The organism is Rheinheimera sp. WS51, assembly GCF_050936095.1.
In the GTDB taxonomy this organism is placed as follows: domain Bacteria; phylum Pseudomonadota; class Gammaproteobacteria; order Enterobacterales; family Alteromonadaceae; genus Alishewanella.
Window position 1 is genome coordinate 690,319 of sequence record NZ_JBOTRC010000001.1, and the last position, 57,671, is coordinate 747,989.

At 41.4% G+C, this 57,671-nt stretch carries 51 protein-coding genes and 1 pseudogene (2 of these 52 only partly in view); 34 read left to right on the top strand and 18 right to left on the bottom strand.

Going from position 1 to position 57,671, the window contains the following annotated elements; genetic code table 11:
• The 3 genes in view from ACRCA4_RS03215 to ACRCA4_RS03225 are tightly spaced (at most 2 nt apart) and all read left to right on the top strand, a layout consistent with a single transcriptional unit that may run on beyond the window.
• On the top strand, positions 1-2,625 hold the 3' portion of the coding sequence (locus tag ACRCA4_RS03215) for an ATP-binding protein (RefSeq protein WP_433184056.1). The gene continues 30 nt to the left of window position 1, outside the view; the window shows 2,625 of its 2,655 coding nt (coding positions 31-2,655); its start codon lies beyond the left edge, outside the window; the stop codon is at positions 2,623-2,625.
• A gap of 2 nt (positions 2,626-2,627) precedes the next feature.
• A complete protein-coding gene (locus ACRCA4_RS03220) occupies positions 2,628-3,053 on the top strand; it encodes an HIT domain-containing protein (protein ID WP_433184059.1) in 426 nt (141 codons plus the stop codon).
• Position 3,054: 1 nt separating this feature from the next.
• Positions 3,055-3,897: an HDOD domain-containing protein gene (locus tag ACRCA4_RS03225; RefSeq protein ID WP_433184062.1), complete on the top strand. Its 843-nt coding sequence runs from the start codon at positions 3,055-3,057 to the stop codon at positions 3,895-3,897.
• A 10-nt stretch (positions 3,898-3,907) separates the two neighbouring features.
• On the opposite strand, the gene ACRCA4_RS03230 is transcribed toward ACRCA4_RS03225, so the two are convergent.
• Positions 3,908-4,810: a recombination-associated protein RdgC gene (locus tag ACRCA4_RS03230; RefSeq protein ID WP_433184065.1), complete on the bottom strand. Its 903-nt coding sequence runs from the start codon at positions 4,808-4,810 to the stop codon at positions 3,908-3,910.
• 42 nt (positions 4,811-4,852) lie between these two features.
• On the bottom strand, positions 4,853-6,601 hold the full coding sequence (locus ACRCA4_RS03235) for an ATP-binding protein (RefSeq protein WP_433184068.1): 1,749 nt from the start codon (positions 6,599-6,601) through the stop codon (positions 4,853-4,855).
• 272 nt (positions 6,602-6,873) lie between these two features.
• Here ACRCA4_RS03235 and ACRCA4_RS03240 point away from each other — a divergent pair, with 272 nt between their 5' ends.
• From ACRCA4_RS03240 to ung, 5 genes are all read left to right on the top strand, one after another.
• Positions 6,874-7,239 (top strand): response regulator, encoded by a 366-nt coding sequence (locus tag ACRCA4_RS03240; RefSeq protein ID WP_433184070.1) that lies wholly within the window; start codon positions 6,874-6,876, stop codon positions 7,237-7,239.
• A gap of 205 nt (positions 7,240-7,444) precedes the next feature.
• Positions 7,445-9,901 carry a bifunctional aspartate kinase/homoserine dehydrogenase I gene (gene thrA, locus ACRCA4_RS03245; protein WP_433184072.1) on the top strand — a complete coding sequence of 819 codons (2,457 nt, stop codon included), beginning with the start codon at positions 7,445-7,447 and terminating at the stop codon, positions 9,899-9,901.
• Positions 9,902-9,963: 62 nt separating this feature from the next.
• Positions 9,964-10,902: a homoserine kinase gene (gene thrB / locus ACRCA4_RS03250; protein ID WP_433184074.1), complete on the top strand. Its 939-nt coding sequence runs from the start codon at positions 9,964-9,966 to the stop codon at positions 10,900-10,902.
• A gap of 8 nt (positions 10,903-10,910) precedes the next feature.
• Entirely contained in the window at positions 10,911-12,194 is a 1,284-nt protein-coding gene (gene thrC, locus ACRCA4_RS03255) for a threonine synthase (protein ID WP_433184077.1), read from the top strand.
• Positions 12,194-12,865: a uracil-DNA glycosylase gene (gene ung / locus ACRCA4_RS03260; RefSeq protein ID WP_433184080.1), complete on the top strand. Its 672-nt coding sequence runs from the start codon at positions 12,194-12,196 to the stop codon at positions 12,863-12,865. Before thrC ends, ung begins: the two co-directional genes overlap by 1 nt.
• Positions 12,866-12,928: 63 nt before the next feature.
• Here ung and ACRCA4_RS03265 read toward each other — a convergent pair whose 3' ends face one another.
• The 3 genes from ACRCA4_RS03265 to tal form a co-directional block, all read right to left on the bottom strand.
• Positions 12,929-13,102 carry a DUF3545 family protein gene (locus tag ACRCA4_RS03265; RefSeq protein WP_433184083.1) on the bottom strand — a complete coding sequence of 58 codons (174 nt, stop codon included), beginning with the start codon at positions 13,100-13,102 and terminating at the stop codon, positions 12,929-12,931.
• Positions 13,103-13,217: 115 nt separating this feature from the next.
• Positions 13,218-14,834, bottom strand: a complete 1,617-nt coding sequence (gene pgi, locus ACRCA4_RS03270) for a glucose-6-phosphate isomerase (protein WP_433184086.1) — start codon at positions 14,832-14,834, stop codon at positions 13,218-13,220.
• Between the two features lie 59 nt (positions 14,835-14,893).
• A complete protein-coding gene (gene tal, locus ACRCA4_RS03275) occupies positions 14,894-15,847 on the bottom strand; it encodes a transaldolase (RefSeq protein ID WP_433184089.1) in 954 nt (317 codons plus the stop codon).
• Positions 15,848-16,121: 274 nt separating this feature from the next.
• On the opposite strand from tal, the gene yaaA reads away from it, so the two are divergent.
• Both yaaA and ACRCA4_RS03285 read left to right on the top strand, forming a co-directional pair.
• Positions 16,122-16,895: a peroxide stress protein YaaA gene (gene yaaA / locus ACRCA4_RS03280; RefSeq protein ID WP_433184092.1), complete on the top strand. Its 774-nt coding sequence runs from the start codon at positions 16,122-16,124 to the stop codon at positions 16,893-16,895.
• A gap of 76 nt (positions 16,896-16,971) precedes the next feature.
• Positions 16,972-18,270 carry an inosine/guanosine kinase gene (locus ACRCA4_RS03285; protein WP_433184094.1) on the top strand — a complete coding sequence of 433 codons (1,299 nt, stop codon included), beginning with the start codon at positions 16,972-16,974 and terminating at the stop codon, positions 18,268-18,270.
• Between the two features lie 58 nt (positions 18,271-18,328).
• Here ACRCA4_RS03285 and ACRCA4_RS03290 read toward each other — a convergent pair whose 3' ends face one another.
• The 3 genes from ACRCA4_RS03290 to srmB form a co-directional block, all read right to left on the bottom strand.
• A complete protein-coding gene (locus ACRCA4_RS03290) occupies positions 18,329-19,960 on the bottom strand; it encodes an FMN-binding glutamate synthase family protein (protein ID WP_433184097.1) in 1,632 nt (543 codons plus the stop codon).
• A 51-nt stretch (positions 19,961-20,011) separates the two neighbouring features.
• Positions 20,012-21,085, bottom strand: a complete 1,074-nt coding sequence (locus tag ACRCA4_RS03295; RefSeq protein WP_433184100.1) for a S66 peptidase family protein — start codon at positions 21,083-21,085, stop codon at positions 20,012-20,014.
• 146 nt (positions 21,086-21,231) lie between these two features.
• Entirely contained in the window at positions 21,232-22,443 is a 1,212-nt protein-coding gene (gene srmB, locus ACRCA4_RS03300) for an ATP-dependent RNA helicase SrmB (RefSeq protein ID WP_433184103.1), read from the bottom strand.
• Positions 22,444-22,521: 78 nt separating this feature from the next.
• On the opposite strand from srmB, the gene ACRCA4_RS03305 reads away from it, so the two are divergent.
• On the top strand, positions 22,522-23,256 hold the full coding sequence (locus tag ACRCA4_RS03305; RefSeq protein ID WP_433184106.1) for a tRNA1(Val) (adenine(37)-N6)-methyltransferase: 735 nt from the start codon (positions 22,522-22,524) through the stop codon (positions 23,254-23,256).
• Between the two features lie 27 nt (positions 23,257-23,283).
• Here the strand turns inward: ACRCA4_RS03305 and fldB are convergent, their stop codons facing one another.
• Positions 23,284-23,802, bottom strand: coding sequence for a flavodoxin FldB (gene fldB / locus ACRCA4_RS03310; RefSeq protein ID WP_433184109.1), 519 nt, complete (start codon positions 23,800-23,802; stop codon positions 23,284-23,286).
• 169 nt (positions 23,803-23,971) lie between these two features.
• On the opposite strand from fldB, the gene xerD reads away from it, so the two are divergent.
• The 12 genes and pseudogenes from xerD (at position 23,972) to ACRCA4_RS03370 (ending at position 37,750) form a co-directional block, all read left to right on the top strand.
• The gene (xerD, locus tag ACRCA4_RS03315; RefSeq protein ID WP_433184112.1) at positions 23,972-24,904 is read left to right on the top strand and encodes a site-specific tyrosine recombinase XerD; all 933 of its coding nucleotides are present in this window, start codon (positions 23,972-23,974) and stop codon (positions 24,902-24,904) included.
• A gap of 61 nt (positions 24,905-24,965) precedes the next feature.
• Positions 24,966-25,688 (top strand): bifunctional protein-disulfide isomerase/oxidoreductase DsbC, encoded by a 723-nt coding sequence (dsbC, locus tag ACRCA4_RS03320; protein ID WP_433184115.1) that lies wholly within the window; start codon positions 24,966-24,968, stop codon positions 25,686-25,688.
• Positions 25,689-25,693: 5 nt separating this feature from the next.
• Positions 25,694-27,466 carry a single-stranded-DNA-specific exonuclease RecJ gene (gene recJ, locus ACRCA4_RS03325; protein ID WP_433184118.1) on the top strand — a complete coding sequence of 591 codons (1,773 nt, stop codon included), beginning with the start codon at positions 25,694-25,696 and terminating at the stop codon, positions 27,464-27,466.
• 150 nt (positions 27,467-27,616) lie between these two features.
• A protein-coding gene (prfB, locus tag ACRCA4_RS03330; RefSeq protein ID WP_433184121.1) for a peptide chain release factor 2 occupies positions 27,617-28,715 on the top strand; the annotation gives its coding sequence in 2 pieces (ribosomal slippage) (positions 27,617-27,691 and positions 27,693-28,715; 1,098 coding nt in all).
• A 49-nt stretch (positions 28,716-28,764) separates the two neighbouring features.
• Positions 28,765-30,285 (top strand): lysine--tRNA ligase, encoded by a 1,521-nt coding sequence (lysS, locus tag ACRCA4_RS03335; protein WP_433184124.1) that lies wholly within the window; start codon positions 28,765-28,767, stop codon positions 30,283-30,285.
• Positions 30,286-30,634: 349 nt separating this feature from the next.
• On the top strand, positions 30,635-30,925 hold the full coding sequence (locus ACRCA4_RS03340; RefSeq protein ID WP_433184126.1) for a hypothetical protein: 291 nt from the start codon (positions 30,635-30,637) through the stop codon (positions 30,923-30,925).
• A gap of 206 nt (positions 30,926-31,131) precedes the next feature.
• Positions 31,132-32,115: pseudogene (locus ACRCA4_RS03345) on the top strand (transposase); the annotation flags it as partial.
• A gap of 175 nt (positions 32,116-32,290) precedes the next feature.
• Positions 32,291-33,709, top strand: a complete 1,419-nt coding sequence (locus tag ACRCA4_RS03350; protein WP_433184129.1) for a glycosyltransferase — start codon at positions 32,291-32,293, stop codon at positions 33,707-33,709.
• Positions 33,710-34,127: 418 nt separating this feature from the next.
• The gene (locus ACRCA4_RS03355; RefSeq protein ID WP_433184132.1) at positions 34,128-34,517 is read left to right on the top strand and encodes a hypothetical protein; all 390 of its coding nucleotides are present in this window, start codon (positions 34,128-34,130) and stop codon (positions 34,515-34,517) included.
• A gap of 235 nt (positions 34,518-34,752) precedes the next feature.
• On the top strand, positions 34,753-35,757 hold the full coding sequence (locus ACRCA4_RS03360) for a serine hydrolase domain-containing protein (RefSeq protein ID WP_433184135.1): 1,005 nt from the start codon (positions 34,753-34,755) through the stop codon (positions 35,755-35,757).
• A gap of 22 nt (positions 35,758-35,779) precedes the next feature.
• The gene (locus ACRCA4_RS03365; RefSeq protein ID WP_433184138.1) at positions 35,780-36,454 is read left to right on the top strand and encodes a hypothetical protein; all 675 of its coding nucleotides are present in this window, start codon (positions 35,780-35,782) and stop codon (positions 36,452-36,454) included.
• An 882-nt stretch (positions 36,455-37,336) separates the two neighbouring features.
• Positions 37,337-37,750 carry a helix-turn-helix domain-containing protein gene (locus tag ACRCA4_RS03370; RefSeq protein WP_433184141.1) on the top strand — a complete coding sequence of 138 codons (414 nt, stop codon included), beginning with the start codon at positions 37,337-37,339 and terminating at the stop codon, positions 37,748-37,750.
• A 79-nt stretch (positions 37,751-37,829) separates the two neighbouring features.
• Here the strand turns inward: ACRCA4_RS03370 and ACRCA4_RS03375 are convergent, their stop codons facing one another.
• A complete protein-coding gene (locus tag ACRCA4_RS03375; RefSeq protein WP_433184144.1) occupies positions 37,830-38,033 on the bottom strand; it encodes a hypothetical protein in 204 nt (67 codons plus the stop codon).
• 86 nt (positions 38,034-38,119) lie between these two features.
• Between ACRCA4_RS03375 and ACRCA4_RS03380 the strand changes: the two genes are divergently transcribed.
• The 4 genes from ACRCA4_RS03380 (at position 38,120) to ACRCA4_RS03395 (ending at position 40,876) form a co-directional block, all read left to right on the top strand.
• Entirely contained in the window at positions 38,120-38,926 is an 807-nt protein-coding gene (locus ACRCA4_RS03380) for an alpha/beta fold hydrolase (RefSeq protein ID WP_433184147.1), read from the top strand.
• A gap of 34 nt (positions 38,927-38,960) precedes the next feature.
• Complete coding sequence (locus ACRCA4_RS03385) at positions 38,961-39,398, top strand: hypothetical protein (protein WP_433184150.1); 438 nt, start codon at positions 38,961-38,963, stop codon at positions 39,396-39,398.
• A 340-nt stretch (positions 39,399-39,738) separates the two neighbouring features.
• Positions 39,739-40,128, top strand: coding sequence for a cytochrome c oxidase assembly factor Coa1 family protein (locus ACRCA4_RS03390; RefSeq protein ID WP_433184153.1), 390 nt, complete (start codon positions 39,739-39,741; stop codon positions 40,126-40,128).
• Between the two features lie 190 nt (positions 40,129-40,318).
• Positions 40,319-40,876 carry a GNAT family N-acetyltransferase gene (locus ACRCA4_RS03395; RefSeq protein WP_433184156.1) on the top strand — a complete coding sequence of 186 codons (558 nt, stop codon included), beginning with the start codon at positions 40,319-40,321 and terminating at the stop codon, positions 40,874-40,876.
• 223 nt (positions 40,877-41,099) lie between these two features.
• Here the strand turns inward: ACRCA4_RS03395 and ACRCA4_RS03400 are convergent, their stop codons facing one another.
• Both ACRCA4_RS03400 and ACRCA4_RS03405 read right to left on the bottom strand, forming a co-directional pair.
• Complete coding sequence (locus tag ACRCA4_RS03400) at positions 41,100-42,236, bottom strand: MbnH family di-heme enzyme (RefSeq protein WP_433184159.1); 1,137 nt, start codon at positions 42,234-42,236, stop codon at positions 41,100-41,102.
• Entirely contained in the window at positions 42,233-42,985 is a 753-nt protein-coding gene (locus ACRCA4_RS03405) for an MbnP family copper-binding protein (RefSeq protein WP_433184162.1), read from the bottom strand. The genes ACRCA4_RS03400 and ACRCA4_RS03405 overlap by 4 nt, the downstream gene beginning before the upstream one ends.
• Before the next feature lie 91 nt (positions 42,986-43,076).
• Between ACRCA4_RS03405 and ACRCA4_RS03410 the strand changes: the two genes are divergently transcribed.
• A complete protein-coding gene (locus tag ACRCA4_RS03410) occupies positions 43,077-45,797 on the top strand; it encodes a choice-of-anchor B family protein (RefSeq protein ID WP_433184165.1) in 2,721 nt (906 codons plus the stop codon).
• A gap of 32 nt (positions 45,798-45,829) precedes the next feature.
• On the opposite strand, the gene ACRCA4_RS03415 is transcribed toward ACRCA4_RS03410, so the two are convergent.
• Both ACRCA4_RS03415 and ACRCA4_RS03420 read right to left on the bottom strand, forming a co-directional pair.
• The gene (locus tag ACRCA4_RS03415) at positions 45,830-48,571 is read right to left on the bottom strand and encodes a DUF2339 domain-containing protein (RefSeq protein WP_433184167.1); all 2,742 of its coding nucleotides are present in this window, start codon (positions 48,569-48,571) and stop codon (positions 45,830-45,832) included.
• A 131-nt stretch (positions 48,572-48,702) separates the two neighbouring features.
• Positions 48,703-50,508 (bottom strand): DEAD/DEAH box helicase family protein, encoded by a 1,806-nt coding sequence (locus ACRCA4_RS03420; RefSeq protein WP_433184170.1) that lies wholly within the window; start codon positions 50,506-50,508, stop codon positions 48,703-48,705.
• A gap of 353 nt (positions 50,509-50,861) precedes the next feature.
• Here ACRCA4_RS03420 and ACRCA4_RS03425 point away from each other — a divergent pair, with 353 nt between their 5' ends.
• The 5 genes from ACRCA4_RS03425 to ACRCA4_RS03445 are packed head-to-tail and all read left to right on the top strand — an operon-like array spanning position 50,862 to position 53,309.
• Positions 50,862-51,170 carry a DUF883 domain-containing protein gene (locus ACRCA4_RS03425; protein WP_433184173.1) on the top strand — a complete coding sequence of 103 codons (309 nt, stop codon included), beginning with the start codon at positions 50,862-50,864 and terminating at the stop codon, positions 51,168-51,170.
• Positions 51,171-51,173: 3 nt separating this feature from the next.
• The gene (locus ACRCA4_RS03430; protein ID WP_433184175.1) at positions 51,174-51,671 is read left to right on the top strand and encodes a hypothetical protein; all 498 of its coding nucleotides are present in this window, start codon (positions 51,174-51,176) and stop codon (positions 51,669-51,671) included.
• Positions 51,672-51,711: 40 nt separating this feature from the next.
• Positions 51,712-51,972: a hypothetical protein gene (locus ACRCA4_RS03435; RefSeq protein WP_433184178.1), complete on the top strand. Its 261-nt coding sequence runs from the start codon at positions 51,712-51,714 to the stop codon at positions 51,970-51,972.
• A complete protein-coding gene (locus ACRCA4_RS03440) occupies positions 51,969-53,042 on the top strand; it encodes an AI-2E family transporter (protein WP_433184181.1) in 1,074 nt (357 codons plus the stop codon). Before ACRCA4_RS03435 ends, ACRCA4_RS03440 begins: the two co-directional genes overlap by 4 nt.
• Before the next feature lie 36 nt (positions 53,043-53,078).
• On the top strand, positions 53,079-53,309 hold the full coding sequence (locus ACRCA4_RS03445) for a hypothetical protein (protein ID WP_433184184.1): 231 nt from the start codon (positions 53,079-53,081) through the stop codon (positions 53,307-53,309).
• A 48-nt stretch (positions 53,310-53,357) separates the two neighbouring features.
• On the opposite strand, the gene ACRCA4_RS03450 is transcribed toward ACRCA4_RS03445, so the two are convergent.
• Positions 53,358-54,371, bottom strand: a complete 1,014-nt coding sequence (locus ACRCA4_RS03450; RefSeq protein WP_433184186.1) for a DUF5924 family protein — start codon at positions 54,369-54,371, stop codon at positions 53,358-53,360.
• 200 nt (positions 54,372-54,571) lie between these two features.
• Here ACRCA4_RS03450 and arfB point away from each other — a divergent pair, with 200 nt between their 5' ends.
• Complete coding sequence (gene arfB, locus ACRCA4_RS03455; protein WP_433184189.1) at positions 54,572-54,991, top strand: alternative ribosome rescue aminoacyl-tRNA hydrolase ArfB; 420 nt, start codon at positions 54,572-54,574, stop codon at positions 54,989-54,991.
• Between the two features lie 37 nt (positions 54,992-55,028).
• Here arfB and dbpA read toward each other — a convergent pair whose 3' ends face one another.
• The 3 genes from dbpA to ACRCA4_RS03470 form a co-directional block, all read right to left on the bottom strand.
• Complete coding sequence (gene dbpA / locus ACRCA4_RS03460; RefSeq protein WP_433184191.1) at positions 55,029-56,408, bottom strand: ATP-dependent RNA helicase DbpA; 1,380 nt, start codon at positions 56,406-56,408, stop codon at positions 55,029-55,031.
• 203 nt (positions 56,409-56,611) lie between these two features.
• Entirely contained in the window at positions 56,612-56,965 is a 354-nt protein-coding gene (locus tag ACRCA4_RS03465) for a bactofilin family protein (RefSeq protein ID WP_433184194.1), read from the bottom strand.
• A gap of 8 nt (positions 56,966-56,973) precedes the next feature.
• Positions 56,974-57,671: the 3' portion of a peptidoglycan DD-metalloendopeptidase family protein gene (locus ACRCA4_RS03470; RefSeq protein WP_433184197.1), read on the bottom strand. Its footprint extends 253 nt past the window's final position; only the last 698 of its 951 coding nucleotides appear in the window; the start codon falls outside the window, past its right edge; its stop codon occupies positions 56,974-56,976.

Here is a 57,671-nt window from a genome sequence, read left to right on the forward strand (position 1 = left end):
ATGCTGCCGCTTTTATTGCTGCCAGTTTTGGGGTTTGGCTACTTAGCTTATTATTACCAGCAGCAACAAATTCAGCAGCAAACCTTGTTCGAAGCCCAACTTGCGCTAAGCAAACAAAAAGATACTTTAGAGCAACTATTTCAGTATCACCTTACTCAGCTAGAAATGCTGTCTAAAAGTACAAAGCTGGACGCATATTTAAATCAACCAAGCCCTGAAAATAAACAGCTAGTTGTCGAGTTGTTTCAATACTTCTCAGACATTATGCGTAATGTTTATTCAATTAAGTTACTGTATTTAAATGGTGACTTAGCTTTGCAAACGCCGGCACAACAAGAAAAAGTCTCAATTCCAAACCGGTTAAGAAATCGCTACTTTTCTAATTTACAATCATTAAATGAAGAGTCAGGCTTTTTCATGGCTAAAGATAATAATAGTGACAGTTTGAAATTGTTTTTCGCTAAAAAGCTATATGCTTCCTCTCTTACCGAGTCGCAGCAGTTATGGGGATATTTAGTGCTTGTGCTTGAGCCTAATATATTATCTGAAGTGATCCAATATCGGCATACACCTAATAGCCATTCAGTACTAATCAACAAGTCAGCTACAGTTGCTTATGCTGCTGATCCTAACGAAATAGGAGCAAATATTGCTCCTGTTGATTTTCGTTATATTCAAAATAGCATTGAACAACAACAATTTACTCACGCTAGTTTACTTAATCAAACAAGACTGGTAATTGGTGATAATTTAGCAAGTAATTACCAATTAGTATTTAGCTTAGACGAAGCAGAGCTATTTCCAGTACATAGTAATGGCTGGTTAATTTGGCTTGCTATTTTTCTTTGTTGCTTATTAATTCCGTTGTGTATTTATTTCCTATTAATACGCAACGTATTTAGTCCGATTAAAAAATTAACTTCAGCAAAAACCGCTGTTGGTCGTGGCGACTTTACTATTTTATTAGAAGTAGAAAAGCAAGATGAGCTGGGGGATATGTTTGCAGCATTCAATGTTATGGTTCGACAACTGAGAATTTATCGTGAACGAGAGCGCGCTTATAAAGAGCAACTAGAAGATAAAGTGCTAAAGAGAACTCAAGATTTAGCCTGTGCCAATGATGATTTAGCTGCAGTTAACCAAGAGCTTATTTTAGCGCGTGAAACCGCTGAACAAGCTAATAAATTAAAAAGTGTATTCTTAGCTAATATGAGTCATGAAATTCGGACTCCCTTAACGGCTATTATTGGTTTTTCAGAGCAGGCCACCCAAGAGACAGAGATAGAGAAGCAACAAAGTTACTTAAATCGAGTACTCAATAGTAGTAAACATCTTTTAAACTTAATAAATGATATTTTAGACCTATCTAAGATTGAAGCTGACAAACTCGAGCTTCAACCTGAGCCTTTTGATTGCCTAGCGTTAATTGATGACATTTTTCAATCGACAAATGACCAGGCAAAAATTAAGGGGCTACAATGTAAGTTAAATTTACAATTCCCTTTACCGCAAATTTTAAATAATGATCCGGTTCGTTTTCGTCAGGTTTTGCTTAACTTAACCAGTAATGCATTAAAGTTTACGGCTAAAGGTAAAATCGTTATTAGTGTTAGCTTTTTAGTTGAACATAACCAACTGCAGATCAAAGTTAAAGATAGTGGTATAGGAATGACAAAGCTAGAGTTAAGTCGTATCTTTAAGCCCTTCGTTCAGGCTGATGCGACTGTGACACGTCATTATGGTGGCTCAGGTTTAGGTTTATGTATCTCTAAAAAGCTCATGCAACAAATGAATGGCGATATTATTGTGCAAAGTGTTAAGGGGATTGGCAGTAGTTTTGAGTTACGTTTTAGCTGTGATTCACCATTACCTGAGTTAGTTGAACACTATCAACCAGCCGAGAGCCTAAGCAAAACTGCCAATATAGAGCCTGATAACGGTGTTAATAACTTATATATCTTAGTTGCTGAGGATAACCCAGATAACCAACTATTGCTGTCCATTTTGTTACAGAAATCAGGGGCTCGTTTTGTGTTAGTTGAAAATGGGCATCAGGCTGTAGAGCGGGCATTAGCTGAATCTTTTGATGTTATTTTTATGGATATGCAAATGCCTGTAATGGGCGGAGAAGAAGCGACTAAGCTAATTAGGTATGCTGGCATAGATACGCCAATTATAGCGGTTACCGCTAATGTGATGACAGAAGATATAGAACTGTATAAACAAGCAGGTTGTCAAACTGTTTTAGCTAAACCTATTATACATAATGATTTATTAGCAATATTAGCTGAATATGGCCAAACAACGGTGCCTAATATAGCGTCTGAAGTATTCGTTACAGATGAACCGGAGCTTCTGGCTTTAAAACAAAGTTTTACTGCCCAGTTACCGCAACTTTATACCGAGTTATGCAATTTATTTACAGAACAAAAATGGGCTAATTTAAGTTTTGCTGCTCATAGCTTAAAAGGCAGTGCAGGTAGTATGGGCTATCCAAGTTTAACCGACTTAGCAGGACAATTAGAGCAAGCGGCTAAATTATGTCAAGTTGATCACGTTAGTGCTTTATTAATCCAGATAAAGTTAATTGTAGATGACGCTAAGGTCAAAAATGAGAGTGAGTAAGAATGTCTAACAGTTTTATATTAGACCAACGGTTAGCCGCTGACAGTATCTATATTAGCGATTTAAAACTATGCCAGGTAAGACTAATTAATGATGCGCGTTACCCTTGGTTTATTTTAGTGCCGCGGCTTAGTAATGTAGCTGAAATTATTGATTTGTCGCAGCAGCAACAGCAACAATTATGGCTTGAAAGTGCAGCATTAAGCTTATGGTTAAAGGCTGAGTTTAAACCGGCTAAGCTAAATGTTGCAGCCTTAGGTAATATAGTTTCTCAACTGCATATGCACCATATCGCTCGATTTGTAGAAGATGATGCTTGGCCTGCCCCTGTATGGGGTAAATTCCCAACAACCGCCTATACTGATGAAGCTAAGGTTAAATTAAAGCGACATTTTTTGGAAACATTTTCATTCCCAGCAGAGGTATAGTATGTCAGCAGAGCAAGAATTGCTTCAGGTTATTCAGCAAAAATTAGTTGATGATACATTGACGTTACCTACTTTGCCTGATGTAGCATTAAAAGTAAGACAGCAAACTGAAATGGCAAATGTAAGTCTAAAAAGTATAGCTGATATTATTAGTCAAGATCCGGCATTAGCCGCCCGAGTTGTTAAAGTGGCCAATAGCGCTTTTATGGGACGCTCTATCAAAGTCTCTACTTTAAGTCAGGCAGTAACAAGAATAGGCCTAACGCAAATACGTAATATTGTTATTGCGATGGCGTTAGAGCAAATTTTTATGACTCAAGATAAAGCTTTACAAGACCAGTTAGCATGGCAATGGCAGCGTAATATACAAATCACCAGCATTGCTGTTGCCTGTTTAGCCTTTTATAACAGACAGAATCAAGAAAACGTTTTATTATTAGATGTTATTACCTTAGCTGGCTTAGTACACAATATAGGTGCACTATCGCTGATACAAGAGATTAGTCTATGTAAAGATACATTAGGTGACTCGCGCTTTTTACAGCATGTTAGCGCTAAGTTAGCACCAACAATTAGTGAAAAAATATTAAGAAGTTGGCATTTTCATGATGATATCATTGACGTGGCAGTAAACTGGCGTCAGCTTAAGCCTAATGCTGATCATGTTAGCTATACAGATTTTATTCGATTGGCAATGATTGCTAAAGATCAATATGAAGATAAAAACTTACAACAACGCTTGCTTAATTACTATGTTAAGCAAAACTTAGTACCAAGTGATAAATTTATGCAAGAGCCCGAAATTAATATGGTCTATCAAAATATTCGGGCCGTATTCACCTAAAAGTTAAAGGTTAATTTTCGCTATTTGTTAGCTGTTGCCTAATATTTAATAAAGCTTCATTTAAGGCTGATGACATTAGCAATAAGTCGGCATCCATTCTAGCGACTAAGTCATCCCAGCCTAGTTCATCATTTTGGCCTGTGAGTAAGTCATGGAACTTCAGTTTCTTAATTCCGCCATCATCAGTAATTTGAAAAGACAAACCATCAGGTTGTTGCAAGCTGATGCTAGTGACCAATTTATCTTCTAAATGCGTTTGGACATCTTCTGTTGTGAGCAGGTGATTAGAGAACTTCACTTTCGCACCACCTTCATCAGGTGCTTTTAATTCAACTTCATCGCCTTGTTCAAAACCTCTGGGTAATGCTTTATTTTGTAGCCATAATTGCAGTTGCTGGGTCAACTTATGGCTTTCTAGCCAAGGTAGCGCAGGTAATGAACCAAGAGCTTTACGCAATAATGCGAGTACATCTTCGGCCTTGCTTGCACTGCTGCTATTGATAACTAACCATTGATGTTTAGGATCATAATAACCATGAATAACAGAAGAGCGACTAAAGGCTCTGGGTAATAAGGTTAATTGCAGCTCTTCTTTTAAACTTTGTTTTTCTTTACGGCTTAATGGCCGTCCTTTTTCTTGTTCCATAGCCTCGAGCTTTGGCTGCATTTCTTCATTAATAACGGCAGCAGGCAGTATTTTCTCTTGGCGTTTTAAGGCGAAAAAGATAATGTCTTGGCAAACATGAGTATAGTGTTGAATACTTGAATGCAAAGGGTAACTAAAGCCTACCTTAACAGCCTCCTGAGCTGAGAGCGGGGTAAATTTAAACTCTTCTAACGCTTGTTCCCAAGCATTTAAATCGGACGTTAGCGGGGCGCTAAGTGTATAAACACGAACATTTTTAAACCACATAATTCACTCTAATCGACATGTCTAAGCCACGAGTATAACTGTTTAAGTTAAACGCATTGGCTCTATTGGAAAACGGATATGATAGTGCAAACCTTTACCAGGTTCACTTCGAGCTTGAATACTACCATGTAATGTTTGGCGCACTAAATTATAAACAATATGAGCACCTAATCCACTGCCGCCTTGGTTAAGTTTGGTCGTGAAAAAAGGGTCAAATAGCTTAGCGAGTTGCTCACTGGTTAAGCCTTTACCATTATCGCTAAAAGTAAGATTAATATTATTATCTTGCTCTAAAGCACTAATGCGAATAAGACCTTGGTTTGTGTCTTCAAAGGCGTGCACTAATGCATTAATCATTAGATTAGTAATAATTTGCGAAATTGCACCTGCGGGGCAGTCAAAAATGATGTTGTCAGGGCAATTTACCTCAACATGATGTTTTGTTTGTTTTAGGTTCGGCTGTAGTGAACGGATAACTTCAGTTAAATAATGCGCTAAATTGATTGTGCGAATAGCATCGCTAGTTTGATCTACCGCTATTTGCTTAAAGCTAGCAATAAGCTCAGCGGCACGGGTTAAATTAGATTGTAATAGTTCTGAGCATTGGTTTGCTTCATCAATAAAAGTGGCTAATTGCGATGAGGTGAGGGTCTTTGCTGTATAGGCTTCATTTAATTCATTTATTTTATCGCTTAGTAAGCTCGTTGTTGTAACCGCAATTCCAACCGGTGTATTAACCTCATGAGTAATACCAGCAACTAGGCCGCCTAGCGCCGCCATTTTCTCTGACTGAATTAATCGCTCTTGTGTTTGTTTTAAATCATCAACTGTGGTTTCTAGTTCCGATTTTTTAGTCAGTAATGCTTGTTCGGTCTCTCGTCGATAACTAATTTCTTCAATTAAGCTTTGTTGTTTTATTTCTAATTGTTGTTTTTGATGTTGTAAGTCAATCATGGCTTGGCTTAAGCCTGATGTTTTGCGGGCCACATCTTGTTCTAACTTTAAGTTATGCTGATCAAGTTTATTATTCGCACTTAACAACTGCTGTTGGGTTGAACTTAGTTGTTTCTGGTAATCTTGTATTCGGTTAATTAAGCGAGTAAAGGTTGTTGTCATAACATTTAGCTCGCTAGACTCTTGTGCTGCTAGTGTTATTTTGTCTTGGCTTAACTGTTTAAGATCTATGTCTTTAATTTGCTGAGTCAGCTGAGATAAGGGCTCGGTAAGGTGTTTTCTAAAAGCGATTAAAAACAAAATAACTAAAAAGGTGGTTTTAATTATCGCATTAGCGATAAGCACATAAGTGCTGGCTGTAATTCTGTCGATAACAGTAGCGCGATCTGAAAGAAGCGTAACATCACCTACTTGTTTCGAGCGGCCTGAATACTCAAAAATTAGCGGGAAGGTATAGCCAAATAATCCTGAACTGTAGCTTACACTTTGCTTGTTTTTTCTGATTAGATGCTCAGGTAGAGTTAGACTTGATAGTGTTTCTTGAGTTAGCGTATTGAGTATATTACCGTGTTCATCACGAATAATGATTTTTACAACTGCAGGCGTAGTGTTCACACCTTGTGCAATGGCAATCACCTGATCTGTATTAAGTTCCCCAATTGCTCTGGATAAACTCGCTGAAAAGGTTTTTTGTAATGTATTTAACTCATCGTTAATTTGATTCTTAGTAATAAAATACTCTGCATAGACATGGCCTAATGACACAATTAATGTCAGTATAAAATACACTGACAGCACCTGAGCTAATAGCTTATGAGATAAGCTTTTTTGTTGCATTAGACAACCTTTTTTCGAATGTAAGCAGTTATTGATACTAAGCCAGTAGCAGCAAAAAATATACTATTGGAAATCGACGGTTTAATACTGTTTAATATAATATTATTTAACCTTACATTTAGCTTTAACTTAAAGCAAAGAGAAATTATTAGAAAAAAGTATCTGTAGCAAACCTTAAGGGGCCTGAGTGTTAGGATTTTGTCTACTAGACTGCGCTGTATTTTTTTTAATCGTGTTTTAATTTCATAACTATTAAATAGGCTGATGTATATATGGCTTTAACGGTATTAATATGTGATGACTCTTTATTTGCTCGTAATCAGTTAAAAAAATCACTGCCTGCCGATTTAGATGCTGAGATAGTGACTGCATCAGATGGCTACCAAGCGTTACAAATATTGAGTTCACAAGAGATTGGTTTAATTTTTCTTGATCTAACTATGCCCAAATTAGATGGTATAGGTGTATTAGAAGCAATAAAGTCGGCTCAGTTAGACTGCTTTGTTATTGTTGTTTCGGCTGATATACAGCCACAAATGCAGCAACGGGTTATGGAGCTAGGTGCTTTAGCTTTTATTCAAAAGCCGGCTAAAACTGAGACCATAAGCGAAATATTACATATGTATGGCTTAATTTAATATTTTATTATTTTTTATGTTTAATCGGGATTGACAGACGTCTATAAGTCTGTGCATAGTGTTCGCATGAAAACAGAGAACTTAACAATCACCATGATTATTACCACCAACCCTACGGGGTAGGGGGTAGCGGTGTGTTATTAAAAAAGACCCGTGGCCTCAAGTGTCACGGGTCTTTTTTTTATAAAAAAATAAGGGAATAAGGATGCGAGTATTAAAATTTGGTGGCTCATCGTTGGCATCAGTGCAGCGTTTTACAGATGTAATTAATATTGTAAAACAGCAAAGTGATTTAGATACTATTTGTTTAGTATTGTCAGCACCGCAAGGTGTGACTAATAGCTTAGTTGAATTAGTCGAAATTGCTGCTGAAGGTAAGGCCTTCGAATCAAGATTAAAGCAATTAACTGAACGCTATCAAGTTTTAGTCACAGATGCTGTACAGCTGTATCCTAGTATGGAAACAGAGTCTATTCAGCAGCTTATTAACCAACAATATAAACTATTAAATGATAATTTAACCGGGATCCAATTATTACGTTATTGCCCTGATCATGTAAAAGCGCAAATTTTAGGCTTAGGTGAGCAATTTAGTGTAGCTTTAATGACCGCAATGCTCTCAAGTTTGCAGCTCGTTTGCCAAGCGCTAGATAGTGCTGGTGTAATTAAAAGTCAGGGGGATTATCTAAACGCCAATGCAGATATTGGTTTAACCGCTAAGTTAGTACAACAAGCTATTGCAGATAGCCAAGCGCAAATCTATGTTTTTGCTGGTTTTATATCAACTAACTTGCAAAATGAACCTTGCTTGTTAGGTCGTAATGGTTCTGATTATTCTGCCGCTATTATCGCTGCCAGTATTGCCGCTGATAGCTGTGAAATTTGGACCGATGTTAATGGGGTCTATAGTGCCGATCCTCGGCAGGTTAAACAGGCTAAATTAATTGATAAACTCTCTTATGATGAAGCCATGGAGCTGTCTTATTTTGGCGCTAAAGTATTGCACCCAAAAACCATAGGCCCATTAGCGCAATTTCATATCCCTTGTTTTATTAAAAATACTCTTAACCCAGCAGCACCTGGCACCTGTATTCATGATAACGGTAATGGTGATTCATTAGTTAAAGGAATTTCAAGCTTAGAGCACTTATCGTTAATTACAGTTTCTGGGCCTGGCTTAAAAGGTGTGGTAGGCATGGCAAGTCGAGTTTTTTCTGCCATGGCTAAAGCACAAATATCGCTAAATTTAATTACTCAATCATCGTCTGAATACAGTATTAGCTTTTGTGTCTCAAAATTATCATTAAAAGTAGCTGTAAAAGCCCTAGAGCAAGAGTTTGAGCTTGAGTTACAAACGGGGTTATTACGACCACTGATTATTCAATCTGATATGGCGATTGTTAGTTTAGTGGGTGATGGTATGCGGCAACACCGTGGTGTTGCTGCGAAATTTTTTGCATCATTAGCCCAAGCTAGAGTCAATGTGGTTGCTATTGCCCAAGACAGCAGTGAGCGCTCTATATCCGCTGTTGTTGAGCATTCTGCCTGTAAAAACGCAATCAAAGTATGCCATGAAAACTTTTTTAGCCAAGTACCTAGCATAGACGTTTTTTTAGTTGGCTGTGGTGTGGTAGGCCAAGAGCTATTGCAACAGTTTAAGCGCCAGCAGGCCTTGTTGCATAACCGCCAAGTTAAATTAGTGGTTTATGGCATAGCTAATAGCAAGGCATTATTACTGCAAAGTGAAGGCATAGATTTGCAGCATTGGCGCGAGCAGTTAGCACAAGCGACAGAGCCTTTTTCGCTGGCGGCATTAAATCAGTTTGTCCAGCAACAACACTTAACTAACCCAGTATTAATAGATTGTACTAGCTCTTTAGAGATGGCTTTTCAGTATGCTGATTTTATCCAGTCTGGCTTTCATGTGGTTACTCCGAACAAAAAGGCCAACACCGCTTCGTTTGCTTATTATCAGCAATTACGACAATTAGCTTTGCAGCATCGTCGTCGTTTCTTATATGAAACAACAGTGGGTGCCGGTTTGCCAGTTATAGATACCTTGCAAGGTTTATTAAACGCCGGTGATGAATTACAGGCATTCGAAGGTATTTTATCAGGCTCTTTATCTTATATATTTGGTGAGCTAGACGCTGGTATGAGTTTATCAGAGGTAACTATTAAAGCACGAGAGCTTGGCTTTACAGAGCCTGATCCGCGTGACGATTTATCAGGGATGGATGTTGCTAGGAAACTACTGATATTAGCCCGAGAGGCTGGGTTAGAGTTAGAGCTTAGCGATGTTAAGGTCGAATCTGTATTACCAGAAGGCTTTGCTCAAGATAAAGATATAGCAGGCTTTTTAGCTGAATTACCCTTATTAGATAAAGAATTTGCAAAGCGAGTGGCCGCAGCAAAAGCACAAGGTAAAGTATTACGTTATGTGGGTGAAATTCGTCAGGGTAAATGCCAAGTAGTTATTAAAGCCATAGAGCCCAACCATCCTCTAGCTAAAGTTAAAGAAGGGGAGAACGCATTAGCTATTCATAGCCTTTATTATCAGCCCATTCCCTTTGTACTTCGAGGTTACGGTGCTGGCGCTGCGGTTACTTCAGCGGGGGTTTTTAGTGATGTTATGCGCACATTAGGTTGGCAACAGGTATAATTTATGCGACATTTTCTAGCTAATAACGGTCAGATGCCGTAGATGAGATTAAGGCTAATAAAATGAAAACAAAACGATATTATGCGCCTGCTTCTACCGGCAACCTCTCGGTTGGTTACGATTTATTAGGAGCTGCCTTTGAGCCTATTAATGGCGACTTATTTGGCGATGTTTTAGAGATTTACCCGCAACAGGCCAAAACAAGCTTAGAAATTACCGGACGTTATCAGCATCAGTTACCATCGGCTAGCAGTGATAATCTAGTGTTGAAATGCTTTTATGCCTTTGAAAACAAACTAGGAAAGCCATTACCGCAACTAGGGCTACGTTTATATAAGAATTTACCTGTGGGCAGTGGCTTAGGTTCCAGTGCCTGTTCTATTGTCGTTGCATGCTATGCATTTAATGACTATTTTAATCAGCCATTTACAGAGGCGGAATTATTACAATTAATGGCAGAAGCCGAAGGGCAAGTCAGTGGCAGTGTCCATTATGATAATGTGGCACCGTCTTACTTAGGTGGCTTGCAGCTTATGTTGCCAGACAGTCCGCAACTGTGTCGGCCCTTGCCATGGTTCGAGCATTGGCGGGTTGTATTATGTTATCCCGGAACGACGTTATCGACAAAAGCTGCTCGTGAGGTATTACCTAAGCAAGTTTCAATGGCCCAAAGTATCTTATTTGCCGGCATGCTAAGTCGTTTTATCGCCGCGCTCTACCAGCAGGATGAAACTGAAGCTGTTGCCGCTTTACAAGATACACTAGCAGAGCCGTATCGTATCTCACTGATACCAGAGCTCGTGCAAATACGTGCCGCATTGCAAGCTAAAGGTGTGCTGCATGTTGGGATCTCGGGTGCTGGGCCAACCTTATTTGCCCTTTGTCACTCAGAGCAACAAGCAAGTGTTGCTGCAGATTATTTAAAGCGGCATTATGAAAAGAATCAAGATGCGATAACCCAGATCTGTAAGTTATCGTCAGCAGGCGCAAGAGCGCTCTAGGGAAAGTTATGCTATTAACCAATATTAAAGTTGCATCAGAGCAAGTGAGTTTTTTACAGGCTGTTCGTCAAGGCTTGGGGCAACAGCAGGGCTTATTTTTTCCAACAAGCTGGCCAAAACTCGATATTGAACAATTATTGAACTTGGATTTTATTCCTCGCAGTAGTCAAATTTTACATGCGTTAATTGGTGACGAATTAAGTTATGCTGAAGTCGAAGCTATGGTGGCGGCTGCATTTAATTTTCCAGCGCCTTTAATGCCAATAAGTGAAAACTTACATTGTTTAGAGTTATTTCATGGCCCTACATTGGCTTTTAAAGATTTTGGCGCTCGCTTTATGGCGCAAGCCTTAGCTAAAGCACAACAAGGTAAAAAAACAACAATAGTCACCGCAACTTCTGGTGATACCGGTGCTGCTGTGGCTCATGCTTTTTATCGTCAGCCGGGCGTAAATGTGGTTATTTTATTCCCTAAGGGTAAAATAAGTCCGTTACAAGAAAAACTATTTACCACCTTAGGTGAGAATATTACTGCGCTAGCCGTCGATGGTGACTTTGATCAATGCCAAGCCTTAGTGAAACAAGTATTTGATCAAACTGAATTAGTACAAAAGCTGAATATTAACTCTGCTAATTCAATTAATATAAGTCGTTTATTTGCCCAAATTTGTTATTATTTTGAAGCCGTCGCTCAAGTTCCAGCTAGCGAGCGTAAGCAGCTTGTGTTTGCTGTGCCCAGCGGTAACTTTGGCAACTTAACGGCAGGTTTAATCGCTAAGGCCCTAGGTTTACCCATTAAGCGTTTATTAGCTGCAACCAATAATAATGATACGGTGCCGCGCTATTGGCGTAGTGGCCAGTGGCAGCCAAAGCCAACAGTTGCCACCTTGTCTAATGCGATGGATGTTAGTGCGCCTAATAATTGGCCCAGAGTGGAAGCTTTATTAGCCCAAGGTGTGATCCAGCGTAGTGATATTGCAACTGTTGCCATTGATGAAGATGATACTAAGTTAGGAATTAAGCAACTTGCTCAAGCTGGCTACACGAGTGAGCCTCATGCCGCAGTGGCATTTAAAGCCCTTAAGCGTAATGTGCAACAAGATGAATTAGGGATCTTTTTAGCGACGGCCCATCCGGCCAAGTTTAAGGAACAAGTGGAAAATATTTTAGGTACGCCGCTTAGCTTGCCTGAGGCTCTTAGCCGCTGCGCTGCAGAGCAAAGCTTAAGTGTCAATATTGCTGCTGATTTCGCTGCTTTACAGCAGGTTTTACTTGGTTTGGACTTAGCGTAATGACGTGGCAAGCTTTATTAGCAGCAGAAAAACAACAAGATTACTTTGTTCAGTTGTTGCAAGATGTTCATCAGGCGAGGCTAGCAGGGCAAGTTATTTATCCGCCACAAACCCAGATGTTTGCCGCATTTAAACTAACACCGTTACAGCAGTTAAAGGTAGTGATATTAGGTCAAGATCCTTACCATGGCCCAAACCAAGCACATGGTTTAGCCTTTTCAGTGCGACCTGGCGTTAAAGTACCGCCTTCATTAAGAAATATCTATAAAGAGCTCGCGTTGGAATATGACAATTTCACAATACCAGAGCATGGCCATTTAACCGCCTGGGCTGAGCAAGGGGTGTTATTACTCAATACGGTGTTATCTGTGGTGGCAACTAAGCCTAATTCACATAAGAAGTTAGGCTGGCAACGCTTTACTGATCATGTTATTGGGCAAATTAACAGCCATTGTACAGGTGTGGTGTTTTTACTTTGGGGCGCTAATGCTGAAAAAAAAGCCAATCTTATAGATGGCAAACGGCATTTAGTGTTAACAGCACCGCATCCATCACCTTTATCTGCCCATCGCGGCTTTTTTGGTTGCGACCATTTTAAGCAGGCAAATAATTATTTAGTGCAACAAGGCAAGACGGCCATTAACTGGCAGTTAGCGCCGGTGCTGGACTAAATTGAGTTCAAAAAATAGAGTATAAACAAAAACGCCCAATCAACTGACTGGGCGTTTTTTTAATTATAGCTCTAGGTCGGCTAAGCTAGGCTCTAGGGTCCAATCCATATCATTTAGCTCTTGCTTTAAGCGCTGTCGCTCTTTTAACTGTTCTATTTCACGCCACTTGCGTTTAGTTGTCTGCGGTTTAGCTGCCGGACGTTCCAACTTATTCAGTAAGTCTTCGAAGCTTTCCATTATTGGCCTCTCTGATAATGTTGTGTCAGTGTTGTTTAATAATCTTAATAAGTATTTAGCATACTCTGTATGATATTAAAACACTAATGTGACATTTTTGTGATTAGAATAAGTTTTATTTGTTGGTAAAATGCCTAATTAAAGAATCGGTCGAGCTATCTAGTTCTTGGTTATGCTGACCACTAAGAGCCTGAAAAATAGGTTTAGATAGTTGTTTTCCAAGCTCAACGCCCCATTGATCAAAGGAGTTAATTTGCCACATCGCGCCTTGGCAGAATATTTTATGCTCATAAAGGGCAATTAAGCTGCCTAAATAGTAAGGCGATAATGTCGGTAAAAGTAGGGTGTTACTCGGCTTATTGCCAGCGGATACTTTATGTACTGCTAAGCTGGCCGCTTGCTCTGGGGTTTGGCCCTGTGCTAAACACTCTTGATAAGCTTCAGTAAAGGTTTTTCCTTGCATCAAAGCTTGAGTTTGGGCAAAGCAGTTTGCTGCTAATCGTTGGTGCTGTTCATGCCGCTGATGCTCTGGTTTAATGGCTAAAATAAAGTCAGCCGGTACTACTAAGTCGCTTTGCAATAAAAGTTGGTGGTATGCGTGTTGGCCATTGGTTCCTGCATCGCCCCAAATAACCGGAGCCGTAGCATAGCTCACATTATGGCCATCGGTTTTTACGCTCTTGCCGTTCGACTCCATATCTAGCTGTTGAATATAGCTTGGCAATAAACGTAAATAATGGCTATAAGGCAAAATCGCTTGGCTTTTAAAACCAAAACCATTGATATACCAAATACCTAATAACGCCATAATAACCGGCATATTGCTATGAAAAGGGCTTTGAATAAAGTGCTGATCCATCGCTTCAGCCCCAGCTAAAAGTTGCTGAAAATTAGCATTGCCAATAATAATAGCAACCGGTAAGCCAATGGCTGACCAAATAGAAAAGCGGCCGCCAACCCAATCCCAGATAGGGAGAGTATTACTTGCTTTAATGCCAAAATCAGCTGCCGCCGCAATATTTGAGGTAACTGCCCAAAAATGATGGCTTATCGCAGCTGCGTTGGCGCCATGATCTGTAAACCACTGGCGAATAGCTAAGGCATTTTGTAATGTTTCTTCGGTACCAAAGGATTTAGACGCAATACAGACTAAGGTGGTGTCAGGGTTAAGTTTGGCTAGAGTGTCATTAACAACAACAGGGTCGATATTACCAACAAAATGTACTTGCACTGGGCTAGAGTGATAGGGTGTTAAGGCCTCAACGGCCATTTCCATACCTAATAATGAGCCACCGATACCTATCCAAATAACATCGGTAATTACTTTATTGTTATAGCCGAGATAGTTTTTGTTGTGTAATTGCTCAACTAATGCAGCCATTTTTTCACGGCATGCATTAATTTCAGCGCCAATGGCTTGGTTATCTAAGCTTAAATTACTGACATCTTTTTGCCGTAGTAACATATGCCAAACAGCACGCTGTTCAGTGTTATTTACTTTATCTCCGGCTAGCATGGCGCTTAGTTTTGCTTTAATAGAGCTTTGCTGGGCAAAATCTTGTAGTATTTGCCAGCTAGTGTCATCAATTAAATTTTTAGAGTAATCAAGATAAAGGCCACAGGCTGACACACTAAAGCGCTGGGCTCGCTTAGGATCCTCAGCAAAAGCTTGGCGTAAAGAACCTTGTTGTTTAGTCTGCGAGGCCAGTGCTGACCATATGCTACCCGACATATTTTATCCCTTAAATAAACGACTAACCATAGTAATATAAGTCACTAGCTGATGCATGCTTAAAGTCGTTGTTGTATCGCTTGCTCGAGTTTTACTTGGTCAATGGCAAACTTTCTAATGCCTTCGGCAAGCTTTTCTGTGGCCATAGCATCATCGTTTAGTTGCCAGCGAAACTCGACTTCCGTCATAGGTTTAGGCGGAGTATTTTTAGGGACGTCGGCGCTTAAGTGTACTTGCAATGCTCCTTGTTGTTGCGCTAATTCTGCCAATAAAGCAGGGCTAATAGTTAAACGGTCACAGCCAGCTAAGGCTAATACTTCTCCTATATTGCGAAAGCTGGCGCCCATAACTATAGTTTTAAAATTATGGCTTTTATAAAACTGGTAAATCTCCCGCACAGATAAAACCCCAGGATCAGTTTCTGCGCTATATTCTTGCTTAGAGTGCGCCTTGTGCCAATCTAAAATGCGGCCAACAAATGGCGAAATTAAAAACACTTTAGCCTCAGCGCAGGCTCTTGCTTGTGCTAAATGAAACAACAGCGTTAAATTGCACTGAATTCCTTGTTGTTCTAGTTCTCGTGCCGCTTGTATGCCCTCCCAGGTGGCAGCAATTTTAATTAGAATTCTATCTGTAGAAATGCCATTCTCTTGATATAAAGCGATTAGCTGCTTGGCTTTTGCAATAGTCGCTTTGGTATCAAAAGACAGTCTTGCATCGACCTCAGTTGAAACTCTGCCAGGGATCAGTTTGCTGATGGCTGTACCAATATCAACGGCAAACTTATCACAAGCTAAATTTAGCTGCTGTTTAGCATCAGTATGCTTTGACTTAGCATAAGCAATGGCAGCCTCTAGCATAGGCTTAGCAAAGGTTAATTGGCTTGCATTTAGCAGTAGGCTAGGGTTAGTCGTGGCATCAATAGGCCGGAATTGGTCAATAGCAGTAAGATCACCACTATCAACTACAACAGTGGTAACGGCTTTTAATTGGCTTAATAAATCTTGTGTCATATCGGAATACCAAATTTATCAGTTTAATCTGCGGATAAGTCTAAACTAGCTGATTAGAGAAAAAGAATACAACATATACTGACTTTAATTAGCACAGAATGAATGAAATGCTAGTTTATAATACATTAATTAAGCAGTTCGCTGTGTTAATCAACATTAAAAGGTGAATATGTATTGGCAGTAGCACTATGCTATGGCTAAATGTTTGTTATATAAAGTGGTATATTAGTCTGGTAAACGCAAAAGCGTCTAGGAATTATAATAGGGTAAAATTATGTTAATGGTTGTCTCTCCGGCAAAAGATCTAGATTTAAATCCGCTATCTGAGTCATATTCTTATACTCAGCCTGAGTTATTAAGCCATGCAGAAAAATTAGCTGCAATATGTAAGCAGTTAACGCCTGCAGAACTATCTTCTTTAATGCACATTAGTGATAAGTTAGCAGGTTTAAATGTGGCCCGATTTGAACAATGGCAATCGCCTTTTACGGTAGATAATGCTAAAGCGGCTTTATTTATGTTTAATGGTGATGTGTACCAAGGAATTGATGCGGCTACCTTGTCGGCTGACGATGTTCAATTTGCTCAGCAGCATCTGCGTATTTTAAGTGGCTTATACGGTGTTTTGCGGCCGTTAGATTTAATACAAGCTTACCGGTTAGAAATGGGCACTAAGCTTGCGAATGAAGCCGGTAAAGATTTATATGCCTTTTGGGGAGAAGCGGTAACAGAGCAGCTTAATCAGCAGCTAGCTAGTTTAAGTAGCCAGGTGTTGTTAAATTTAGCGTCGCAAGAATACTTTAAATCAGTCAAGCCGAAGTTGCTGCAAGCCAATATTATTACGCCTGTGTTTAAAGATTTTAAAAATGGTAAATATAAGATTATTAGTTTTTATGCTAAAAAAGCGCGTGGTTTAATGGCTCGTTATGCTATTGAAAATCGGGTGACAGAGGCTGAAAAACTAAAACAATTTGACGTTGATGGCTATCACTTTAGCGAAAAAGACTCTTCAGATTCAGAGTGGGTTTTTCTGCGTGATAATGAGTAATAAGGCCTGATGTAGGCCAGTTTATTTTGTTACAATAGCGCCATTCGCCTATCAAGGCTTAGTTATGGTGCTTTAGATGAAATTTCCTGGCCTGCGGAAAATTAAACATTACTTTCCAGTTTCTCAGCCTAAACCGCAATTACCGAGTTTAGAAGTCTGTCCCGAGTTAGATACTTATATTGTTGGTTTAGACCAAACTATTGTCGATGTTGTTGCCACTGTTGATGATGCTTTTTTAGCAAAATATGCTATTCCTAAAGGCCTTTCTAACTTAGTTGAGCATGAAAAAGCTAATGCTATTTATCAAGAGTTAGTAGAAAGCCAAGCTATTTCTGATCATTTTGCGGGTGGCACCATAGGCAATACTATTCATAACTATTCCGTGTTAGCTGATGATAAGTCGGTATTGCTAGGGGTAATGTCAGCTAATATTGCTTTAGGCTCGGCTGCGTATCATTATGTGCGTCATACTAGCTCTAAGGTAGATATGAATCATTTACATGGTGTTGCGGGTGATATTGGTCGTGGTATCACTATGATTACACCTGATGGTGAGCGCACTTTTGTTATTGATCCTAGCGATATGGATGAATTAAGTGCCGACTATATACCGACTGAGATTGTTCAATCGGCTGCTGCGGTTGTACTTAGCGCTTATCCATTACGGGCTGTCAACAAGCCTATTCAACAGGCAATGCTAAAAATGCTTGCTGATGCTAAACAGCAGCAAGTGCCTGTTGTAATGAGCTTAGGAACACGCCATTTAGTTGCTGAACATAAACAGAAAGTACTAGAAACTATCCAAGAATACGTTAACGTTGTGGCAATGAATGAGCTTGAAGCTGAAGCGTTAACGGGCATTGCTGATCCCTTACTTGCCGCTGAAGCCATTTTAGACTATACCGACATGGTATTAATTACTGCAGGTGCAGAAGGACTTTATTTGTGTGGTCATACTGAAAACGCATTAAAGCGCCAGAGCACTAACCCAATAAAATCAGCAAGTTTAGCTGATTTTAATCAGTATGAATTTAGTCGACCCATGTTAAGGCAACATTGTCAGGAGTCAATAAAAGTCTACTCGCATATTGATCCTTATTTAGGTGGACCTGAGTCAATTAAAAATACCAATGGCGCAGGCGATGGCGCTTTATCTGCTTTGCTGCATGATATGGCCGCGAATCATTATCACAAACAAGTACAGCCATTATCAGGCAAGCATGAACAGCCGTATTTAGCGTATTCTTCTTTTGCCCAAATTTGTAAATATGCTAACCGTGTAAGTTATGAGATTTTAGTGCAAAATGCCTCTAGGTTATCTAAAGGCTTACCCGAGCGTGAAGACTGTTTAGAAGAAGCGTACTGGGAGCGTTAAGCCTGTGTTTTAGCATCAAGCTTAACGAGTATAGTGGGTTTAAGAAAGTTAACCGCAATCAATTAATTGCGGTTAATCCTTGCTTGGTTCTTTCTAATATTTGTTGTGGCATAAAGCTTTCTGCGCTAGATTCCCGCATGGCTTGTTCAAACTTATCTGGCGCTGAGCCATTAAGTAAACTTCCCGGGATCAAGTTAGTATAAATCTGATCAAACCGGCGCACTTCTGTTTCACTTATGCGGCGAAATAGATGCGATCGGTTTAACTCTGACATATGGCGTAATCCGGCTGCAGCAATCATCTCCATACTAGCCTTAACGGTTTCTTTATGGTAGCGCGCCACGCGCTCAGCTTTAGTTTCAACTACTAAGCCTCTGGCTAAAGATGGGTTTTGTGTTGCAACACCGGTTGGGCACTTATTGGTATGACATTCTAAAGATTGAATACAGCCAAGTGCCACCATCATGCCACGAGCGCTATTACAAATATCGGCACCCACAGCAATATTTTTCACGATATTAAAACCAGTGAAGACTTTGCCACTGGCAATAACCTTAATTTGTTTTTTTAAGTTAAAGCCGACTAAAACATCGCAAACAAAAGCTAAGGCTTCACGTAAAGGCATACCAACTGAGTTGCTAAATTCTAATGGTGCCGCCCCCGTGCCACCTTCACCACCATCAACGGTAATAAAATCTGGTGCAAAACCTGTTTCAATCATCGCCTTACATAAAGCGATAAATTCACTGGTTCGGCCAATTGCTAATTTAATACCAACAGGTTTACCGCCAGATAACTGACGTAACTGCTGAATAAAATGCATCATATCTATAGGCGTATTAAATGCGCTATGGCTCGGTGGCGAGTCAACTTGGGTATTAGGCTCAACCAAGCGAATACGTGCAATTTCATTGGTATTTTTATCAGCAGGTAAAATACCACCGTGGCCAGGCTTAGCCCCTTGAGATAATTTAATTTCTATCATTTTAATTGACGGCAAAGTGGCTACTTGGCGAAACGGCTCAGGCGCAAAGTTACCTTGGGCGTCACGACAACCAAAGTAGCCTGTGCCTATTTGCCAGACTAAGTCACCGCCAAATTCTAAGTGATAATCGCTTACGCTCCCTTCGCCGGTATTATGGTAAAAACCGCCTAAAGCCGCGCCTTTATTTAAGGCACGAATAGCATTATTACTTAAGGCACCAAAGCTCATGGCCGAAATATTAAAAATACTGGCTTCATAAGGTTGAGTGCAGTGTGGACCACCAACAACAACCTTAGTAGGTGGGTTGTGGGCACTATGGTGTTTAGCCGCAAGTGAATGACCAACCCATTCGTAGCCAACACGTTGAGTGTCTAATTTAGTACCATAAGGTATTGAATCTAAATTACCTTTTGCTCGCTGATAAATAACTGAGCGATGCATACGGTTAATAGGAGCACCATCGGTTTCAGATTCAAAAAAATATTGGCGAACAAAAGGGCGTAAAAACTCCATTGCCCAACGGCCATGTCCAACGACAGGGTAGTTACGCAACAAACTATGGCGACGTTGAAATATATCGACAATACCACGAATAATAACCGGGATAATAACAAGCAAAGACCAAAGAATAGGCTGCCAAATAAGACTTATTAAACCAACAATAACTAGGGTAACAATAGAGGTAATAACAAATGCACGACGCATGACAATTCCATTAAATTAAAATTGAAAGGCTACAGTAGCCAAGTATATTGATTAGGCGGTTTGAAACACAGACTGTAGCAGCTTAAAACTGCCATTATCGGCGTCCATTTCAACCTTAGCTCCTACGGGAACAATAAACTGTTGTTTTATATGGCCAATCATAGCACCACGATAAGCAGGGATCTGCAGTGGTTTAATGTGATCGTCAAATATTTGATCCATGGTTAACCAGCCATAACCGCCAATAGGGTTGCAGCCGGTGCAGTCGCCAAAAATAAAGCCAGCAAGTTTATCTAATGCGCCCATTAACTTTAGGGTACTTAACATTCTATCAATGCGGTAAGGGGCTTCTTGAACATCTTCGACAAACAAAATTTTATTTGTAAAATCAGGTAAATAAGGTGAACCAGCTAAGGAGGTAAATACACTTAAATTACCGCCAATAATTTCGCCCTGTGCTTTGCCACTGTTGATGGTGATAATTCGGTTTTGTCGTGCTGCAAGTTCATCTCTGGCATCAATCACGTTTTCGTATTGCATACGCTCTTGTTGAAAAAATACCCGCCTAAATTGATCGGCATTAAAGCTATTCCAACTGCCAGTGCCATTAGGGCCATGAAAGGTAATTAAGCCAGTTTGAGCATGAATGGCATTATGTAAGGCTGTGATATCTGAATAACCTAATAACGCCTTAGGATTCTTTTTAATTAGCGCATAATCAAGTAAAGGGAGAATACGCGCCGCGCCCGAGCCACCCCGTAAGCAAATAATAGCGCTAACGTCAGGATCAGCAAACATGCTATTAATATCATCAGCACGATCTTGATCAGTTCCGGCTAAATGGCCACGACGAGAGGTTAAATGCTTACCAAGCTTCACTTTTAAGCCCAGCGCCTGCATGACTTCTGTCGCTATTTGCACGTCAAGCAAATGGTCGGTTGCCTTAGAAGGACTCACTAAAGCCACTGTATCACCCGGCTGTAAGGCAATAGGTAATATTTGCTTGCCTGAACCGGCCGCTGTATTTGCTACAGCGCCAGGGGCAGCAATAACATTAGCGCAGCCAGCTAAAGGTAGAAAGCTAGCAGCAAGGGCGCAACTTTTAATAAATTGTCGTTTATCCATCAGATAACTCCATTAGATAGACCTATTTAATCAAGACAAGGGTGTGTTTATCTAGAGCGACTTAAAATGCCTAACAGTATAGCTGAAGTGAAAAATGATAGCTGCTAAGCTTTGAAAAGACTTAGCAGCAAGATGCAGGTATGTAATTATTTCTTGCCTTTTTTAGCCGTTTTCTTTTTAGCCACCTTTTTCTTTTTAACGGGCACCTTTGCCGCTTTATGTTTAGGTTTTAAACCTTCAATAACCCGGGCTTTTAATCGTTGTTCTGTATAGCGTTCAATTTTAGATAACACCGCCATATCATGAGCTTCAACTAATGAAATCGCGATACCTTTTTTGCCAGCACGTCCGGTGCGGCCAATACGGTGCACATAAACATCAGCAGTGCGAGGTAAATCAAAGTTGATAACATGGCTAATATCATCCATGTCTAAACCCCGTGCAGCAACATCGGTTGCTAATAAAATAGATACTCGACCGCTACTAAAGCGCTCAACTGCTCGCATCCGTTTATCTTGAGGCATTTCACCTTGTAACCAAGCACAACGTAAGCCGGCTGTTTCTAGCTGGCCAGTTAAACTTGCTAAGCGCTCGCGTGTTTTAACAAAAACAATGGCTTTAGTTACATCTTCTTGTTGTAACAAATGAATTAATAGTGCCAATTTATGTTGAGCATCATCGGCTAGATGAAGCCATTGTATAATTTTGGCATTTTCTTTACGTGACGGAATGGCCTCAATGCGTTGCGGCTCTTTTAAGGCGTGCGAAGCAAAGCGCTCTAAAGCTGAACCTTCTAAAGTTGCTGAAAATAAAAAGGTTTGCCGACGACGACGTGCCTCTAAAATAATCCGGTTCATCTCGCCGACAAATCCCATGTCTAGCATGCGATCGGCCTCATCTAGAATAAGTAGCTCTACTTCATCGGCTTGAAAACTTTCTTCATCTAAATACTCGGTTAAGCGGCCAGGCGTAGCGATTAAGATGTCATTATTTTTTTCTAAGGTATCTTTATGACTACCATAATTAATGCCGCCGGTAATAACACCCACGTTGAGTGTGGTATGTTGGCTAAAAAACTTAAACTCATTATAAATTTGATAAGCAAGCTCTCGGGTAGGGGTCATAACTAATACCCGAGCAAACCCAGGATCTTTGCGGCCAAAGTCTAATAAATATTGAATAGCGGGTAAAACAAAGGCTAGGGTTTTTCCGGTTCCTGTAGGAGCGCTTGCTAATAAATCCATACCGTCTAGCGCTAGTGGAATGGCCATTTCTTGGATCAGCGTCGGGGCGTCATAGCCGCGGGTAGAAATAGCACGATTTAGCGCATCGTCTAGTTGGAAATCGGCAAAATTCATAATGTATCCTTTAACAAAAAAGTTGCTAGCCAGTGACAGCAACAATATCAGGTCGTAAACTGGCGACCGGAGGTGCTGATGTCAGCAGGTTTTCAGTGTAAACAGTTTTATATTGCTCACGACCGTTGTGCGATGAAAGTCGGCACTGACGGTTTTTTACTTGGTGCTTGGGCGCCTTTACCAACAACAGGTAAAATCTTAGATATTGGCGCAGGAAGCGGTTTAATTAGTATTATGCTGGCGCAACGTAGCCAAGGCCTAGTGCCTATTACTGCTATTGAACTCGATACTAGTGCAGCAAAGCAAGCTAGAGACAATATTCGCTTATGTCCATGGTCTAACAGCATTGATTTAATAACGGCAGATATTCTAGCCTATCAGCCTACAGAACGTTACCGTTTAATTGTGTCTAATCCACCTTTTTTTCAACAGTCTATGCCAGCGAAACAGGCAAATCGACAATTAGCCCGTCATACCGATAGTTTACCCTTTAACCGCTTACTAGAAAAAGCGGCAACCTTGCTAGATAACAACGGCGTTTTTGCCTTAATTTTACCTTCAGCGGTTATTGACGCTTTTATTCAGCTAGCACACAGTTCAGGTTGGCAGCTACAACAGCATTGTTTAGTGTTTACTAAAGCGAATAAGCCACAACGTAGCTTAATTTGCCTAGTGCCTGCGAATAGCCAAACAGCCTTAAAGCCTCGTCGCCAAACGCAGTTACTTATTCATAATCCTGATGGCAGCTATACGGCAGAATATCAGCAATTACTGGCCGACTTTTATCTTAAATTTGCAAACCGAAAACAGTAAGGTAAAACGTCTTAAAGCGACAAAAGGCTAGATAACCTGAGCAATTTCTTCCAATATCTGATTTATCCAGTCATTTAAGCGCTGATCGGTTAACTCGTATTGATTGTCTTCATCTAAGGCTAAGCCATAAAACCATTCGCCATCGTCAGTCATGGCTTTAGAGGCAATAAAGTCATAGCCCTCAGTAGACCAAAAACCAATCCGTTTGGTATTTTGAGGTGCAATTTCGTCATGCAGCATACCAACGGCGTCAATAAACCACTCGGCATAACCCACTTGATCGCCCATGCCATAAATAGCAATAATCTTATTGTTTAGATCAACCTCTTTAATATCTTGCCAATGGGCTTCCCAATCTTCTTGGATCTCGCCAAAGTCCCAAGTTGATAAGCCTAAAATTAAAATGTCGTATTCAGCCATTTTAGCAAGCGGGACTTGTTTAATATTGCACAGCTCAACATGATCAGGGCCAATTAGCGCTTGAATTTTTTCGGCTACTATTTCGGTATAACAGGTGGTTGAACCATAAAATAAACCAATTTTCATTGTGATCTCACAAGCTCAATAGTTTAAAGGTCTTGCCCTTAACTAAAAGCAGTTAAAAAAATTAAAATCGGCGCTAGTGTAGCAGATGCCGGCAGTTGGCAAAATCCTGAGTTTGCGCTATTTGCCGCTTAGGGTAACATGAGCGCTTAAAAGTGTAATGAAGAGTGTGATGACGACTAACACAGCTAAGCCTAAGCGGATTAAACCGCATCCGGACGACTCGGCGTTAATTGCCGAATTTTTGCAGCATTTATTTTTAGAAAAAGGCTTAAGCCAGCATACACTTAATGCCTATGGCACCGACTTAACCAAATTTGCTATATTTTTATGCCAGCAAAAAATACAGTTATTACAAGCAGATAGCCTAGTGGTTAATCGCTATGTTGCAAAGCGAGTTGATTTACAGTTTAGCCCTCGCAGTACGTCAAGAGCCTTAAGTAGCTTGCGCCAGTTTTATGCTTATTGCCATCAACAACACCGGATAACAGAAAACCCGTTAGCGCAACTGCTTAACCCTAAAGTAGGCCGAAGTTTACCGCAAAGCTTATCAGAGCAAGATGTTACACGGTTACTTGAAGCCCCTGACTTAACTGATACTATCCAGTTTCGGGATAAAGCCATGTTAGAAATTTTATATGCCAGTGGCTTGCGTGTAACAGAACTTACTAGCTTAACCTTGCAGCAACTTAATTTACAACATGGTTTAATTCGAGTGCGGGGTAAGGGCAATAAAGAGCGCTTAGTGCCAATGGGCGAAGAGGCTTTACATTGGTTAGGTCGTTATTTAGTTGAAGTGCGCCCGGTGTTAGCAGCTGACAAACAGCTTGAGGTTGTGTTTCCAAGTAGTCGAGCGCAAGAAATGACGCGGCAAACCTTCTGGCATCGTATTAAGTTTTATGCAAAAGTAGCGGGCATCAATAGTGAGCTATCGCCGCATACATTACGTCATGCTTTTGCAACGCATTTATTAAACCATGGTGCAGACTTACGCGTAGTGCAAATGTTGTTAGGTCATAGTGACTTATCGACAACGCAAATTTACACCCATGTTGCGCAAGCACGATTGCAAAGCATACATCAGCAGCATCATCCGAGAGGCTAATGCTGTTAAGATACAGCACGCCGATACAGATCACAGTACATCGATAAAGGTACAGTTAAAAATGAATAAAGTTATGTTAATCCTAGTGAGCTTAGGTTTTATGGGCACCGCTGTAGCAACTAGCGATAATATTGCGCCACAAAAGCCGGAATATAGCCAAGTCCAGCAACAGTTTTCACGCTTAAACTTAGAAGTAAAAGCTATTTCTGAATCTCCAGTTAGCGGCTTGCTACAAGTTTTTACCGATAAAGGCTTATTTTTCACCTCTGATGATGGCCAGTTTTTTATCAACGGAAAAATATTTGATCTTCATAACCAACAGTTAGTTAACGATAACCTAATGCAACCTTTTATTAAGCAGCAATTAGCCAGCATTAGTGATCAAGGCATTATGTATAAAGCGGATAATGAAAAATATGTTATCGATGTTTTTACTGATCCTAGCTGTGGCTATTGCCGTAAATTGCACAATGATATTACAGCTTATAATAGAGCTGGCATTAGTGTGCGCTATTTAGCCTTTCCTCGCGGTGGTGAAGAGTCAGCTACCTTTTTACAAATGCAGCATATTTGGTGTAGCAAAGATAGTAAAGGGGCGATGGATGCGGCTAAAAGTGGCGATAAAGTTGCCGCAACTATGTGCAGCAACTCCGTTAAACAACAATATGAAATGGGCACCTCATTTGGCATTAGCGGCACACCCGCGGTTATTTTACCAAGTGGCCGTTTAATTCCTGGCTATCAGCCTTTAAAACAATTATTAGCACAGTTAGAACAAGGGTAGAGTAAATGACTGTAGTACAGCGGCAGAGGGTACAGAAGCAGATGGTACAGAAGCAGATAGTACAGCGACCGTTACCTAAGGTTCTGCCACAGCTAACGGATAATATACACCCTGTTTTGCAGCGTATTTATGCCAGTCGCGGTATTACAGCCGCTGATGAACTGCAACGCAGTGCTGCGGGTTTGCTACCTTTTCAATTATTAAAAGGCATTGATGATGCTGTTACATTATTGGTTGAAGCGCTAACAGCCCAGCAGCAGATAATTATTGTTGGTGACTTTGATGCCGATGGTGCAACAAGCACAGCCGTGCTGCTTAGTGGTCTTAAAGCTTTAGGTTTTCGTTTTGTTGAATACTTAGTCCCTAACCGGTTTGAGTATGGTTATGGCTTAACACCAGAAATAGCCGAGCTTGCTGTAGGTCAGGGCGCAGAGTTAATTATTACCGTTGATAATGGTATCTCAGCGCTTGATGGCGTTGCCTTAGCTAAGCAAGCTGGGGTTAAGGTGCTAGTGACAGATCACCATTTAGCGGGTGCAGAGTTACCCAATGCTGATGCGATTGTTAACCCTAACCAGCCGGGCTGTCAGTTTCCAAGTAAAGCCTTAGCCGGTGTCGGTGTCGCCTTTTATTTATTAATGGCGTTGCGCAGTCATTTACGCCAGCAGCAGTATTTTACAGAGCATAACTTTCCTGAGCCCAATTTGGCTGAATTATTAGACTTGGTCGCTTTAGGCACAGTGGCAGATGTTGTGCCTTTAGATAGTAATAATCGCATTTTGGTGCATCAAGGTTTAATGCGAATTCGCAGCGGTAAGTGTCGTCCTGGTATTCAAGCCCTCATTGATGTTGCTAACAGAACCACAGCTAAGCTCACTTCAGCCGACTTTGGTTTTGCCCTAGCGCCTAGGTTAAATGCCGCCGGTCGATTAGATGATATGTCTATAGGCATCAGCTGTTTATTAACTCAAGATATCGGCTTAGCACGGCAATACGCAGCCGAGCTAGATGCGTTAAATGTGCAAAGGCGGGCTATTGAACAAAGTATGCAAGTTGAAGCGCAGGCTTTTTTAGCTAAATTATCTTTTGACGGCGCCGACTTACCCGAATGCTTATGTTTATATCAGCACGACTGGCATCAAGGCGTTATTGGGATATTGGCTGGGCGAATTAAAGAGCAATTTCATCGGCCAACTATTGCGTTTGCCCAAGGCGATGAAGGCGAACTAAAAGGCTCAGCGCGTTCTATAGCCGGTTTACATATTCGCGATTTATTAGAGCAAATTTCGACTCAGTACCCAGGTTTAATTAAAAAGTTTGGCGGCCATGCCATGGCTGCTGGGTTAACTATTGATGCCGAGCGTTTAGAGACCTTTAAATTAGCATTAAATTTAACCGCTAAAAAATTATTAACCCCAGAGCAACTTACAGCGGTTATCTATACCGATGGCGAGCTAAGTGGCCAGTGTTTTGATATTCATTTTGCGCAAATGCTACAAGACGCAGGGCCTTGGGGACAAAATTTTCCAGAGCCGGTGTTTGAAGGCGACTTCGCTTTAATGTCGCAAAAAATGTTAGCCGACAAACATTTAAAAATGATGCTGCAAACAGCCGATGGTAAGTTAGTTGATGCTATTTGGTTTAATGCCGACAATAAAGCTTGGCCTAATGTCAATATTAACAAAGTGAAATTAGCCTACCAGCTTGATATTAACGAGTTTAGAGATAAACAAAATTTACAATTAATTGTTCGGCATATGGACGCGATTGCTGACTAAATGGGCAAATACACTTAATAAGGGTTAAAAATAATCATTTTAAGGCTATTGCTAGTGAAAATAGCCGATGAGATGGCTGCACTGCCGCCAATAATTTTGCTACAATCGCTGCTTATTTTTTAGTCTTGCTTACAAGGTTACAATTAGCACATGTTTGAAGTGAATCCGGTAAATAGCAGCATCAAAGATCTAACAGAGCGTACAGATACCCTTCGGGGGTATCTTTGACTATGATGGCCGTAAAGAACGTTTAGAAGAGGTAACTCGGGAATTAGAAGACCCTCAGATCTGGAATACCCCTGATAAAGCGCAAGCCTTAGGTAAAGAACGTTCAACCTTAGCCCAAATAGTTGAAACTATCGATAAGTTAGATTCAGGTTTAGAAGATGTCGCCGGTTTGCTAGAACTTGCCATTGAAGAGCAAGACGAAGACACCTTTGAAGAAGCCAAAGCCGAGCTTGCAGACTTAGAGCAACAGCTTGCTACGCTAGAGTTTAGACGCATGTTCTCTGGTGATCATGACCAAAGTGACTGCTATTTAGATATTCAGTCAGGCTCAGGTGGCACCGAAGCCCAAGACTGGGCCAGTATGATAATGCGCATGTATTTGCGTTGGGGTGAAGAAAAAGGCTTTAAGCCAGAACTTTACGAAGTTACCGATGGTGATGTCGCGGGCATTAAAGGCTGTACCATTAAATTTAGCGGTGAATATGCTTATGGTTGGTTACGAACAGAAACCGGCGTACATCGCTTAGTGAGAAAAAGCCCATTTGACAGTGGTAATCGTCGTCATACTTCTTTTGCATCCGTATTTGTTGCCCCAGAAATTGATGACGATATTGAAATTGACATTAACCCGGCTGATTTACGTATCGACACCTACCGCGCATCCGGTGCCGGTGGTCAGCACGTTAACCGAACAGACTCAGCGGTGCGGATAACCCACTTACCAACAAATATAGTGGTGCAATGTCAGAATGACCGCTCGCAACACAAAAACCGTGATAATGCCTATAAGCAATTACGGGCTAAGTTATACGAATTTGAAATGCAAAAGCAAAATGCAGAAAAACAAGCATTAGAAGACACTAAATCGGATATCGGTTGGGGCAGTCAAATACGCTCATATGTACTAGACGACTCACGCATTAAAGACTTACGCACCGGTGTTGAAACTCGCAACACCCAAGCCGTATTAGACGGCGATTTAGATAAATTTATTCAAGCTAGCTTAAAAGCTGGTTTATAACCGTATTTATTGACCATGCAATCAGTGCATTTATAATCAGGAAAACGCTATGTCTGAACCACAACAACCACAACCAGAAGCCCAAGACGTAAATAAACTGATTGCTGAGCGAAAACAGAAATTGGCTGCGTTGCGTGAGCAAGGTAATCCATTTCCAAACGATTTTCGCCGCGACAGTACCTCTGATCAGCTGCTAGCAAAATATGCTGATTACAGTAAAGAGCAACTAGAGCAAGAAAAAATTACCGTCAGCTTAGGCGGCCGTATTATGACGCGTCGTATTATGGGTAAAGCCAGCTTTGTCACTATTGCCGATATGGGCGGTAAAATACAACTTTATGTGGCGCGCGATAGCTTGCCTGAAGGTGTATATAACGACCAGTTTAAAAAATGGGATCTAGGCGACATTATTGGCGCAACCGGCCATTTATTTAAAACTAAAACCGGTGAATTAACGGTGTGGTTAAGCGATATTCGCTTACTAACCAAGGCATTACGGCCGTTACCTGATAAGTTTCATGGCTTAACCGATAACGAGGCCCGCTATCGTCAGCGTTATTTAGATCTTATCTCTAATGAACAATCGCGCCATACCTTTTTAATTCGTAGTAAAACGGTTGCTTATATCCGTCGTTTCTTTAACGATGAAGGCTTTTTAGAAGTTGAAACGCCTATGCTACAAGCCATCCCAGGTGGTGCAACAGCGCGTCCTTTTGAAACCCATCATAATGCTCTGGATATGCAGATGTTTTTACGTATAGCGCCAGAGCTTTACTTAAAACGTCTGGTCGTGGGTGGCTTTGAAAAAGTATTTGAATTAAACCGTAATTTTAGAAACGAAGGTGTTTCAACACGGCATAATCCAGAATTTACCATGTTAGAGTTTTACTGGGCCTATGCCGATTATAATGACTTAATGGACTTAACTGAGAAGTTATTCCGCGGCTTAGCGCTAGACGTACTAGGCAGCCCTGAAGTGCCTTATCAAGGCGAAGTGTTCGACTTTGGTAAACCTTTTGCGCGTATGTCAGTGACAGAATCAATTTTACATTATAATCCAGAGCTAACTATCGAGCAGTTAAACAGCCGTGAAGCTGTTGCTGCTTTAGCTAAGTCATTAAATATTGAAGTTAAAGACAATTATGGCCATGGCCGTATTCTTATGGAAGTATTCGACGAATTAGTAGAAACGAAATTACGTCATCCTACTTTTATTACTGAATACCCAGCAGAAGTATCGCCATTAGCCCGTCGTAATGATGATAACCCTGAAATTACCGACCGCTTTGAATTCTTTATTGGTGGCCGCGAGCTAGGTAATGGCTTTAGCGAGCTTAACGATGCAGAAGATCAAGCTGCGCGTTTCTTAGAGCAAGTAGCTCAAAAAGACGCCGGTGACGACGAAGCCATGTATTACGATGAAGACTTTGTAACCGCACTAGAGCATGGTTTACCACCAACAGCCGGCCAAGGCATAGGTATAGACCGTTTAGTTATGCTACTAGCTGACGCCGCGTCTATTCGTGACGTTATCTTGTTCCCGCATATGCGCTTACAACAAGACAAGTAAATAAGCCCAGCCCAGCAAACGCTGGGCTTTTTTATATCTGATATATAAGACTTATCAGCAGCTTCTTATTATTAATCTATAACACCTCAATAAACACTCAGTTTAATTCCAATTCAGCTATTTTTAACTGGTTAAATATACAGTTGCAAGTTAAATTTGTGTTGCAAATTTAATAGGCGGCATAAAACACGCTTTCACACCAAGGTTTTTCGCAAAAGAGCAAGGATGTTATTGATTTAACGAAAAATGTTAGTTAATTTAGCAAGATGTAAAATCGTGATAGAAGGCGCGCATAGTAGAGTGAAAGCGTGCGTTTTGCATTATATTAAGCTGTTAAGGGAGTTGTTCGGTGAAAAAAATCGCTCAGCTTGGTCTTATTGTTTTCATGTTGATACTTTTAGCTTCATGTAATGCACTTCTACATAAAGGTTATGAGCAGGAAATTGGCTGGATTGGGACTGCGAGCATAAATGACGATGGCGAGATAACTTTAATGCTCAGGTCAAAAGATAAAAATGGGAAGATAGCTCATGGATATTTCAGCTACCCTACGGATCATGAAGATTATCAACGCATAAAACGACATGTTGGTGAACTAGCGGTTGGAGAGTTAAAACCAATTCCGCCATTTGAGGGTTAAAGAAGTAAAAATGTCCATATACCTTAACAAGGCCAGTCAGCAACGCTCCCGTTGGTCGCTGGACCTCACTACGTTCGGCCGCTGCTGGCGGCGTTGAGGCTGTAGAAAAACCCTAAAGTAGTTCAAAAAACAGCCATTATTTACTTCCCACCGATCATGGTTTGTGATCAAATAGGTATTATCAATTAGGCATAGGAGCCTTGGTGATGCCGCGATTTAAACCACTTAATTATCAGCAAAGTTCTATGGTGGTCATTAACTACTTAGACCAACTGCAAGCTGGCACTTTTGAACATGCCATCCATCATTTAATTGAATCGAAACTCGATTTGTCGGTGTTTTACCCCAAGTATCAAAATGATGTAACAGGCCGTCCAGCCTATGATCCTGCTGTTTTATTAAAGATAATTTTGTTTGCGTACTCCAAAGGGATCACCTCCAGCCGTGAAATTCAGTGGTGTTGCGAAACCAATGTCATTTTTAAAGCGCTTAGTTGCGATTCAGTACCACACTTCACCACCATAGCTGCCTTTGTGAGTAACCGCAGAAAAGAGATAGAAAAGGTCTTCGAACAAGTGCTGTTGATATGCCATACCCAAGGGTTATTGGGCAATGAATTGTTTGCCATTGATGGCTGTAAACTGTCATCAAATGCCGCAAAAGAATGGTCAGGCACCTTTAAAGAGCTAGAAGAAAAGCGGGCTAAATTTAAACGACAAATTCGCTATCAAATGCGCGAGCATGCGCAGTTAGATAAAACGGAATCGGCAGATGAGCTACGTAAACAGCGCACCGCGCAAACCATCGAGACATTAAATAAAGCACACGACAAGATAGATAAGTTTCTAAAGCAAGCCAGTCCACGGATGGGCAAGGGTAAGCGCGTACAGGAAGTGAAGTCGAACATAACGGATAATGAATCAGGCAAAATGACCACCAGTAAGGGGACAATTCAAGGGTATAACGGTGTGGCCGCGGTGGATAAAAAACACCAAATTATTGTCGACGCGCAGGTGTTTGGTGAAGGCCAAGAGCATCACACATTACAACCGGTATTAGAGAATATTCAAAGCCGATTTCAACGTTTAGCCATCAGTGACAACATACTTAAGGCCCAAACGATAATCACTGCTGATACCGGCTTTGCTAATGAGCAAAATATGCAGTATTTGCATGATAATCATATCAACGCTTCCAATGGCAATTGTTTTGTTTAATTCATAACATCGAAAAGCTTAAAAACTACGGCCAATTAACGGCATAGTTACCCCACACCTAGCCCAAAAAAGCTCTGTTAAACCATAAATAACGCTTCATCACATCACTGAAAATCAAAACTGATAAGGTTAATGCGTTGATTAATAAATGTTGCAAAAACCTATAGCTCAGGGCAAAGTTATGGCCATTATTAAATGGTTAAAAAAGCGATGCGTTGAATGGTCAGGAATGGCTTTTTCTACAGCCTCGTTAGGCAAAAACATGAATATACTGATACTTACCTACGGAACCCGAGGCGATGTGCAGCCGTATATCGCATTGGGGCAAGGCTTAAAGCGGGTAGGGCATTGTGTAACAGTGTCAACGAGCTCACGATTTAGCGAGACTATCGAATCCGCTGGGCTGCACTATGCATTCATGAACGACGGTATGCTGACGTTGTTGGATGCACCAGAAAACCAAGGCGTATTGGAAGATACAAACAATATATTTCAAGTTGTAAAGCGTACGTTAGGCCTGCTAAAGAGAATCGGTCCGATACAGCGCTCCTTAGCTGACGAGAGCTGGGCCGCAGCACAAAAATCCCAGCCAGACATCATCGTATTTCACCCTAAGGTGTTTATTGCACCTGATATCGCTGAAAAGCTCGGTGTTCCAGTTGTGATGGCGCTTGTCGTGCCAGGGTTAGTGCCAACGGCTGAGTACCCAAACATGATGCTACCGCGACTGAAGCTGGGCGGGTGGTATAACAAACTCTCCTATAGCTTTGTTAATCGACTGATTGGGTTGTCGGTCGCTAAGCACGTTCGAGCATGGCGCAAAGTAAACCGTTTGCCGAAAGCAAAGCGCTTTAGCCTGTTACAAACCACCGATGGTACATCAATTCCTGTTATTCATGGCTTTAGCAATTTGGTACTGTCACGACCTGACGATTGGCCTCAAACTGCTAGCATCTGTGGTTACTGGCATACCGAAGATGTTGAAGACTATGAACCTTCACCAGAGCTTTCAGCCTTTTTGAGCGCTGGTCCACCGCCTGTGTATGTTGGCTTTGGCTCGATGACTGGACGTGACCCCGAACGGCTGGCACGTATAGTCGTTGAAGCCCTACAAGGCGCAGGCGTGCGGGGCATTCTTTCGACGGGTTGGGGCGCTATGAAGATGAAGGCATTGCCCGAAAGCATGATTGCAGTTGATCAGGTACCCCACTCATGGCTATTTTCTCGTGTATGTGGGGTGGTTCACCACGGAGGTGCAGGAACCACGGCGGCTGCATTACTTGCAGGCAAACCATCCATTATTATTCCTTTTTTTGGAGATCAACCCTTCTGGGGGCATCGCGCACATACTCTGAACGCGGGCTCAGCCCCGATTCCGTTGAAGAAGCTGACGGTTGAAAGACTTGTAGCAGCCATAAAAGCGATAACCACCGATCAAAATATCATCGACCATACAGCAGCACTAGGAGTGAATCTTCGAGAGGAAAGTGGTGTAGAGAGCGCAGTTGCAGTGATTGAAAGTCTTGTGGACGGGCCTAGCGAAGCATTGCAGCGGACAAGCCGTTGAATGCGGCGTTGAGACTGTAGAAAAACCCTAAAATAGTTTAAAAAACAGCCATTATTTACCTCCCACCGATCATGGTTTGTGATCAAATAGGTATTATCAATTAGGCATAGGAGCCTTGGTGATACCGCGATTTAAACTTCTTAATTACACCAGCAATAACAAGCTTAAAACTACGGCCAATTAACGGCGTAGTTACCCCACATTTAGCCCAAAAAAGCCCTGTTAAACCATTAATAACGCTTCATCACAGCACTGAAAATCAAAACTTACAAAGTTAATGCATTGATTAATAAATGTTGCAAAAACCTATAGCTCAGGGCAAAGTTATGGCCATTATTAAATTGATAAAAAAGCGATGCGTTGAATGGTCATGAATGGCTTTTTCTACAGCCTCGTTATGGCTACAAGGAGACTCCGAATGTTTAAATGGATATCTTCGCTCTTCAGTAATAAAGAAGACGCGAAGCAAAGTGAAAAAAGTCCCTATGCCGCTGTAAAGGTTTGGTTTGACGAAAATAATGTGTGGGCACATTGGACAGAAAAGGAACCACAGTCTATTGCTTGGAATGAACTTATTGGCGTTGCAGTGGAAACAACCGATGAAGGTCCATTTGTTGAAGATGTGTGGTGGCATTTGGCAACTAAAGACGGAGTTATAACTTATCCTAGTGAGGCCACTGGGGCTGGTGAATTACTACAGCGTCTTCAAGAGATTCCAACTTTTAATAATGAACGACTCATAGAATCTATGTCGTCCACTGAAAATCAAACCTTTATACTTTGGGATCATGAAGGCCGTCATGAGTAAAGCCATAACAAGGTAAGGCAAAATCGTTCCGCTTCGCTCCACTGGACGCGCTTACGCGCGCCTTTGCTTGCGGCGTTGGTAACTTAGGAATACTATGTATCGAATGAGCATTTTTTCAATTGTCCTAGCCCTTTCAGGCTGCAGTGGCGTACCTGACTGTCGTAATGTGTCTTCAATCGTTCAATTGGACAACAAGGTTACCACTAGATTAGCTGATGAACTTCGACGAGTACATATGGCGGGTACTTTTGATGGGCTGGTACTGGTTGCCGATGATAAAACTGTTTTATTTAAAAGTGCTTATGGTTGTGAAGATAGAGAAGGCTTCGTGAAAAATAGTGCCGCCGCTATCTCTGATATGGGGTCAATTGCGAAAACGTTTACGGCAGCCGCAGTGCTACAACTTGCCCAGAATGAAAAACTACAGCTTTCTGACACGATTGGAGATTTTTATCCAACGGCCTCTGATGAAGTAAAGCCTATAACCATTGTGCAGTTATTGGGGCATTCAAGTGGCTTGGATAACTTCCACAATGATTCTGACTTTGAGTTGATGGATAAAGCCGAGGCTGAGAACAGAATCTTATCTATGCCGTTAATTGCTAAGCCTGGCGAGAAAATTGCGTATTCCAATGCAGCGTACACTCTTTTGGCTGCTGTCGTAGAGAAAGTGAGCGAACAACCATTTCAGGATTATGTTCACGACAACTTATTGACTCCGTTAAGCTTGGGTAATACAGGTTTCTATCAAGATAAACTGGTATCTTCAAGTCACCTAGCTCGAGGCTATGGGGGAGATGACCAAGGCCGTACCACTTTTGAGAAAGGCTTAACCTGGGCGCTAATTGGGGCTGGTGGTATGGTTACTTCAATTGATGATTTGGCTATTTGGTCTGCTGCACTTAAAAACGGAGCGATGTTCCCTGCAGGGGCGCCAAGCTTAGCTTTTTCTAAAGCAAATGAACGATGGTTGCTGGGGAGTTTAGCGCAGGTAGAAATCAGTGGTGAATCCATCATTCAGATGGGTGGCAGCACTGATTACGGCTACACCGCTTTGATTCAGTTTGTTCCGAATCGAAATCTCTTAATTGTTTTGTTGCTAAATGCTCATGACGATAAATATAAAAATGCCACGCACCATCAGCTAAGCAGAAATCATATATTGCCCATATTGCTTGGCGAGGGCGCAGAGTTACCAAACAATTCAATGCAGCCGACCGCGGCGGCGTCGGCTGATTGAAGCGTTAGCTTTCAGGAGAAGTATGAAGTTTTATCTCATTATCTTGGTGATTATTAGCACGCAAGTTACTTATGCCGAAAGCCTTACAAAAGTGCAACTTGATGATACTAAAATTTGCTATCCATCTAGTTTTTCACCGGACAGTTCATTTATGAAAGCATTTCTTGCACCTATCGCTGACGAGCTCGATAGTTCGGATGGTCAAGAATTGATATACATTCCAGCTCAAAATATTAAGGCAAAGGTTTCGGGATACACATTAAGCCATATCAAGAACAATGGGGTGAATTTTGAGCACGAGCTCACGGGGTTGGCATATGCAAGCTCCCAGATTGGCAATCCTAATGGAATGGCTGAAGCCGCTTGGAACGTTTACGACAGAACAGATACCGTGTATGTGGAAAAAGATCCCAATCTGCCTTTTTATCGTGTTTATGAGTATCACAAGCCTCTTTTTATGTGGCACCTTGTTCGATCTGAACCCTTGAAGAATCCAAGCAAAGCTATTCCAGCGGACTGGTATATAGGCCATTGCTCTGAATCGGCAGGCAGCTTTAGCTGCAAACAAACAATTAATTTTGAATCCATATTTTATGAATATGAGCTACAAGCTCATGATCTACATCTTCGTAGCGAAGTCAGCGAAACCGTGAAATCGCTGTTTAAAGAGTGGAAGCAGAACTGTAAAAAAAACTAACACATATGAGCCTTCTCGGAGTCAATAGGTAAAACCGAACTTCTGGCCGCGTTAGCGGCCAGTTAGTTATCCATCAGCAAGATACTCTGCTTCATCTATCATCATGGTTGCCAGTCGATAGCCAGCTGATTTCAGCATCCTTGCTGACAGCAGGGGCACCAGACATTCATCGGTTAACCTGTTGCTGGCACTATTCAAGACGACGGGCTTAAAGCCGCTAGCAAAAATAAGCTCTGCTCAGCCATTAATAACGCTTCATCACAGCACTGAAAAATCAAAACTGACAAGGTTAATGCATTGATTAATAAATGTTGCAAAAACCTATAGCTCAGGGCAAAGTTATGGCCATTATTAAATGGTTAAAAAAGCGATGCGTTGAATGGTCAGGAATGGCTTTTCTACAGCCTCGTTAGTTGGCGAATGTAATCTGAGGGATTAGACGTGAAGAAAAGGATGGGGCTAGTATTAATTGAAGTGCCGTTATTGGCTTCAATCATAATCAGATTGCTAGCTTGTATTATTGCGTACATCTATCTCGGAAATCTCATTGATGCTGTTCAAAGTGGACAGATTATTAGACGAGGCAATATTTACACTCTTAATGACAACCCGCGGTCATACTTTATTCGGATATCACTTTATTCTGTATGCGCATTTGTTGGTTGTTGGTATGTAACTCTCGGTACAAAGGTAAAAGATGGCAACTAGCAACCGCCTGCACAAACGCGCCCTGCGGGGGCTCGACTCGCAACAATTTGCTCGCGTTTGTGGCGGGCGTTATGTAGCTAAAGCGTCGGATGTCGTGTCACTGTCAGGTATATTTCGTAGCCGCCAACAATGTTGATAAGTTAAGTTTTCCTCACAGATGGACGAGGGTATTTTATGATAGTTAAAAAATTACGAGAGAAACGAAATTGGTCTCAAGAGCAACTTGCAATAATGTCTGGTTTAAGTACCAGAACAATTCAACGAATTGAAAGTGGCAATAAAGCCAGTATTGAATCTCTTAAATCGCTCGCCTCTGTTTTTGAAATAGATATTTCTAAACTAAAAGAGGAAATTATAGTGATAGACAAAAATTCAGAATCATGGAAATCAGAATCACCTTTTGTAAGGTGGTTTTTTTGGGGAGTTAAAGCGAGAAAGCAAGTGTTAAGTATGGAGTTTTTTTGTTTAACTCTTGGTATCTTATCATGGATTATTAAACCTGATATTTTTGCCACTCCTGCATTCTTTCTAATGGCTTATATTTTTGCGACAATGAAATATTACATCGATCGCAAAAAGTATTGGTAAATTAGCTACATAACACATATGAGCCTTCTAGGAGTCAATAGGTAAAACCGATCTTCTGGCCGCGTTAGCGGCCAGTTAGTTATCCATCGGCAAGATACTCTGCTTCATCTATCATCATGGTTGCCAGTCGATAGCCAGCTGATTTCAGCATCCTTGCTGACAGCAGGGGCACCAGACATTCATCGGTTAACCTGTTGCTGGCACTATTCAAGACGACGGGCTTAAAGCCAGTTAGTTTTAGGAGCGGTGTATTTTTATGTGTTTTAAACATAACAAGACGCATCACTCACTCCTTTCGGTCGCTGAGACGTCAAACATTAAGACGTTTTTCCGCCCGTGGGCTTGGCGTTTGTGTTATTAGGAGGAATGTTGAAGTTCAGCTTATTAATTGCCATTACGTTATCCTTTTCACTCTCTGCCCAGCCAAACCTGCTCAGTGTTAACGAGTTCGAGCTCGAGTACGAAGTTTCGGGACAGGGTAAGCATACTGTTTTGTTGGAAGCCGGTGGTGGCGCTGGAATGTCGGATTGGGACTCAGTTTTTAACCAAATAGCCGAGCATGCCACGGTTATTCGCTATTCCAGAGTAGGCAATGGCAAATCGACGGCGATTAAACGACATTTTACGTCTAATGATTACGCCAACTATGCAAGCGAGCTTTTAGTTAAATTGAATGTTAAACAGCCTGTTATTTTAGTTGCTCATTCATATGGTGGCAGCGTTGCGAGAGAGTTCGCCGCAGCTTATCCAAAACAAATAAAAGCGCTATTAATGTTAGACCCATCCTCTGAACATGATGTTGATATATTGCGGGCAATTGATTTGGAAAAAGGAAACCAAGAAATTGCTCAAATCAAACTGGATGACATGGCTGAGGGTATGTCGAACCAGTATCTCGATTTTTGGAGTAAAAGGCCGCTCCCTGATTATCCACAGATTAAAGATATGCCTGTAACAGTTATTGCTTCTGTCAGGAAAACAATTAATCCTGCTAATTTATTTTTTACTGATCAAGGCAGGAACATGTGGGGTGAACTATGGCAAAGCTGGACAGGTGCATTTCCGCAGGGAAAGACTGTTCTAACAGCAAAAAGTGGTCATTTTATTCAGGTGGATGAGCCAGAATTGGTTGTGAACGAGCTTTTAGCCCTCATACAAAAGTTGGAAAAACACTAGCAAGCAAAGGCACCGACGCCAAACAGCAGCGCGGATGCTTTGGGCGTTATGCGAAAGGATAGAAATGTTTAGGAAACTAGTATATTTAGCAACTCTAGCTTTATGTATAGGACTTGGGATTGCAATCGAGTGGATTCACTCTTACCATGAAACCCAAGATAAATCAGATAAGAGCCAGATGCTTGAAAAGGTTCTTACACATGCAAATATTCAGATATTAGAAGAAAACTATTCATGTGATGGTAAGCCTGTGCAGACGGTTGGTGCGGTTATAGCTTCAATAATTGAGTTCAATTCCAGTCACAGTAAAAATATGGTGTCTTACGGTTGCTATAACGAAACCTGTACAATTTCGTACACAGATTGCAAGCCTTGGCAGAGCTCTGAGTGTTCAAGCAGATTTTTAAAATTTCAATTAAATGAAACTGGCAATATCAAGAAAAATAGTTTCAGTTGTTTTGACATGCCCTGAGCGCATAACAAGGGCTGTATTTGACCTCCGGTCGTTGTTACCTTTTGTGCAAAAGCCTGCACAACATCCGCCAACAGCCTCCGGCAAATGAGGCAGACGTTATGTGCTTACAATGTTAGAGAAAGGAGTGCTTGTTTCTAAATGCAAGTTGAACCGCTATTTTGTAACCCGTCATGTAAAAATGAACGGTACAGGTCGTTTAAGTCATGCCCTCTATGCGAAAAATGTTGGGCTCCCAATGATAGCAGTACTGAAACTTATTATTGCAATACGGCATGGGAAATGTGTGCAAACTGTTCGTTAAGTAATTCTCGTTGTGTTGCTTGTGGAAAGGATTTTGATGAAAGGAAATTTTAAATGGATTTTGATCGGGTTGTTAGCATTCTGCGTAATGGCTTCCTTTATCTCAGGTATTGTCGTTCTCGTCATGAAAATGATGAAGGGCGAAGCATATGATATATCACTCCAGGCAGTTCGAGATAACCCGATGGTTATCGAAAAAATAGGGAAAGTTATAGACCCTAGTTGGTATGTTCTTGGCAATGTAAATATAAATGGTCCTGAAGGCAGCGCAACTATCGAGTATTCGATTAGTGGAGAAGTGTCTGCAGCTAAGGTATATGTTTACGCTACTCGGCATGCGGGTGAGTGGACTTTGTATAAGCTTATAGTTGCGCCCGAAAACGATGGTAATCGAATCATTGTAATTGACAGTGAGAATAACTCATAAAGATCCGCTCGTTTGTGCATTTGCTTCACAAACTTTCGCACATACCCGCTCCTCATAGTGCGCGTTTTTATCGGTGTTGATGGTGCTGAACAATTTATCTCAGCGGTATTAGCTGAAATATCTCAGTATAATAGTACATTGCAGCATATAAGCCGTTGAATGCGGGCGTTTTGTTAAAAAAGGAATTTAGATGGTATTTCCATTACTAGAAACTGAGCGGTTATTGCTTTCAGAGCTGCGTCTAGAAGATGAAGCTGATCTGTTTAATTTGTTTTCCAATCCATCTGTAGTTGAGTATTACGATTTAGATGTATTTAGTGAGTACAGTCAAGCTGCCAATTTAATTAATCTTTTTACGTCAAGATATGAAGAAAAACAAGGTATTAGATGGGCTATCCGCTTAAAGTCATCTGGTCGAGTGATAGGCACTTGTGGCTTCAATTCGTGGAGTAGCAAAATGCGTAATGCGATTATTGGTTATGATCTGCTCCCTGAGCTTTGGCGGCAAGGTTACTCCTTAGAGGCTGTGCGTGCCATTATTAGTGCAGGGTTTTCGGGGGCTTTGCCTTGTGGAGAATTACATCGAATTCAAGCAGATACAGTTCTTGGTAATAGTGCCTCTGAATCATTACTCCGTCGGCTTGGATTTAAAGAAGAAGGAGTTCGGCGTGAGTGTGGATATTGGAAGAATAAATTTCACGATCTCAAATGTTTCGGCTTGCTCCGCTCAGAGTTCAGTGCAACATAACAATCCGCATTATTTGGGGCCTAGGCCCCTGTGACGCTCACAAGTTAGTCCTGCGTAGGCCTTTAGTTTTTGATGGAGTAATATCCATGTCCAAGCGAAGATGTCATCTATTCTGCTGGTTTGCGTATCCAAATGAGTGGGCAAAGGTTTTAATATAATAGACTAATTTGGCTGGAATTAGCTTTTATACAGCTGCGTTATTCAATTTAAATAGTGCTTTCCTCTATGGACTTAGCCAAGGATTGCTATAGGCGGGGTTAGTGGTAAAACTGGGATCACTTAAGCTGTGTAAAAAGGCGAGTAGGGCTTGTTTCTCTTCTGTTGTTAGGTTAAAACCGCGAACAAAACTGCTTTTGGCTGGGTGTTGTCGGCCATCACTAATTTGGCCATCGATAGTGCTGACTAAGCCGCCAGCGGCATAAAAATCAATAACTTGCTCTAGTGTCGCTAGGCTGCCATCGTGCATATAAGGTGCGCTTAATGCAATATTGCGCAAGGTTGGGGCACGAAAACGGCCGTCATCAGCGGGGTTTAAGCTGACTTCGCTTAAGCCGGTATCGTGTTGTGGATAGCCCATATCGGCTAAGTCTGTCCGTTGTGTGTAATATAATCCGGTATTATGAAAGGGGCGCCGGTCTAAGGGTTGACGCTGATGGCTGGTTGCTTGGGTAAAATTAAAGCCGCCATGACAGTGGTGACACTCTAAACGCTCTGAGAAAAATAAGTCTAACCCCATTAATTCTTCTTGGCTTAAAGCGCTATCATCTTGTTGGTAGGCGTAGCGATCAAAACGCGAGTTAAAAGAAAGTAGTGAGCGGGTAAAGCTGCTAAGCGCCGCAACAACTTGGCTAAAGTCTGGCTTATTACTAGCGAAGGCTTTTTTAAATAATTCAGGGTAAGGTTGTCGGTTTAATCGCGCTAATATGGCTTGTTCTTGGCCTGCTGCCCCTAACTCTATTGGCGCATCACCAAATAAAGGGATAAGCAGCTGAGATTCTATATGGGCTAAGCCATCATGGGCCCAAGTAAAACTATTATTGTAAGCCACATTAACTAAAGCTTGTGCATTACGCCTATGAGGTTGGCCTGTGCTGCCTTTTGACACTTTTTTTGGCTCGGCAAAGGCGTGTTGCTGTTGGTGACAACTGGCACAGCTTTGGCTTTGATTACTCGATAAGGCGGTATCGTAAAACAAATAACGGCCTAGCTCGACTTTAGCCGCCGACATGGGGTTATCAGAGGGCACTACAGGTTCAGGAAACCCTGGTGGTAATTGCCATTGATAAGCTGGCTCGGGTTTAGTGCAGCTAGTTAGCATCATTTGCATTGATATTAGCAACAGTACTAGTGCTAGCCTCATTGCGTGCTCCAGCCGACAGCTTGGTTATTGATGCCTAGTCTTGGCAATAATTGTTGGCAACTCAGTCGGTTAGGATCGGCCATGCAATGGTTATCTGCCGATAAAGTAATATCGCTTATAACAGGGGCTAAATCGAATTGTAGCTGTTGGCCGACTTTATAGTTTACTTGAATTCTGGCTAGGTTAGGCGATGTGCAGGGCGCTGTAGGTGGCCGAAGCGCACTTGCAGAATGACAGCCAGTAGCACCTAGATGTAAGGCCCATTGTTGATCCACCGCGCCGAGCTCTAAGCGTAAATATTTATAACCACTTTGCCAGCTCCAAAACATATCACTTTGATTTAAAGGCGCCGCTGCGCGAAGCGGATCTTGGTGATTAAGCCTAGCCGGAACACCAACTAAAAAGCTTAATTGGCCATCATTAAGTGGTTGGTTAAATTGCAGTTGCCATTGATCGTTGTTATCGCAAACAGTGCCTAATAAGGCGATAGTAGCTTGTTGATTAACAGGCTCTGAAGCGAGGTTTATGGTTTTATTATTAAGGCTAAATTCGCTTAAATAAAGCTGAAACTGCTGTAATTGCCATTCTTGTTCGGCAATATTCAGCATGTGCTGACAATGAAGAGGTTGGCCATTGAAAAAAAGTTGCAAGCTAATAGTGGAGGCCTTAGTGCCTGAATTATCTGGGCTGCAGGCGGTAACTAGCGATAATGACAGGGCGAAAAACAAATAAACAACTTGTTTTAACATAAATAAACACTTGCATAACAATAACAGGCCGCTAACAATACCTGAAATACTAAAATTGGTCGAGAGCCAATAAACACCTTAGGAGTTGCCTGTGCCTGTAAACTTTACCTTTTTAAGGCTAGCGCAAGGCTTGCTTGCGGCGAGTGCGATAACATTAGCGCTGATGCCACAAAATGCAGAGGCTCATGCTGAGCATGATAAAGCACGCTTTGTTGCGATAGATGGCCAAGATATTGGCCGCTGTGATAAACCACTTCGGCCTTGTCAAAGCATTGGCTATGCGGTTAAACAAGCCAATAAAGGTGATAAAGTTTTGGTTGCAGCAGGGCACTATTCGCTGGCTGATGAAGATCAGCTATTTTATCTGATCAGTGAAATTGTACCCGTACTAGGTGGTTATAGCCGCATTGACCATTACCAATTACAAGCACCAGAAATTAACCATACCACCTTAGGTGGTGTGCCTGCTGAGCTACAAGAGCAACTACAACAGCGCGGCTTTTATAGCTTACGAGATGGCAAAGCAACTGTGTCTGCAGCATTACAGACTAAATTGGCTCAGCATCAAAGTTTACAAACCTCGCAAAGTGCACAGCAATGTGTGGATGGCAAAGCCGGCAACTTCAGCTGTAGTAATATTGATTTAGTTGGCCATGTTGCTTTAGCTGACTTTAGTACGCGACCTTCTGCCGCTAATGATATTTGGGGCCATGTTGATTTAAATACCGGCACTGAATATGCGTTAATAGGCTTAACTAATGGTACGGCTGTTGTTAATTTAGCAACACCCGATGCGCCTCAAGTGACAGGGATTATTAGAGGTTCTACGACCAGCTGGCGTGATATTAAAGTGTATCAATACTTTGATCAGGCGCTTCGCCGCTGGCAAGCCTATGCTTATGTGTCGTCAGAGGGAAGTGATGGTATTCAAATTATTGATCTGACAAGATTACCGAGTGACATTTCACTTGCTGCAACTTATAGAGGGGTGACATCGAGCCATAATGTTTTTATTAGCGGTATCGACTATAGCACTAATACCCGCAATAGTGCGGCTGCACCTTTGTTACATATTGTTGGTCAAAATACTCAGCGCGGTGCAGTAACTACTTTATCTTTGGCTAACCCTACCCAGCTTAGCCCTGTATGGCAGCAAAATACCGCATTACGCTCTGACTATACTCATGATGTTGCAACCCTAGAAATTACCGATAACCGAGCAATTAGTGATTGTAAGCAAAGCCCGTGTCAGCTGTTATTTGACTTTAACGAACAAGAAGTCAAATTATGGGATGCTTCTATTGCTAATGAGCCAAGCAAGCTTGCGCAATTTAGTTATGATCAAGCTTCATATGTTCACTCTGGCTGGGCCACAGAAGATAACCGTTACTTGTTTGTGCACGACGAATTGGACGAAGTAGACTTTTCGCTAAAAACTACCTTACATATTTTTGCATTAGATGACTTACGCAACCCTGTTTTGCAGTCGGTATGGCGTGGCCCAACAAGAGCAATTGATCATAATGGGTTTGTTCGGGGCAATCGTTATTATATGTCCAATTACCAACGTGGTTTAACCATACTGGATATTAGTAATCCGGCTTCGCCTATAGAGGCAGGCTATTTTGATACCTTCTTACCTTCTGATGGCGCTGCTTTTAACGGCATGTGGGGAACCTATCCTTACTTACCCTCGGGTGTAGTTTTAGGCAGTGATATTAACTCGGGTTTGTATATTTTAGCGGATAACACTAAAGAGACAGCCGCCGGCACTTTATCGTTCAGCCAGTCGGCTATAGAAGTTACACCAGGCCAGGTTGCCCAAATAAAAGTGCAACGTCCAACAGGCTCGGGAGCAGTGAGTGTGGCTTATCACAGCTTGGCCGGTAGCGCAGAACAAGGCACAGATTACGAAGCTATTTCAGGTCGCTTAAATTGGTCGGCTAATGATCATAACGATAAACTCATTTCGTTAGCGACTTTAGACCGAGGCGAAGATGGGCGTCGGAGTGTTTTTGTCCGCTTATTCGACCCCCAAGGTGGCGTGACATTAGCCTCCCCAGCGATGGCAACCATAACTTTTGGTACCGAGCCGGCGCGGCCAGGTACATTAAGCATAGTGGCACAAAGTATAGAGGCACTGGAAGGTGAAAGTGTAGACGTTACTGTACAGCGTTTAGCCGGTAGTGATGGCGCTATTAGCGTGGCTTATTCATTAGCTGAAGGCACAGCACAAGCCGAGACAGATTATATTGATATTAGCGGCCAGCTAAGCTGGGCTGATGGTGATAGTAGTGATAAAAGCTTTACCATTAGCTTGCTTGATGACACAGAGCAAGAGCAAGACGAAGTCTTTACGGCGCAAATACACAGTGTTGATGCTAGTGTTATTTCGCCTAACAATAGCCTAAGCATTACTATATTAGACAATGATCTTAATACCGCACCACAGATCAGTGGTTTAGAAAATATAGAAGTTAATGCCAGTCAAAACGTAAGTATAACGGCAACCGCGGTTGATGCTGAAAATGACAATATTGAATATCAATGGCAACAAGTAAGTGGTACTAACGTTAATTTACAAAATGCGACCACGAATACGGTATCTTTTGTTGCACCGGCTAGTAGCGCGGCATTATCGTTAAGAGTAAGCGCTACAGACAGCCGAGGGGCTAGTAGTCATGCAACGGTACTGGTAACAGTTGTAGCCTTGCCAGCAGAGGATAACCAAGATAACAAATCCGGTGGTAGCAGCGCACCTATAAGCCTACTATTACTAATAAGCTTATACGCTTGGCGCCGCCGGCAGTAATTGTAACAACAACTAGGCCTAACCTGCTGAGACTAAGCTTCAGTTTCAGCTTTAATTCGCTTATAAAACCAAGCTAAAGCCAACAAGGTTAGGCCAAGTCCCATAAAGGAAGCAACGCGCCATAAGCCATCTAATCCGGCCATATCAATTAGAAATATTTTACCAATAACAACCAACAATAATACTAAACCCACTTTATACAGTTGCTGTATCTTTTTGCGGGCGCCAAATAACACCGCAGGAATAGACATTAGCATCCAGATCACCGAGTAGGTATAAACCTCACCGTCACTCGTGGCATTATTTAACGAGAGATCACTTCCTTGCCATAGCTGGCGGATTTCTATAGTGATAAATATAAAACTGGCTAAGCCGGCAAGTTGTAAGGCAAGTTTTTTATAACGAGGATCATAATAATAAGCGACCAGTAAAGCCCATATTATCGGGGCGCCATACGCCAATAACAGTATATTAAATAAAGCGGTACTAGAGACAAGTTCGCCACTAAACCAAGGGTTGTTATAGCTTAAACTAATAAAGTAACTGGCCGCAGCTAAGCCTAGTAGTAGTTTTGCGCTGAGTAAGTAAAAGCCTTTTAAACTTTTACTCAGGCTAGCACGATAATAATAAGTTAAACCTAATGCCGCCCATAAAGAGCTATTTATTGCTGATTCAACTAAATGGTATTGTGAACTAAAAATATCACCTTGATAAAGCCAATAGCGTAGTTCAGTGCCAATGGTTAGCACTAACAAGTGTAGTGACGCGGCTTCAAGCCAAACTTTAAGCTGTGCTTTTTCGTTGTTAGCACTCAGTTGCCTACTCGCTAAAAAGGCAAAAAGTGTGGCGCCACCATAAGTGTATAAAGACCAATGAACATCAGTAGGGTAGTCCGCTAACCAAGGGTTAAATGTTAGCCGTAATACAACAATGGCAACCATAGCTTTAAGCAATATTTCTAGCCAAGCTAATTGATAACGCCTAATTAAATAGGCTAAAGATAGTAGTTGGGCCGCAATGACTAATGATAATAAAGCTTCGCGCAAGTATATAACCGCAGCAAGGGAATAGGCAAAATGAGTGGCAAGGGTTAGCCAAAGTGCAATATTATCTTTCGGGTTTTTATGTAAACGCCAAGCGGCTACCGCGGCATAGATAAAGGCAAAACTAAGTGCAAAAAAGCTCCAGTGCAGTGACTGTGATAAACCATCAATATACACATAAGCTAATGCTAGCCAAATTAAAGGGGTTAACAGTGTTAACGAGACTCTTGGGTGGCTAAAGCCATAAAAACGCCATTGCCAAGCAGATAAGGCACTGAAAAGTAAGCTCATTAAACTGGCGTAGTATAAGAAGCTCTGTTGTAAATCTGCAGCTAAGGGTTGAAATTGATAGCCTGTTAAGTTTGACTTCAAAACCATAGCAATCCAAGCCGCGATATGAAGTATAAGGCTTAACCAGGGCAGGGCCCAAAAACTTTGTCGCTTAGTAGAAGCTAACATTAATACTGCCACTAAGGGTGCCCAAGTAATAAAAGACGTCATAGACTCGACATGCCAAGGCTTATAGCCAAGAACAAAAAGCGATACAGCCCAACCTAAGATGACAACAGATAAAGCGATTTGATTTAATGAGAAACTGTATTGATGGATTTGTATATTTTTAGCATCTAATGCTTTTAGTAGATTTTTGCTTTTAGCCTGTAATAACCAGTCAAAATGAGGTAGTGCTAGTAAGGCCCATGCAAATAGGGCGAGATAAATTGCTCTAAAACTATCAGCGTCATACGCGAGGATTGAAATAAGCCACCAACCCATAGTGCCAATAATAATGCTCCACCATAGCCAAGGCCGAAATACAAAGCGTAATAAAATAAGGGCCGAGCCACTAATAATTAAAACGTAAATTAACGCTGATACGATATTGCCACTGCTAGAGCTAACAAAAAGAGGAACAACATAAGCGGCTATTAAGCCTAATATTGCTAATAGAGGGCCGTGAACCAAAGATAAAGCCATGGTAGCTAATGACACTAAAGCTAACAAAGCAAAAGCCCAGCCTGGTGTAATTAGCTGATACATATGTAAGCCAGCCAATAAGGCTGCATAAAGCGTAATGCTGGCGCCCCCAGCGAGTGATGCAAAAACAGGATCGCTTTTGCCATTACGACGGCGTAAGCCATTAGCAATAATGTGCAGTAATACACCACTAATAATTGCTAGGCTAATTTGTGTTTTAGGGCCAAGCAGTCCCATATTAATACTGTGCTTAACCATAAATATTCCCGCTAAACCTACAGAAATACCGCCTAGCCAGATCATCCAGTTGTCTATTATAGAAACAAGCCATTTGGGTTTAGCCTTAACAACAGGCTGTTTTGGCCGCGCTGTAGAAGAAGGGGCAACGAGAGGCTTAGCGGGTACAGCTTGTTGCTGCGGTTCAAGTGCAGCCTTTGCTAGGTGTGGGGCATTAAGTTGACTGGAGCTCAATTGCGTTTTGTTGCTAGTGCTTAGATTACTGGTGCTTAGATTGCTAGAGCTTTGATTACGAGTACTTATATTGCTAGTAGCTATATTACTGCTACTTAGGCTATCGCTAGATTGCAGGCTGGCTGTTTGCTCAGTGACTTGTTGCTTTAGCTTATTAAAGTCGGCTGATAATTGTTGGTATGCCTCGCTTAATGCATTAACCTTAAAAAAAGCCACCCAACCTAAAATGCCACCAATAACGATAGCTAAGCTTAAAAGGACAATAACTAAAACAATAGTTTCCATGCTTATTCCATTAATCAATTTAAGCAGTTGCTTAATATGGCAAAGTGTACAAAAGTTGTGTGTACAAGAGTCGCTAGGTTAGGGTGAATAACCTTTATGTTCAATAGCCGCATGTAAATTAGCTGTTATATTTAATAAGCTTTTCGGTAGTGGCCTTGATAATCAAAAATTCGCTCTTGCACTTGCCAGTAGTGTTTTACTTTACGAGCAATAACAAAATCAGGCGCAGCTAATAAGCTTTGTACAGCCAATACTTGTTCAAGTTTGGTAAACGCTTGTGGCGCTTGGCTATTCGCTAAACGTCGTCCGAACAGCTTATTGAAGATGTTGCGCTGAGCTGGGTTACTAAAATCGAACCATTCACTAAGCTCTTCGCCATCTTCACCGTGATAAGTCACTTTTAGCTTAGCTTTATTGCTACTGGCTTTATTGCTTAAAGCCGTATTTTCCACTGTTTGGCTATTTAAGGTTATTCCTGCACAGCGAATAACCATAGCGTTTTTTAGTTTTAGTGCATCACGTAACTGATCATCAGGATCAATAATGGCTTTTTTACATTGCTGGCAATTGCGGGCGGCTATATCATTTTCGCTGCCACAGTGCGGGCACTCTTTAAAACGAAAACGGTAATCACACTGGATTGGGCTAAAAAGTGTCGCGTCTTGCTCGTCATCGTTATCAAGCGCTAGCAGCCCCTGACAGCGGCGTCCATAGTGTTCTATTATCTGGCCTGAACTGTCTGTTTTACCCCAAAATATATTAGCAAAGCCACAACTTGGGCATAATACCTGCACCGGCTCACTGTCGAGGTTAGGCTTTTTCTCGCCGACTTCTGGGTGATACAAATTGATATTATTACCGGCGTAATCTATTACTAGGCAATCTTGTTTAGCCTCGCTTAAACGCAGGCCGCGCCCGACAATTTGTTGATATAAACTGACTGACTGTGTAGGGCGTAAAATAGCAATGAAATCGACATGAGGGGCATCGAACCCCGTAGTGAGTACTGAGACATTCACTAAATATTTTAACTTTCGCTGTTTAAATTTCAGGATCAGGTGATCGCGTTGTAGTTGATCGGTTGCACCTGTAATTAGTGCTGTTTGTTGCGGTGGTAGATAACCACTGATTTCTTTAGCGTGCGCCACTGTTGCAGCAAAAATCATAACCGCTTGTCGCTTAGCGGCTAGCTCTATTACTTGTTCAATAATCGCTTGGGTAACACGCTGATGTTTAGTCAGCAGCTGGTTAACCTCTTTTTCAGCGTAGTCGCCAAAACGGTTTGCTGTTAAGGCTGAAAAATCATACTGCGCTACAGCAGCATCAATTAGCAAAGGCTTAGTTAGATAGCCTTTATTAATCATATAATTTAACGGCAGTTCATTTATACAATAGGTAAAAGGCTTGTCTTGTTCAGCTCTAACAAAGCCACGATAGTGATAACGATAAATCCAGCCCATCCCTAAACGATAAGGGGTAGCTGTAAGGCCTAGTACTTTTAGGCCGCTATTTTGCTGGCGCAACTGCTTAATTATACGTTGATACTGGCTGCTATCTTCACCACTGACTCGATGACATTCATCGATAATAAGCAAGGAGTATTCATTTTTAAACTGGCTAAGGTTTGCCGCTACCGATTGAACACTGGCAAAGGTTACTTGATGATAATTGTCCTTGCGATTTAACCCTGCAGAGAAAATACCGCCAACTAAACCATAACTTTGATACTTAGCATGATTCTGTTCAACTAGCTCTTTAACATGGGCTAGCACCAAAATTTTACGTCGTGCTAAGCGGGCTAATTCAGCAATAACCAAACTTTTGCCTGCACCTGTTGGCAGCACTATTACCGCTGAATGATCAGATTGTCGAAAGTGTTTTAATGTGGCATCAACAGCTTCTTGCTGATATGGCCGCAGCTTAAATGGCGCATTCATTTAGCATGACTTTTTAAAGGCTAAGTTACAGAGCCGATATATTAACAAATCCTGTCAGTAATAACGGCTCTAATTTTGCCTTAGTATTGAGTGAGTACATTACTAAGTACCGCAAGAGATAGGTGCTGTGACAAAAAAGATAAAAAATGTCACTATGTAAAGATTACAGCTTAGCCGTAACATCTACTGGTATTAAATATAAAACCTAATATAAAAAAGGAATGAATTAGTGTAAGATTTTGATTTATTTAGGTTATTTTTCTTGGCTTATTCTTTGCTACAAAAATAAGTACAAGCAGAACATTGGGGCTGTACTCAAGTACTGCTAGTCTTATATTTTAAGGAGGTACATTATGGCTAACTCAACAACTCAAAAAGCTTCAACTAATGATTCCGCACCTATTACTGAAAAAGCAACTGCTGCGGCACATGACGCTGTAGATGCATTGTCTAGCAAAGCAGCAGGAGCTGAGCAAACACTGCGTAAGACGGCGGCAGAATCAAATGAGGCATTTCATCAGCGTCAAGAACAAGTGATGTCTCAGTTAGAAACCGGCTATCAACGAACCCGCAGTTTTGCAACTGAAAACCCACTTGCAACAGCTGGTATTGCATTTGCCGCAGGCGTTTTATTAACCTCATTGCTGCGCCGTGGAAAGTAATTAATGTCAGAGCAAAATATTCAGCAAACATCGACACCCAGTAGTGATGCAGATACTGATACAAGCAGGACTACAGATACAAAACAGGCCTCAGCTTTAAATAAAACGCTAGACGATGTTGCTGAAATTGCTGCGTTAGCCAGTTCGGTAGCGCAGCAATATAAGGAGCAAACCGCTTTAGTTAAGCAACAAGCCAAAGCAGAATGGGCTCTGTCTGTTAAGAGTTTAACATTAGCCATTGCTATTTTAGTTTGCTTTGGTGTGGGGCTTGTAATGCTTTGGGCCAGTGTTTTAACTTTAATCGGTGCGGCACTGTTTCAGTTGTTTGACTCTCTTTTGCTGACAGTAGCAGTGCTATTAGTATTGCAAGTTATCGCTTTAATTTGGTGTTGGCGCAGTATGCGCTATCTATTTAAGCAAGTGGGTTTAAGACAAACCCTTATCCAAGTTGAACAGTTATTGGGTCAAAAGCAAACTTGTTCTAATAAAAGCTCAGATTAGCGGGCACAAATATTAACAAGAATAGCGACTGGAGAATTCAATGCTAATTGCAGCTTTAATAAAAAAACAGCAACAAAAAATTGCCGATAATAGTGCGCAATGGCAACAGCAGCAAAAGTTATTGCAAGCCGAAACGTGGTTATTAAAGCAAAGAGCAAAGCAGTTTTTAGGTTCGACACCTGGGCTAGTACTGAGCTTTGGGGCCGGTGTTCTGATGCAAATGCGACATAAATCTATTGTTAAAACTGTGCGGAAAACTTTAGGCTTTGCGTGGTTTCGACAACTTATCGCTTTGATATGACAAGAACTAAACCAACCGCCGCTCAAAAACGTCATTCACTTCATTTAGCTTCTACTGCAGCCATGAAAATTTTGGTTGTTTTAGCAGTTGCCTACACATTTTATTTTTGCCGAAGCTTACTGTTACCTCTGATGTTGTCGGGGTTAGTGGCACTATTTAGTAGCCCTGCCGTTAGGGTATTAACACGCATTCATATTCCTAAACCTCTAGCCGCTGCGGCAGTGTTAAGTATTTTAGTTTTTGGTGTAGGCTTTGGTATTAGCTTGCTGTATCAGCCAGCATCGCAATGGGCTGAACGGTTACCTTTGCTTAGTCATAAATTAGCGGATCATGTAGGTGACATGTCGGACTCAATTAACTCGATTAAAGAGGTGGTGTTACCTACCCAGAGTGACAACCCTAGCCCTGTGACCAATGCCGTAGGCTCTGGCGTTATCCCGTTATTATCTTTTATAGCCCAGGCTACAGCCATGGCACTTTTTCAGTTAGCTGCTGTGATTATGCTAACTTATTTTTTTCTGGTGTTTGGTGACACCTTAATGCGTAAGTTGGTGCAATTTAAAAGCTCACTACATGAGAAAAAGAATCTAGTTGTTATGTTTCAAACAATACGAGACGATATTTCACGATATGTATTATTGGTATCTGTGATTAATGTTTCTTTAGGTCTTGCTACAACGGCTGTATTACATTTACTTGGGGTTGCAGATCCTATGTTGTGGGGGGCGTTAGCCGCAATTTTAAATTTTGCGCCTTATATAGGTCCAGTTATTTTGCTCGTGCTATTAAGTGCAGTTGGTTACACTGAATATCAACAGTTGAGTGATATTTTATTAGTACCAGGGGCTTTTTTAGTTTTAAATATTATTGAGTCTCAGCTTATTACACCTCTAGTGCTAGGGCGTCGTTTTAATATGAACCCACTTTTGGTTGTAATTTGGATGTTTATTTGGGGCTGGATTTGGGGAGCTGTTGGGGTATTAATCGCTATACCGCTATTGGTCAGTTTGAAAATTATAACAAGTCATCTTGATATTGACCCTAAATGGCTACGCTTACTTGAAACTTAAAGCAAGATTGTCAGAAGTCAGATCTTAGGAATTCAAATGATACAGTTTAGCTATATGCTTCTGTTTTTATTGCTAGTTTCTAGCAATACGAGTGCAAATACGCAATTTAATCGTGAGCAGTGTCAGCAATTAAATCAGCAGCGTAAAGCCATTCGTAGCCAATTACGTCAACCCTACACTGCAGAGCAAGGCCAGAAGTTACAAGCAAAACAACAAGAGTTGCTGCGGTTATTACAAGTGCATTGTAAAAAGCCTAATGGCAAATAAGCCTTTGTCGTGCTTTGCAAAATAAAAAGTAATTTTAAGCTGTTACAGCTATGGTGTTACAACAAATTTACTTAAGCCAATCAGTTGCTCTGATTCTGTGACTACTTTAACTTGCCATTTGCCCACAGCTTCAGCGGGGAAGTTTACTTTATGAGTCCAAGCACGATATCCCTGATCACGGCCGCCAGTGATATCTAAGGTGATCCTGTCGACCTCTTTATTATTATGCAGCCAGACATGGTAAATTTTTTCGTTAAGGCCTCTGGGCGCTTTGACGGCAGTCCAGCTATATAAGCCTTGGCGGTGTAAGGCATAAGCATCTAATATTTTAACGCTTGTGCCAGGCTTACGTTGTTTTAAATCAACCTCGTGCGACAAAGTCATGCCAGTTAACCGTAAAGCTGCTGGCGGCACCCAGCTTCGTAATTGCCATATGCCAGCACTTAGACTCCCTAGCACAATTAATAATAGGGGTAAGCGCCACCAGCGAACATTAGGCATTAGGCTGTCTAGGCTAGGGATAGTCAGAGCAATTGCTATAATTAATGCCGCGGCTAAGCTTTGGCTGGTGGTTAAATTTAATAAAATGGGCAATATAACCAGTAATACCACAAACAGTGAAAAGGTATGAAATATGACAAAAAGTGTACGATTAGGCGCTAGCTTTTTATAGTAAAGCGGATCTATTAATGACACTAGGGCACATAACAAAATAAGCGCTGTAAAAACGGCCTGCGGGTGATTCCAGCTTGTGACTGCAAGAAAAAAGGGTAAGGCGAAAAATAAACTTTCCTGATGCACCATTTGTAATACAAAGCGCATAATATTAGGTGATAAAGCCAGACCAAAGCGTTGTTCTACGGTTTCTCGTAGCCAGTTATCAATCAGTAGCCACACCCAGCTAAATAGTAATAAAACAGCTATAAATTGGGCTAATGAAGCTTTACGCTCCACCAGCACATAACTGGCAATACCAGAGCTAAATGCCAGAACTGCCAATAACCCAGGATACTTTTGCATTAGGTTAATTAGTTTAATAACGAGACTTTTAAAATAATTCATTGGGCAATTAACCTTAGTTATTTTGGTGCTATATAACGAATAGTTTCAGTTCAATTGTATAGCAGAAATAGCTAAGCGGATATTTAATCAAAATAACTTTTCAGTTTTTAAAGCTAAATGGAATAGGTAGTAATGTCACTGTTGCTTGTGGCTAAGCTAAGAATATGGTTTGATCTACATTTAGTTAAATAAGGAACACAATGGCAATTGATATAACGAATAATATACAAATAGCTGATAATGAAATTGACTGGCAGTTTGTACGAGCGTCAGGAGCGGGTGGTCAGCATGTTAATAAAGTCTCTACTGCTGCGCATTTGATTTTTGATATTAATGCCTCGTCGTTACCGGAATTTTATAAGCACCGTCTGTTGGAATTTACGGATCATCGCATTAGCAAAAGTGGCAAGATAATTATTAAGTGCCAACAAAGCCGCAGTCAAGAAATGAACCGTGAAGTGGCATTAGAACAATTTTTAGCGTTAATTAAGGCTGCGACCGTTGTGGCAAAAAAGCGAATTGCCACTAAGGCTAGTTATGGCAGCAAACAACGGCGTTTAGCAACTAAAAAACAAAGAGGCGCAACTAAAGCGCTGCGCCAAAATAAGCCTGACTTTTAAGCTAGTTTCTAAAGCTTATTGCCTTAGAGTTTTTTGCTTACAGCATTCTAGCGCGAACCGATTTGGTTTTTATTTTTCGCTGCTGAATTAGCTGTAAAGCGAGTTTAACCGCTGAACGTTTTACCGCAACAAAGCACCATAAATCGTGCAATTGAATTTTACCTAAATCATCATTGGTCAGTTGTTTAGTCGCCGTGAGGGCACCAACAATATCACCAGCACGAATCTTATGCTTTTTACCCGCATCAAGTTGTAAAGTGGCCATTACTGGGCTTGCGGGTTTAAGTTCACTATTAGGCTCGGGTAGTTCTTCAGGGCGAATACTGATATTCAAACTGTCTTCTATCGGTAATAATTTAGCTGCATCACTCGCGGTAAATAGGCTAATGGCTAAGCCTTTTTGTCCGGCGCGCCCAGTACGACCTATACGGTGAATATGAGTATCTGCATCATGAGCTAGTTGGTAATTAAATATGGCATCAACGCTATTAATATCTAAACCTCGAGCAGCAACATCGGTTGCCACTAAAATACAGGCACTGCCATTGGCAAATTGCACAAGGGTTTGATCGCGATCTTTTTGTTCCATATCGCCATGCAAGGCTAAAACGCTAAAGCCATATTGTTGCAGAGCATCGGCAACGTCTTGAGTTTCGCGTTTGGTATTACAAAAAACAATACTACTTTGTCCTTGGTAGTGCAGTAATAAAGTATAAAGTGCTTTTAAGCGGCTGCGCTGATCATTAACTTGAAAAAACTGTTGGCTAATACTGCTGTTATCATGTTGATGCGCGATAGTGATTTCTACCGGTTTATGTAATAAACGTTGACTAAGCTGGGCGATAGCTGCCGGATAAGTTGCACTAAATAACAACGTTTGGCGCGGCGTTGGCGCTTTACTTATAACCAAATCTAAATCGGCTTGAAACCCCATTTCTAGCATACGATCGGCTTCATCTAGCACTAAGGTGGTTAAATCTTTAAGGCGTAAGCGGCCTTTTTCTAAGTGATCAATTACGCGCCCTGGTGTACCGACAATAATATGAGCGCCGTGCTCTAATGAGCCAATTTGTGGGCCTATAGGCACGCCGCCACATAAGGTGAGAATTTTTATATTATGAATATTACGGGCTAATTTGCGTAATTCTGCAGCAACTTGGTCTGCTAATTCACGGGTAGGGCAAAGGACTAAGCTTTGCACTCGAAAATACTTTACATCTAATTTTGCTAAAATTCCTAAACCAAAGGTAGCCGTTTTGCCCGAGCCGGTTTTAGCCTTGGCGATGACATCTTTACCCGCTAATACAGCAGGTAAGGCTTCGGCTTGGATCTCGGTCATTTTGCTGTAACCCAGATCGGTTAAATTAGTTAATAAGGCTTTAGGTAAGTTTAAGGTTGAAAACGCGTGTTGAGTCATGCTTGGCTCCGCAAAAATAAGTACTGCAGGCAGCTGCCAGCAAAGGGGCGGCATTGTAGCAGAAGTTTACAGCTTTGCATTAATGATATGCTGTTTTTTTCAGCACTATAGTTTAATAGCCACAGAAGAGGGTGCAATTATAGCTAGTTCATTAAATTAACCCGCACGAGTTCACGCTAGTACGGGTTGATATTTATTGGTAATTACTTAGATTTGGATTTGGTTTTTTCAGTTAGTTTGTCATTACCAACTAAACTGGTCTCTGCTTGTTCTAATTTTGCAGATGAGGTTAAACTGATAACTTTTTCATCTGCAGTAGGTAGCGTCTCGCCTAAGAAGCTCCCACCGCGTTCGATACATAAGTCGTCTGAATAAATTGCGCCATGAGCTTTACCGTTAGGCAGGATCTCAACTGTATTGGCATAGCAGTTACCTTCAAATATGCCATTGATGATAACTTTATCTGCTGTTATTTCACCTTTCACCCGGCCACTAGCACTAATTGTTAAGGATTTATCGCTAACAATTTTACCTTCAACATAACCATCAATATGCAAATCACAGCTTAATCGGATACTGCCGTTAATTGTGCATCCTTGAGCGATGATAGTTGGAGTTGACTGCTTGCCTTTGTTTGCAGCATGCTTACTAAAGAGTCCCATTTAATGCTCCGTTCTTGTTCAAACACCAGATCGAAGTTGCTCGCATTCCAATCCATAAAGCTTTGTGGATTAAGCGCTCGATCAAGAAAATGTATCTCGTAATGTAAATGTGGCGCTGTAGATAAGCCTGAATTGCCTGACATAGCAATAAGTTGCCCTTTATGGATAAAGCTACCACTTTTAACGTTAAAACTATCTAAATGCGCATAAAGTGATGAAAAACCAAAAGCATGACGAATTTTCAGTAGGTTGCCATAGCCCGTTTTACTTTTACGCACTACTTCAACTACGCCGTCGGCAGGAGCGTATATGGCTGTGCCTCGTTTAGCTGATAAATCAACACCTTTATGGTGTTTTTGCTTGCCAACTATAGGGTGATGACGTATACCAAAACGAGATGAGCGATGACTAAAGTCTAAGGGGGAACCGTTAGGAACCAACTGTAACATTGCTTGGCGGGCGGTTGAGTTAACCGAAGCGGTATCTAATCGACTTTCTAAATTTTGTGGGTACTGTTGTTCAAGACCAAGCGCTAACTCTATTTCACCAACCCGATTTATTACCTGCAACATCTCATCTTGCTTTGCTGCTAACTCTTGAG

What these genes read in the sequence shown, in the direction of transcription:
- ACRCA4_RS03220 (WP_433184059.1), top strand. Translation starts at nt 2,628, where the DNA reads ATGTCTAACAGTTTTATATTAGACCAACGGTTAGCCGCTGACAGTATC.
- ACRCA4_RS03225 (WP_433184062.1), top strand. Translation starts at nt 3,055, where the DNA reads ATGTCAGCAGAGCAAGAATTGCTTCAGGTTATTCAGCAAAAATTAGTT.
- ACRCA4_RS03230 (WP_433184065.1), bottom strand. Translation starts at nt 4,810, where the DNA reads ATGTGGTTTAAAAATGTTCGTGTTTATACACTTAGCGCCCCGCTAACG.
- ACRCA4_RS03235 (WP_433184068.1), bottom strand. Translation starts at nt 6,601, where the DNA reads ATGCAACAAAAAAGCTTATCTCATAAGCTATTAGCTCAGGTGCTGTCA.
- ACRCA4_RS03240 (WP_433184070.1), top strand. Translation starts at nt 6,874, where the DNA reads ATGGCTTTAACGGTATTAATATGTGATGACTCTTTATTTGCTCGTAAT.
- thrA (WP_433184072.1), top strand. Translation starts at nt 7,445, where the DNA reads ATGCGAGTATTAAAATTTGGTGGCTCATCGTTGGCATCAGTGCAGCGT.
- thrB (WP_433184074.1), top strand. Translation starts at nt 9,964, where the DNA reads ATGAAAACAAAACGATATTATGCGCCTGCTTCTACCGGCAACCTCTCG.
- thrC (WP_433184077.1), top strand. Translation starts at nt 10,911, where the DNA reads ATGCTATTAACCAATATTAAAGTTGCATCAGAGCAAGTGAGTTTTTTA.
- ung (WP_433184080.1), top strand. Translation starts at nt 12,194, where the DNA reads ATGACGTGGCAAGCTTTATTAGCAGCAGAAAAACAACAAGATTACTTT.
- ACRCA4_RS03265 (WP_433184083.1), bottom strand. Translation starts at nt 13,102, where the DNA reads ATGGAAAGCTTCGAAGACTTACTGAATAAGTTGGAACGTCCGGCAGCT.
- pgi (WP_433184086.1), bottom strand. Translation starts at nt 14,834, where the DNA reads ATGTCGGGTAGCATATGGTCAGCACTGGCCTCGCAGACTAAACAACAA.
- tal (WP_433184089.1), bottom strand. Translation starts at nt 15,847, where the DNA reads ATGACACAAGATTTATTAAGCCAATTAAAAGCCGTTACCACTGTTGTA.
- yaaA (WP_433184092.1), top strand. Translation starts at nt 16,122, where the DNA reads ATGTTAATGGTTGTCTCTCCGGCAAAAGATCTAGATTTAAATCCGCTA.
- ACRCA4_RS03285 (WP_433184094.1), top strand. Translation starts at nt 16,972, where the DNA reads ATGAAATTTCCTGGCCTGCGGAAAATTAAACATTACTTTCCAGTTTCT.
- ACRCA4_RS03290 (WP_433184097.1), bottom strand. Translation starts at nt 19,960, where the DNA reads ATGCGTCGTGCATTTGTTATTACCTCTATTGTTACCCTAGTTATTGTT.
- ACRCA4_RS03295 (WP_433184100.1), bottom strand. Translation starts at nt 21,085, where the DNA reads ATGGATAAACGACAATTTATTAAAAGTTGCGCCCTTGCTGCTAGCTTT.
- srmB (WP_433184103.1), bottom strand. Translation starts at nt 22,443, where the DNA reads ATGAATTTTGCCGATTTCCAACTAGACGATGCGCTAAATCGTGCTATT.
- ACRCA4_RS03305 (WP_433184106.1), top strand. Translation starts at nt 22,522, where the DNA reads ATGTCAGCAGGTTTTCAGTGTAAACAGTTTTATATTGCTCACGACCGT.
- fldB (WP_433184109.1), bottom strand. Translation starts at nt 23,802, where the DNA reads ATGAAAATTGGTTTATTTTATGGTTCAACCACCTGTTATACCGAAATA.
- xerD (WP_433184112.1), top strand. Translation starts at nt 23,972, where the DNA reads ATGACGACTAACACAGCTAAGCCTAAGCGGATTAAACCGCATCCGGAC.
- dsbC (WP_433184115.1), top strand. Translation starts at nt 24,966, where the DNA reads ATGAATAAAGTTATGTTAATCCTAGTGAGCTTAGGTTTTATGGGCACC.
- recJ (WP_433184118.1), top strand. Translation starts at nt 25,694, where the DNA reads ATGACTGTAGTACAGCGGCAGAGGGTACAGAAGCAGATGGTACAGAAG.
- lysS (WP_433184124.1), top strand. Translation starts at nt 28,765, where the DNA reads ATGTCTGAACCACAACAACCACAACCAGAAGCCCAAGACGTAAATAAA.
- ACRCA4_RS03350 (WP_433184129.1), top strand. Translation starts at nt 32,291, where the DNA reads ATGTTGCAAAAACCTATAGCTCAGGGCAAAGTTATGGCCATTATTAAA.
- ACRCA4_RS03355 (WP_433184132.1), top strand. Translation starts at nt 34,128, where the DNA reads ATGTTTAAATGGATATCTTCGCTCTTCAGTAATAAAGAAGACGCGAAG.
- ACRCA4_RS03360 (WP_433184135.1), top strand. Translation starts at nt 34,753, where the DNA reads ATGGCGGGTACTTTTGATGGGCTGGTACTGGTTGCCGATGATAAAACT.
- ACRCA4_RS03365 (WP_433184138.1), top strand. Translation starts at nt 35,780, where the DNA reads ATGAAGTTTTATCTCATTATCTTGGTGATTATTAGCACGCAAGTTACT.
- ACRCA4_RS03370 (WP_433184141.1), top strand. Translation starts at nt 37,337, where the DNA reads ATGATAGTTAAAAAATTACGAGAGAAACGAAATTGGTCTCAAGAGCAA.
- ACRCA4_RS03375 (WP_433184144.1), bottom strand. Translation starts at nt 38,033, where the DNA reads ATGCGTCTTGTTATGTTTAAAACACATAAAAATACACCGCTCCTAAAA.
- ACRCA4_RS03385 (WP_433184150.1), top strand. Translation starts at nt 38,961, where the DNA reads ATGCTTTGGGCGTTATGCGAAAGGATAGAAATGTTTAGGAAACTAGTA.
- ACRCA4_RS03390 (WP_433184153.1), top strand. Translation starts at nt 39,739, where the DNA reads ATGAAAGGAAATTTTAAATGGATTTTGATCGGGTTGTTAGCATTCTGC.
- ACRCA4_RS03395 (WP_433184156.1), top strand. Translation starts at nt 40,319, where the DNA reads ATGGTATTTCCATTACTAGAAACTGAGCGGTTATTGCTTTCAGAGCTG.
- ACRCA4_RS03400 (WP_433184159.1), bottom strand. Translation starts at nt 42,236, where the DNA reads ATGAGGCTAGCACTAGTACTGTTGCTAATATCAATGCAAATGATGCTA.
- ACRCA4_RS03405 (WP_433184162.1), bottom strand. Translation starts at nt 42,985, where the DNA reads ATGTTAAAACAAGTTGTTTATTTGTTTTTCGCCCTGTCATTATCGCTA.
- ACRCA4_RS03415 (WP_433184167.1), bottom strand. Translation starts at nt 48,571, where the DNA reads ATGGAAACTATTGTTTTAGTTATTGTCCTTTTAAGCTTAGCTATCGTT.
- ACRCA4_RS03420 (WP_433184170.1), bottom strand. Translation starts at nt 50,508, where the DNA reads ATGAATGCGCCATTTAAGCTGCGGCCATATCAGCAAGAAGCTGTTGAT.
- ACRCA4_RS03425 (WP_433184173.1), top strand. Translation starts at nt 50,862, where the DNA reads ATGGCTAACTCAACAACTCAAAAAGCTTCAACTAATGATTCCGCACCT.
- ACRCA4_RS03430 (WP_433184175.1), top strand. Translation starts at nt 51,174, where the DNA reads ATGTCAGAGCAAAATATTCAGCAAACATCGACACCCAGTAGTGATGCA.
- ACRCA4_RS03435 (WP_433184178.1), top strand. Translation starts at nt 51,712, where the DNA reads ATGCTAATTGCAGCTTTAATAAAAAAACAGCAACAAAAAATTGCCGAT.
- ACRCA4_RS03440 (WP_433184181.1), top strand. Translation starts at nt 51,969, where the DNA reads ATGACAAGAACTAAACCAACCGCCGCTCAAAAACGTCATTCACTTCAT.
- ACRCA4_RS03445 (WP_433184184.1), top strand. Translation starts at nt 53,079, where the DNA reads ATGATACAGTTTAGCTATATGCTTCTGTTTTTATTGCTAGTTTCTAGC.
- ACRCA4_RS03450 (WP_433184186.1), bottom strand. Translation starts at nt 54,371, where the DNA reads ATGAATTATTTTAAAAGTCTCGTTATTAAACTAATTAACCTAATGCAA.
- arfB (WP_433184189.1), top strand. Translation starts at nt 54,572, where the DNA reads ATGGCAATTGATATAACGAATAATATACAAATAGCTGATAATGAAATT.
- dbpA (WP_433184191.1), bottom strand. Translation starts at nt 56,408, where the DNA reads ATGACTCAACACGCGTTTTCAACCTTAAACTTACCTAAAGCCTTATTA.